The following is a 53886-nucleotide window of genomic DNA, read 5'->3' on the forward strand; positions in this document are numbered from 1 at the left end:
CCGAGCGCCGAGCGTCGTCGCCGAAAACGAGCGTCGTCGCCGAAAACTACGTCCGCGTGGACGCCGAGCGTTCGCTATGGACGACGCCCTCTCGGAGTTCGGCCGACGCGACTGGCAGACCGAATCGGACCTCGAACCCCTGCGGTTCGCCATGATTGGGTTGGGATGGTGGACCCGCGAGGAGGCCATCCCGGCGACCGAGCAGAGCGACTGGTGCGAGACCACGGTGGTCGTCAGCGGCCACCACGACAAGGCCGAGGACGTGGCCGAAATCGCCGACGATACCGCGACCGCCATCACCTACGACGAGTTCCACGACGGCGAAGCCACCGACGAGTACGACGCGGTCTACATCGCCACGCCGAACGCCAAGCACCTCGAATTTGCGGAGTCCGCCGCCGAGTTCGGGAAGGCCGTCCTCTGCGAGAAGCCGATGGAGGCGACTCCCGAACGCGCCCGTCGGATGGTCGAAGCCTGCGAAGACAGCGTGCCCCTGATGGTCGCCTACCGGATGCAGACCGAACCTGCGGTCCGCCGCGCGAGAGAACTCGTTCAGGACGGCGCTATCGGCGACCCCGTGCTGGTTCACGGAAGCATGTCCCAGCGCCTGTTGGAGATGATTCCGAACCCCGACCAGTGGCGACTCGACCCGGACCTCTCCGGTCCCGGCACGTCGGTGATGGACCTCGGTATCTATCCCCTCAACACCGCGCGATTCGTCCTCGACACCGACCCGACCGCGGTCTCGGCGTTCGCCCGCTCCGAGGAGGACGCCTTCGGCGACGTGCCAGACGAGGTCGCCACCTTCGAGATTCGCTTCGACGACGGAACCCTCGCGGCCTGCTCTGCCAGTCAGAACGCCGCCCAGTCGAGCCACCTCAAAGTCGTCGGCACCGAGGGCGAGGTCAGCATCGAACCGGCCTTCTTCGACCGCCAGAACCGGAAGTTCGCGCTCGAAGTCGAGGGCAATCGAGCCGACATCGATTACGAGCAGGTCGACCAGATGCTAGAGGAGTTCGACTACTTCGCCCACCAGATTCGGACCGACCGCGAGATTCACCCCGACGGCCGCCACGGCCTCGCAGACATCGAAGCCATGCACGCCGTCTACGAGAGCGCCGAACAGGAGTCGGCGGTCTCGATTTCCGACATTTGATATAGCGATAATTGATTTACTAGTTCATCTTCGCCGAACATTTATAACCGAAGCCGAGGCCAACTCGGCGCACCCTTTGCAAGGGGCTTTTTCGCCCTACACGGTATCAGGTCGGCTCGTCGCAAGCGCCGCGAGGAGAAACAGGACGAATAGTCGCTCGTTCTACCGGTTTCGCCAAAAGAATCCGCTCAACCGAGGAGGTAGCCCAGTTTCGGGTACCGCTCGGTCAGGGTCTCGCCGCCGAGGTCGTAGTTCTCGATGATGGCGTCCAGTCCGAGGATGCGGCCCGCGCCGAACGCCCCGACCGCGAGGAACACCAGCATGTACGCGAAGTCGCCGTTGATGAGGCCGTGTTCGACGCTCCAGTTGCTGAAGTAGAACAGCAGCATCATGAACGCGCCGAAGAACGCCGCGAGGCGGGTCAGCACGCCGACGAGCAGGGCCATCCCGATGAGAAGTTCGCCCCACGGGACCGCGATGGTGAGCAAGTCGGCGAACCACGCCGTCGAACCCATCCAGTGGAACACGCCGACCAACGGACTCTCGGCCGGAACCGCGTTCATCAGGTAGCCGGTCGCGCTGAACGGTTCCGCGGCCGCGATTTTCTCCCACCCGGCGTGGAGGAAGGCGTAGCCCATCATGAGACGCAACGCGAGGACGAACCACGCGCTCAGGCTGTGGGCCTTCCCGTGGACGGTAACGCCGCCAATCGTACTCTCGAACTCGTTGACTCGGGTTTTGATGTCAGAAGTTGCCATCGTAGTCCACCTTACGATTCGACAGACGCCCAACGAGAGCATATAAACAGGGAGTGATTCTCGTCACATGAGAAACGCTTGTGCCGGAATTGAGGTATTAAGAGGTTGCATGACATATAATAGTCTCTAAGTAGAATAAATTTATAATTTTTAAGTATAAAAATTTATATTTCCTTTCTGACTCTGCCGTCACATGGATGGAAACCCGTCCAAAAACGACATCTTCGACCTGAAAGGACAGTCTGGCGGCCAGTCGCGCCGTCGCTTCTTGAAGGCGCTCGGTATGGCAGGGGCCGGGACTGCTGGCCTCGTGAACGCCATCGAACGAGCGTACGGAGAGCGACCGGACGGCGTCCCGGTCGTCTACACCGACGACGTGTACGGGAATCCCGAGCGCGTTCGATTCGTTCCGAAAGAACGCCATCGTCGCCTGATGGTCTACCGAAATCTCCCGATTCAAAAGTTCGTAGACGAGTATCCGAAGCTCAACGGTGTCACCCTCACTCAGCGGTCGAGCGACGAGACCGACCTCGCGCTCAAGTTCCTACTGGACTCGAACACCGCTACCGTCCGGCGGAAGCTCCCCAATCGGTTCAAACAGATGCCCATCGAGTACGAGGAGCAACCACGGGAGAAACGGCCCCAAAGTCTCGAGGGCGGGGTCAATATCGGCGTCGAAGGTTCCGACGCGGAGGGGACCGTGACCGTGGTCGCCTACGACGCGGATACCTCCGAAAACGTCGTGATTACCGCCGACCACGTCACGGAAGGCGCGTCCCAAATCACGTACGTCGGTGACTCGGCGGCCGACCTCGCGCACCGAGATACCGCGACCGACACGACCTCCTACACGGTCCACAGCGACACCGAAAGTGACCCGCTCGCAACGGTCAACGGGATTCCGGACGTAACGGGAGCATGGCACTTCGCGGGGCTTTCGGACGCGGTTTCCAGCGATACGGTCCCCGTCCAACTATTCGGCCTCGGAAGCGGTGAGGTTCACGACGAGTGTACCAGCACGACACGGAGTTCGCAGGTCGAGTATCAGGCCGACATGTCGAGTCACTCCACCGTAGACGGCGACTCGGGCGGGCCGTGGGTTGACGACGATGGTAAGCTACTGGCCTGTCACTTCGGGTACGACATCTCGTTAACCCTAAACAAGTGGAGTGTCGGGTCGGTCGGGCGAGAGTCGCTCGACGCCGTGAACGCGATGCTTGCGCCGATGTGCGTGGCTAATTCGACGTCGTCCTGCTGAGACAGGGTCGAGTCGGTCGCGTCAGCCCGCATTCACGGGACAGGACTCCTCGGCGTACTCGACCTCGGCCACGGAGTCGATGGGGTTCTCCCCGCAGACCGGACAGTCGGGGTTCCGCCTGAACTCGACCTCCTCGAAGGTCATGTCCATCGCGTCGTAGAATATCATCCGGCCGTCCAGCAGTTCGCCTGCATCGAGGGCTCCGCCCTCGCCGAGGAGGTACTTGACCGTCTCGGTGGCTTGGATGCATCCGACAGTCCCCGGAAGCACGCCCAGCACGCCGGTACTCGCGCAGTCGGGGACCATCCCCTGCGGCGGGGCCTCGGGGAACAGACACCGGTAGCAGGGTCCCTCGGTCGTGAACGTCGTGACCTGCCCCTCGAACTTGTAAATCGCGCCGTGGGAGAATGGGGTTCCCGAGAGCGTGCAGACGTCGTTGACCAGATAGCGCGTCCGGAAGTTGTCGCTGGCGTCCACCACGAAGTCGTAGTCGGCGATTAGCTCCTCGGCGTTGTCGGGTTCGACGCGCGTCTGGTGTGTCCGAACGTCCACGTCGGGGTTGAGCGTGGCCACGAAGTCGGCCGCCGATTCGACTTTGGGTCGGCCAACGTCGTCGTCGCCGTGGATAACTTGGCGCTGGAGGTTGCTGAGTTCGACTTCGTCGTCGTCTGCAATCCCCAACTCGCCGACGCCCGCGGCCGCGAGGTACTGGATGACCGGCGCTCCGAGACCGCCCGCGCCGACGACCAGCACCGAGGCGTCGAGAAGCGACTGCTGGCCCTCTGGTCCGACCTCGTCCATGATGATGTGCCGGGAGTAACGGTCGAGTTGGGTCGGGTCGAGCGAGAGGCTCATGCCCGAGGGTTGGGCGCTAACGGGTTTAAACCCGCGGCTCTCCTGCCTCGTTTCGGACACGAGTTTTCTTCGGCGGTCTGGGGGCCGCGATGGTCGCCCACGGGACCTTCCACGTCGTGCTGGTCGGCCTGTCGGCTCTCACAATCGTCCTCGGCTAAAAAATCGAACTCAGTTCGGGCGCAGAGGGTACGGCTATCTACTTCGCGCGACCCTGACCGCCGTTGTTGCTCGGGCGGTTGTGTTCGGTGCCCTTGCCCTTCTGCTGGAGGCCGCGGTTGTCCTGTCCCGCGCTGGTCAGGCCGCGGAAGGCCCGACCCTTGTGGGACTCGTCGCAGATCCAGTTGAGGTCGTCGTCGTTCTCGATGGCACCGTGTTCGGGGTCCAGCAGAATCACTTCGAACCACTTCTGGCTACCGTCCTCGCCGACCCAGTAGGAGTTCAGCACGCGCAGGTTGCGGTACTTCCGGCTGGAACGCTCCTCGGCGATGCGCTGGAGGTTCTTGCGCCGGTAGATGCGGTTGACACCCTGCCGCTTCGTTCGTCGACCGGCCGTGAACCGCTCTTTGCGGGCCGAGCCTTTGCGAACGCTGACGCGCGCCACGACGACGCCCTGCTTGGCCTTGTAGCCGAGTTCGCGGGCCTTGTCGAGGCGGGTCGGTCGCTCGACGCGCTCGATAGCGCCTTGGTCACGCCATTCCTGCTTTCGCTGCCACTGGAGTTCGGCGAGATCGCCGTCGCCCGGGTCCTTCCACGCGTCCTTGATGTGGGAGTAGAAGCTTTTTGCCATATGTATCACCACGGGCGTTGAGTGGTTCAGTCCGCGAATCGAGATGCGCCGCACCTCGGTTCGCGGACCACATTCCGTCCTGCGTCCGGAAGCGGTGAAACCGCGCCCGGTCCACAGGTGCCCGCTGGTGCCCGTCTACCAGCGAGTTGCCGGAAATTCTCGTCGTCGGGGTTTAAGGGCTTCGTCTTCGCGCGGCGAGTCGGCCGTTCCACGCGGCCGTAATTCAGTTTCGGACCGTTTCGTACACCGGATATTCGCTGTATCTGACCGCTAACGGAGTAGCCACCGGATAACAAAGGACCTCGAACGCTATCCTCCGGTATGGCACACGACATACCCAGCGACCGACCGAGTGGGGACCGAGCGACGAGCGAGCGACGGACGCGGCACGCGGGGGGTCGATAGCATGGCTATTCTCGAACTCGCCATCGCGTTCTTCGTCCTCGCCATCATCGCGGGGGCGCTCGGCGCAGGCGGCGTCGCGGGGCTGTCGATGGACGTCGCCAAGTGGCTGGTCATCGTCTTCCTCGTACTGGCGGTCGTCTCGATGGTGCTTTGAGACCCGAGGAGACGCGTCGGCCGCCGTTCGCGCGCTGCTGAAAGAACTCGGCGAATCGGAGAGAATCAGGCGGCGTGGTCTCGAACGCTCTCGAACTCGCCGTCAGCGAGCGAGTCGGCGAGCGCCGCGGTGTCCACGTCGTCGGGCACGAGCCGCGGGTACTTCCGCCGGAAGTAGCCGACGATGTTGTCCACGTCGCGTTCGAGGAACTCGTCGGCGTTCTCGTGGTCGGTCTCGACCGCTTGAGGCCAGTCGAAAATCGTGATTCCCTCGGTGTTGACGAAGACGTTGTACTCGCTCATGTCGGCGTGGACGTAGCCCTCGGCGTAGGCGTCGCCCATCTCCGAGAGGACGAGGTCCAAAATCGGGACGACCTGCTCGTCTTCGAGTTTGGTCCGCGAGAGTTCCACGCCGTCGATTTTCTCCATCACGATGGCGTGGCGGTTGTGGTCTACCGGCCGGGGCACCTTCACGTCGGGGTAGAGACCTTCGAGGGCGTCGTACTCGCGCTCGGCGGCCTTCCGAGCGGTGTAGAACCACGAGACGTGTTCGCGGTCGGAGGTGTAATCGCGCTCTTTCATCACCTCGCGGAAGTTGGTGTACCCCTCGCGGTGGTACTTCAGCGCGAGCGGTTTGTACGACTGGACCTCGTAGACGTCGCTCTCCTTGCCGACGCCCAGCGGCGACCCGAACCCTTCCAGCGTCTCGCGCTCGGCGAAGGTGTGGAGCGCCAGCGCGTCGTAGCCCTCGAACTTGAGGCGGTAGCCCTCGTACTGAATCGTCTGGCGCTCGATGAGTTCCCGGTCGAGACACCTGTCGAGTCGGTAATCGACCTCCTCGGCGGTCAACCGCGAGAACTCCGGAAGCTTCTCGCGGGCGACCCACTCCGAGAAGCGCATCCCCTGCTCGATGCCAGACAGTAGATGGAAGTCCTCGGGTTCCAACTCGGCCAGCATGCCCGCGACGTTCTGTACCATCACCGCCCAGTAGACGCCCGGCGGATAAAAGCCCCGCGAACGACTCACTTTCGGCGCGAACCGCAGGCGGCGAGGTCGCCGTCCCGACAGAGGTCCTGTTCGGCCTCACAGTTGGCCGACAGCTTCTACTCTAATAAATCATCTACCGCGATAGGAAATCGTATGTTTCCCGGCCAATTTGCGTTTCGTCGATACGATATGAAAACTGTGGCGCGGGTCGTCTCACCAGTCGAAGCGTTACCGACACGGCCGTAAATACGGTGAGAGACTGTCCGTAGGGTTGCTATGGCGGAAAACGACACTACCGGTCGTTCCTGAGAGCAGGCTGACTGGAACGACGTGGTGTTGCTCAACGTCTACCACCAACTCGAACAGCGCTTCTGGTACGACGACGTCCAGATTTCGAAGTTCGGCGCGGCCGGCACCAGTCGACAGATGTTCAACGACGTGTCTATCGACCGGTCGGGCGGTAACGGCGGCGGTGGTAACTGACGCTCGCCGGTCGGACTCCTCACGCGCTCTTTTCTGAACCGTCGAAATTGTTTTGTATCGCTTCTCACGACCTGCGAGAAACTGCACGTTGTGACGAGGCGGTCGTGGGACGAGTGGGCCTAATTGCTCTTAGAGTGGTTCGTCGGAGCGGGTCAGCGGGTATTCCGAGAGCGGGTTCGGTTGTCGCGGTGGCCGAGACCGGAATTGAACGTATATGGCTGAGAACTGTAATAGTATATTTTAGCAATATTTTTAGTCGGGAAACAATTGATTAGGCGTCTCTGCGTCTGTCGGGGTGTCGGCGGTCGATTCGCGCGGTGAAAAAAGGACTGGCGGTCGTGAGCGGCTACTCGTCGTCCTCGCTAGTCGACCCCGTCGCATTCATACTCGGTGGTTCGACCGAGAACGGGACGCTGGCGCAGTCCATCGCACAGTTGCTCTCGGATTCCTGCAGCGACAGCCCCGAGTAGTCCACCACGGTCAGCACTGCCCAGTAGTGGTTCGGCTGGTCGAACATTTCGGGACCGAGGCCTCTGACGTTGATTCGCTCGCGCTTCATCGCGTAGCCCGCCGAATCGCTCTTGACGGTTCCACTGAACGCGTGCGAGCTACCCTCCTCGAACGTGCCCGGAACGACGGTGTGGTCACTTCGGTCCACGATGGTAATCTGGTAGCCGAGCGGGACGCTCCGCTCGATTCCGAGTCTGAGGCCGAACACCAAATCGCCGGTATAGGCCCCCTCGAAGCTATCGGTGAACGTGTCGATGCTGTCGTCCTCCACGTCCTCGTCCGGCGGCGTGAGGGCCGCGAAGCTGATCATGCCGTCCTGTGCCGCGGCTCTGTTCGCCATCGCACTCGTGCCCGTGACGCCGAGTGCGCCGAGGCCGAGACCTTTGATGAGACTGCGGCGCTCGATGCCGCCTCGGTCGTCTGGACGTTCGTCGGACATCTATGAGGGGACTTCGAACTCTTGTGCGATCAGGGATACGATGTTGTCAACTATCGGTTCGGGAACGTTTGCTGAGATTTCGTACGCTCCCGTCTGTGCGTCGGATGGTCCCAACCTTTCAGCGTGCCCCTCTTCGACTAATTGATCTAGGGAGTTCAGGCTGGCAGCTTGATAGTCCATCAACGCTAAAACTGCCACGTACTGTCCGGAACTCAGATTTTCGACGCTGAAGTTGTGCCGCATCTCGACGTTCCCACTTGGGTCCGAACCGGTCATTCCACCCGAACAGGCTGAGGTCCCCTCCTCAAACGCTTGCGTAACGACTTGAGGGGTGTCCGACTTCGTGAAGATGGTGAGTTGTGAACCCATCGGCCTGTCGGGACCAATGTTACTGTAAACGACGAAATCAACGGTGTTCGCGTCACTCGGGATTTGCGGTGGATCGCCGGTAAACCGGTCATCTTCTAAGTCTTCGTCGGGAGGTGTCAGACCCGCGTTATTCGGGATCGGTTGCGCAACTGCTCCCCCACCCATCGCGCCAACGCCTGCAAGGGCCATCGCACCGAAGCCGAGGCCTTTCAGCATGTCTCGCCGCTCTATTCTGCTATCGTCGGTATCTGGTGTCTTTTCTCCCATGGCACCATCTGTCTCCGTCGCCGGACTGGATATTATAAAGCCCCAATCGTTCACGGCTAAAATAAACGATTTTCCGGGGGTAAGCCGTCATACTGACGCCGCCGGGAAATCGATACCAACCGTTTCGACGCCTCACACCCTCGTTTTACGTACTTTTGTCGCAGATGGACAGAACTGTCGTCTCATGAAGTAGTTTCTCCGAGACGTATGAATGCAACGGCCAGTTGATAGCGAACTCACAGAATGGCGCGAACCATTTGCATCTGCCTAACGGAAGCAATCGCCTCACTTCGGAGATGAACGAAGCCGGAAGAGGACCGCACTCTCACGTCCGCCGAGCGTCCTCACCCGATTTCCCGGCCTACGACCGGGCGAACGTCCCGGTGAACTGGTCGGAATCCCGCGTCTTGGCGTCGAGTTCGTCCTGCACGTCCGGCCGAGGAGCGCCCGCCTCGACGGCTAACTCCTCGTCCAGCACGTAGAGCGTAAATCGGTACTCGTGGGGTGCGTCGCCTTCCGGCGGGCAGGGGCCGCGGTAGCCGACTTCGCCGAAGTCGTTTTCGCCCTGCGACGCGCCGTCGAGTTCCGTGACCTCCTCGAGGCGGTCGATGCCCTCCGGAATCTCGACCGTGTCGGCGGGGACGTTCCAGAGCAACCAGTGGGTGAAGGTGCCAGCGGGCGCGTCGGGGTCGTCCACGACCACCGCCAGCGCCGCCGCGTCGTCGGGCACGTCGGCGATGGTCAACTCGGGCGAGACGTCCTCGCCCTCGCAGGTGTACTTCTCGGGAATCGGTTCGCCGTGGGTGAACGCCGGAGTTCGGATGGTACCGTCTGGCATGGCTCTCCCCACAGTTGACTCGCCGCCCGCGCCAAAAGTTGTGACGGCTACGGTGGCGAACTGCCCTCGCGCTCCTCGGGGTCGAGGCTACTGCGATTCGTCGCGCTCTTCGGCCGACACGCCGAAGAGTCCGGCACAGACTGTCGCCCACGTCCGCGTTCGCTTAGTGCGCTTGCCGCCGAATCGGTTCAGGTCCATACTAGTTTAGGGCGGCCTAAACAACTTAACTGTTCGCCTTTTCTGTCTGTCGCTGGTTCGCCCGTCAGTCGGTCAGTAGCCTTCGCAATCCACTTTGCCTCCACGCCCCAAGCCCCCGACATGGCGCTGTCCGACCGCGAGTGGCGGCTGATTCGGGAGGAGTCCCGTCGTGGCCCGCTCAACATGGCTCTGGACGAAATCGCCGCGGAGACGGCCGCCGAGGGCGGTCCGCGGACGGTTCGAGTGTACCAATGGCGTCCCAGCACCCTCTCGCTGGGTTATCGACAGGCCCCCGAGAGCGTGGCGTGGGACTACTGCGACCGCGAGGAGATTACGGTCACGCGCCGACCCACGGGCGGCGGTGGCATCTACCACGACCGGTACGGCGACATCTCCTACTCCATCATCGCGCCCGCCGACGAGCTACCGGGCGACCTGATGGAGACCTACGAACTCCTCTGTGAACCCGTCTTCGACGCCTTGGAGCGACTCGGCATCGACGCCCAGTTCACCGACGAGAAGATGCCTGCCATCCACCAACCGGCCTGCTACCTCCGGGAACTCCACCCGGCCCACGACATCGTGGCCGAGGGTCGAAAAATCTCGGGCAACGCCCAGTACCGCCGGAAGGACGCGGTCATCCAGCACGGCTCGCTCAAGTTCGACCTCGACGCCGAGCGCCACCTCTCGGTGTTCTCGAACCCCGACACCGAGCCAGAGGAGTTCCGCGAGCGCGTGACGACGATGGCAGAGCAGGCGGGAGCAGACCGGGCAGAAGCAGTCGGCGCAGTCGAGGCGGCCCTCCGCGAGTGGGCCGACGCCGAGGAGGGCAGTTGGACCGACGACGAACTGGCCCGGGCCGACGAGCGCGCCGAGGCCAAGTTCGAGCGCGAGGCGTGGGTTCGGGACCGCGAGGACCCGACGGAGTGACGGTCTCGACCCTCTGAGGACCGACCCGCGAAACTGACCTACCCCCGAGCGTGGTAGTAGCTCTGCTCTCCAGACCCCGTGTCCACGATGCGGCGGTCGAGCGCGCCGTTATCTACGAGACGGTCCAAGATTGCGCTCACGGTCGCCACGTCCAGCACCCACCCGACGTGCTCCTCGTCCTCGAAGGGGTGCTCGACGTTGGACTCCGACCATCCGGTGTCCATCACGCTCTCGGTTACCTCCCGGACGTTGTAGGCGTGGTCGTCGTTTTCCTGCAGAAAGTCGAGGACGCGGTCCTCGATGGAGTAGCGTTCACCGCCCCGCTCGAAGGTTTCGAGGGTGATTGGCACACGCCCGGTAGGTTCTGAATGGCAAAAAGCGTGTGGCTCGGTAGAACTGCACACGCTCTCGGTATTCCGGCACTTCGGTCGGGGTTCCGAAGCGCCTTTCACCCCTGCATCCCTCCCCGAACACATGAGAGTTGGCGCGCACGAATCCATCGCTGGCGGCGTCTACAACGCCGTAGACGACCAAATCGAGGACGGGGGCAACTGCGGACAAATCTTCACCCACTCCCCGCAGGTCTGGCAGGACCCGAACATCGACGACGACGAGGCCGAGCAGTTCCGAACTCTCTCGGCCGAGAACGACGTGGGGCCGTGGGTCATCCACTCGTCGTATCTGGTGAACCTCTGCACGCCGAAAGACGGCCTCCGCGAGAAGTCCATCGACAGCATGCAGAAGGAGGTCGATGCGGCGGACAAACTCGACATCCCCTACGTCAACGTCCATCTCGGCGCACACACCGGGGCCGGAGTCGATGGCGGTCTCGACAACGCGGCGAGCGCGCTGGACGAACTCGACATCCCCGAGGGCGTGACGGTCCTCATCGAGAGCGACGCCGGGTCCGGCACGAAACTCGGCGGCGACTTCGAGCATCTCGCGGAAGTCCTCGACCGCTCCCAGCAGGACTTAGACGTCTGTCTCGACACCGCCCACATGTTCGCGGCGGGCTACGACCTCTCGTCCGAGGAGGCGGTCCACGACACCATCTCCGAGTTCGACGACGTGGTCGGGCTGGAGCATCTGGAGTGCGTCCACCTCAACGACTCGAAGCACGAGTGCGGCACGAACAAGGACGAACACGCCCACATCGGCGAGGGCTTGATCGGCGAGGAGGGGATGCGCTCCTTTATCAACCACCCCGACCTCGCGGACGTGCCCCTCGTCCTCGAAACGCCTCACGAGGACGGCAAGGGCTTCGCGTGGAACATCCAGCGAGTTCGGGACCTGCGCGAGGACTGAGTCTCAGTTTCGAATTTCGAGACCGAACTGTTCTCTCCGCTCCGCGAACGACGCCGGATAGACGAGTCGGTACGACCAGACCAAGGCGGCCGCGCCCAGAAGCAGTATCGACGCTCCCGCGAGTGGGGAACTGACCGACGACACGAACTCGAAGGCCCCGACAGTTTCGAGAAACAGCACGACGCCGTAGAACAGCGCCCAGACCGAGACGGCGTAGCCCGCGAGGCGTTTCAGCGAGTACTCCTCGGTCAGGACCCACGCGCCGAGCAGGACCGCCGCGAGGAGAGCGAACTCGAATATCGGGTCGAGTGGTTGGTCGGGAATCGGGTACTGTCCCGCCGACACCCGAACCGTCAGGTAGAGGACAGACAGCGCGAAACCGACGACGAAGTACAGCACGACCACCACGCCGAGGAACCGGAGAATCGTCCGGGGGGCGTTCCGGAGACCCATATCAGGCGACCAACGTGTCGGGTATTGAATCCTGCGGCGAGTAGCCCGTGCTACCCGAGGAGAAACGTCAGCACCCACAGTCCCGCCATCCCGGCGACGAGCGTCGCCAGAATGTCCTCGGTTCGCCACGCGACCAGCGCCGCGAGCGCGCCAGCCAGCAGTTCCGGGTTCGTCGGCGAGAGCGCGAGCGTGCCGTCCGTGTAGACGAACTGCGGGACGACCAGCGCCGAGAGGACCGCCGCCGGGACGAACCGGAGCGCGCGCTCGGCGCTTTCGGGCACGTCGTCGAGTCGGCCGAACAGCGCGACGAACGAGAGTCTGAGCGCGTAGGTGCCGACGCCGCCAGCGAGGATGATGAGCCAGAGCGTCTCGGACCCGAGCGAGGTCGCCATTCAGGCCACCTCCTCTCGGTCGCCCATCTCGTCTGCATCATCGGCATCGTCTGTCTCGTCGGAATCCGCCGAGGCGAGCGACTCGACTACCAGTCCGGCCCCGATACCGACGACCGCGGCGGCGATTAGTCCGAGGTTGTAGGGAAGTCCGTTCGCCGCGACTGCGGTCGTCCCGCCGACGACTGCGGCCGCCCCGGTCGCTCGGTCGGTGACCGCCGGGACGAGGACCGCGAGGAAGACCAGCGGGACTGCGAATTCGAGCTGCAATCCCGGCGGGAGGCGCGCGCCCAGCAGGACCCCGGCGATGGTGGACGCCTGCCACGTGACCCAGAGCGGGACCGCCACGCCGAGGTAGTACCAGCGCCGACTCGTCTCCTCGTCGTTCTCGAACTTCAGCAGCGAGATAGCGTAGGCTTGGTCGGTCAGCAGGTACGACAGCGCCGCCTTCCACTTGGCCGACTGGCGCTGGAAGTGGGGCGCGATAGACGCGCTGTACATCACGAGGCGGAGGTTCACCACGACGACGGTCAGCACGACGACCGCCGCGGGTGCGTTCTGCCCGACCAGTTCGATTGCGGCGAGTTGCGAGGCCCCGGCGAAGACGATAATCGACATTGCGACCGCTTGCACCGCGGACATGCCGACGCCGACCGCCGCGACGCCCGCGACCATGCCGAACGGCGCGACGCCGAGGGTAATCGGCGCGGCGACTCGGACGCCCGAGAGAAAGTCTGCGCGTGGAGATGACACTACCAGTTGGTAGGCGCGGAGGGTGATTTGACCCTTGGTTTTCCGGCGAACGATTCGAGGAGGGTGTCTGGGACTCGCGCCCCCGACCGTCCCAGACCGCCCCGCTTTTCACCGCGCGCCGCCAACTCCGGGCCAGAATCAGCCGTGCGACAGTTCTCCGCCGACTACCTCCGAGACACGCGCCGCGGGATGTGGGACGACCGGACCGCGCTGGCCGACCTCGAACTCGATTCGCGGGAGCGCGTCCTCGACGTGGGGTGCGGCACGGGCGAACTCTCGAAGGTCCTCGCCGAGGAGACTCCCGGCGAAGTCGTCGGGTGCGACGCCGACCCCGGCCTCCTCCGAGTCGCCCGCGAACAGGCCGGAATCGAGGTTGCGGCGGGCGACGCGCTCCGCCTGCCCTTCCCCGAGGACTGCTTCGACCTCGTGGTCTGTCAGGCCCTGCTCATCAACCTCCCCAGTCCCGCCGCCGCGGTGCGGGAGTTCCGGCGGGTCTCCTCGGACCTCGTGGCCGCGGTCGAACCCGACAACGCCGCGGTGTCGGTCGAGTCCACGGTCGAATCAGAGGGGAAACTCGCAGAGCGCGCCCGCCGGGCCTACCTCGACGGCGTCGAGACCGACGTGACGCTGGGCGGGGAGGGCACCCGCGAGGCGTTCGCCGAGGCGGGCCTGTCGGGAGTCTCGACCCGGCGACACTACCACACTCGGACGGTCGAACCGCCCTACGCCGAGCGCGATTTGCGGGCCGCCCGCCGGAAGGCCAGCGGCGAGGGACTGGCCGACGACCGACCGACCCTGCTCTCGGGCGACCTCTCGGTGGGCGAGTACGACGCCCTCCGGACCGACTGGCGCGAGATGGGCCGGAGCGTCATCGAGCAGATGAGCGCGGGGGAGTACCGCCGCGCCGAAGTCGTGCCCTTCTACGTGACGGTCGGCGAGGCATAGGGGGCGTCCGAGAGCCAATTCGTCGGTACTCTCTTTGCTCTCGCTTCCGCACGTTTCACCATGTTCGCCGACATTCTCGTTCCGGTCGACGACAGCGAGCGGGCCGACGACGCGATCGACCACGCCGCGAACCTCGCCGACCACTTCGACGCCACGGTCCACGTCCTGTTCGTCGCCAGCACGAACCGCGACAGCGTGACCGTCGTGGGGTCAGACGTGGTGGACGCGCTCGAACAGGAGGGAGAGGACATCGTCGACCCGGTCGCCGACGACCTCCGAAACCACGGCGTCGAGTGCGAGTCCGAAGTCGTGCAGGGCGACCCGGCGATGACCATCGTCGACTACGCCGACTCGCGCGGGATGGACCTCGTGGTGATGCCGACCCGCGGCCGGTCGGGCCTCTCGCGGTACCTGCTGGGGAGCGTCACCGAGAAGGTGGTGCGCCACTCCGACGTGCCGGTCCTCACGATTCGGACCCACGACGAGGCCCGGACGCCCTTCCCCTACGAGAACGTGCTGATGCCGACCGACGGGAGCAAGGCCGCCAGCGGCGCTGTAGACCGCGCGGTCGGTCTGGCGGCCGCCTTCGACGCGACGCTCCACGCCGTCTCGGTGGTCGACGACCGGTCGCTCGGCTTCGACGTTCGGTCGGGGTCGGTCAGCGAGGAGCTACAGGCCGCCGCCGAGGACGCCGTCGCCGACGTGGCCGGGCGAGCCGACGAGGCCGGAGTCGAGCGCGTCGAGGAACACGTCCTTCGCGGGCGGCCTTCCAACGAACTCCTCGACTACGTCGCGGACGAGGACATCGACGTGGTGACGATGGGCACGACTGGTCGGGGCGCGACCGAGCGCGTCCTGCTGGGAAGCGTGACCGAGCGAGTCGTCCGCTCGTCGCCGGTTCCGGTGCTGACCGTGCGCCGGTAAGGTCCGAAATCACCACGCTTATACGCTGAGAGGAGTCGAAAAGAACTATCGGACGGGGCCGCTTTCGAACCGATATGGACCCACGCATCCGCCAGCATGCAGAGATTCTCGTCGACCACTCCACCGGCGTCGAACCAGACGACAACGTCCTCGTCAAGGCGAAACCGGCCGCGGAGGACCTCGTGGTCGCGCTCGCCGAGGAGATCGGCGACATCGGTGCGAACATCGCGGTCTCGATGGGAAGCCAGCGCGCCACCCGGGCCTACCTTCGGGCGAGCGACCCCGAAGACCTCGATACGCCCGAACACACGCTGGCCGAGATGGCGGAGACCGACGTGAAAATCGTCATCAAAGGTCTGGAGAACACCCTCGAGATGAGTGACGTGCCCTCCGAGACGATGACCGCCCACCAGGAGGCCAACCGGCCCATCATGGCCGAGCAGATGGGCAAGCGCTGGGTCGGCACGCAGTTCCCCGCCTCCGGCGAGGCCCAGAAGGCCGAGATGAGTACCGAGGAGTACGAGGAGTTCGTCTACGACGCCGTCAACAAAGACTGGGACGCCCAGCGCGAGTTTCAGGCCCAGATGGTCGAGATTCTCGACCCCGCCGACGAGGTCCGCATCGTCTCGGGCGACACGACGGACATCACGATGAGCGTCGAGGGGATGAAGACCATCAACGACTACGGCGAGAAGAACCTCCCCGGCGGCGAAGTGTTCACCGCGCCGGTCGCCGACTCCGTGGCGGGCGAGGTGCTGTTCGACAAGCCGCTGGTCCGCTACGGTCAGGAAATCGAAGGCGCGTACCTCCGATTCGAGGGCGGCGAAGTGGTCGAACACAGCGCCGAGAAGAACGAGGAGACGCTGACGGAGATGCTGAACACCGACGAGGGCGCGCGCCGCCTCGGCGAACTCGGCATCGGCATGAACCGCGACATCGACCAGTTCACCGACAACATGCTCTTCGACGAGAAGATGGGCGACACGGTCCACCTCGCCATCGGGAAGGCCTACGACGAGTGCCTGCCCGAGGGCGAATCCGGCAACGAGAGCGCAATCCACACCGACATGATCGTGGACATGGCCGAGGACTCGTTCATCGAAGTGGACGGCGAAGTCGTCCAGCGCGACGGCACGTTCCGGTTCGAGGACGGATTCGAGGCGTAAGCGCGGTCTTTTTCATCGCCAATTCACGTCAGGCCGCGAACGGCGAGCCGTTCGCGGCCGAAAGACACAATTTTATTTCTTTAACAATTAGATATATGTCCTAAAACCTGTATGAGTTGCTAGGAGGTTCGGAATCATCCTGCGAGCCTTTAAATACCAGCACGGAACCAACCCCGTCCGTGACCTGACCACCGCCGCGCGGGGCGTCGAGGAGGGTGCGCCGTGTGCCCCCGCGCGGAGCGAAAACACGGCCTGTTCGCTATCGCCGACTCCGACCAGCTTCGGCTACACCACGTCGCCGCGGACCGTCGTCCCCTCTTGGCGCTTGCGGTAGGATTCGACCGCCTCGGCGGCCTCTTCTGTCTCCTCTTCGTCCATGCCGAGCATCTCCAGCGCCGAGGGGAGCGTCGGGAAGGCGAGTTCGCTCTCGCGGAGCTTGCGGAGGGCTTCGTCGCTTCGCTGGCCCTCCGCCCAGAGGCAGACGCCGCGAGGGTCGAGAATCTGCTCGTAGGCCTCCCGCTGGATGGCACCCCTGAGCCGCTGGGTCACGTTGTCCTCGAAACTGGAGTTGCAGACCTCGAGGTGGACCGGTTCGTCCTCGGGCAGGAGGTGGGCGGCCAGACACTTCTCCGGCGCGGCGTGCCCGCTGTCGTTCGCGCGGATGTACTCGGGGAACTCCTCGGCCCACTCGGCCCGGACGGTCTTGCCCACGCCCTCGACGCCGTGGGACTTGCGGAACTTCTCTGCGGCGTCGCCGTCGTCGCCGCGCAGGAGGATGTCCTTGGTGACGTACACGTCCAGTCGCTCGATGGGGTCGAGACCGAGCGCCACGTCGCCGTAGACCCACAGCTCGCGGACCGGCACGGGCATGGTCTCGTCCTCGACGGTGGCGAGGATCTCCTCGACGCACTCGATGGCCTCGTCTCGGTTCATCGGTCGCGCCTTAGAGTTCGCGGGGGATAACGATGGCGCGTCGGTCCTGCGAGGTACGAAGCACGAGGCTCGGAGAAGCAATCAGAATCGAAAATCCGGCACTCGAAACGTAGCCGTCGGCTCTCGTTAGCACGCGGACGCCCGACAGACAGGCCGTCGGCGCTCGTCTCGGTGTTGTCGCGTGTCGCTCGTCTCAGTTCTCGGCCGCGACGGTCTGCTGTTCGTCGTACTTGTCGCGGAACTCCTGCAACAACTGGCCCATCTTGGCGTACCAGTCGTTGAGCATCCGCTGCATGTCGTCGGCGACCTCGTCGGGGTCGGTCGGCCGGTAGACGTGGTAGTAGCCGCCCTGTTCGTAGTTGACCTGTTCCTTCTGGACGAACCCGGTCTGGAGGAGTCGCTGGATGGCTCGGTAGGCCGTCGAGCGTTCGCGGTCCACTCGCTCGGCCACCTCGTCGATGGTCAGCGGCTCCTCGGTCTCGACGAGCGCCTGAAAGCACTCGCGGTCGAGTTCTTTCAGGCCGTGGATGCACTCGAGCAGTCCCTCACATTCCATGTCCTTCTGCAGGTATTCGGCCATCGAGTCTGTCATTTTCTTAGTGATTGGTATGAACTACGCCCCTAAAAGGGTTTGCATGATTCGTACACAACTATGATTCACGATTCGAGATTCGCCGATAGCGGGCGTCAGTCGCCCGCCGCGGCGACGGCCTTCTCGTGGCGGAGTTCCGAAATCGTCGTGTAGATGACGGCTCCGGCCACCAGCAGTGCCGATCCGAAGATGAGTACGATGCTCACCGTACTCAACACCTCGATACCGTAGGTGGTGCCGATTTCCTTCGCGGCGACGGCGACGCTCCCGCCGATGAGCATCGCGGCGAAGTAGCCCTTGATGTCGCCCTCGTCCACGATGTTGGTCGCGGCGGACCCGACGCGAGCGCCGAGCGTACTCCCTGCGAGGAGCGAGGCCACGACCGGGAGCGCGACGTTACCGGCTTGGGCGTACCGGAAGGCACCGAACCCGCCCGAGATGGTGATTTGGAACACGTCGGTTCCGACCGCCACCGCGGCGGGCACGCCGAGGCCGTACATCATCGCGGGCATCAGCAGGAAGCCCCCGCCGACCCCGAGGAAGCCCGACAGCACGCCGACGAACAGCGCGATGGCCATCGTCAGCCACAGCGACACTTCGCCGCCGCCCGTCAGCGAGATGTGGGGCGGCACGTCGAAGTCCTGAATCATCCGAGCGACCGGGTGGAGTTCGTCGGTGTCCTCGGAGCGCGCGTCCCGGAGGACGAAGATGCCGACCGCGCCGAGCATGAGGACGTAGGCGATGCTGACGACCGTGTCGGCGAACCCGAGTTCGCTCAGCGCGTCCACGAAGGTCTTGCCGACCTCGATACCGGCGGTCATCCCCAGTATCATGATGCCGCCGAGTTTGTAGTCGACCTGTCCGTGGTCGCGGTGCTTGAGCGCCGCGATGAACGAGGTCCCGAAGACGAACGCGAGGCCGGTACCCACCGCGGTCTGGGAGCCGTAGCCCATCACCAGCAGCGCGGGCGTCACCAGGAAGGACCCGCCCATCCCGAAGAATCCGAACAGGATTCCGATGAGCAGGCCGAACCCGATGAAGATGGTGATTACAGTCGGGTCCATGATTAGCTTCCAGTCACTGCCTCGGTCAATGCCGGGCCAGCGACTCGCTCGAGCGCCGTGTACACCAGGTTCAGCACGAGTGCCTCACCGATGACAGCGGCCACGATGGCCGCCGCCTGTGCGTTTCCGGAGAGGGATTCGATTCCGAACATGGTTACACCGTCTCTCGTCCGCGAGTTCGTTCAGTTGGTTCAGTCGGCTGTGCGTGTGTCATAGTTGTTATCCTAATTGGGTTTATCATGCAATACCGTTTTCGCCTGTTTCGGTTCGTGACGTGTGGGATACATGGAGGAAATTAGTCGGCGTTTGCCGCCGCCGTGGCGTTGTCTTCGCTTCGGTACGTCCGCCAGAGGCCCTGGGCGTACGCGCCGAGGAACATCCCTCCGATGGCGAGCAGAATTGGGTAGTTCCCGATTCCGAGGCTGGCGTAGGCCGCGCCCGGGCAGATGCCCGAGACGCCCCAGCCGACGCCGAAGATGACCCCGCCCGTCAGGACGTTCCGGTCGAAGGACTTCAGGCGTCGCGCGTAGGGGCGCCCGGTCAGGGGGGCTTTGTCGAGGAAGTTGACCCCGATTGCGAACGCGGTGCCCGCGACGACCGAGCCGGTGCCCAGCACGAACAGCAGGCCGAAGTCCTCGAACTGGAGGAAGTTCAGCACGACTTCGGGCCGGGCCATGTGGCTCAGGCCGAGGCCGAAGCCGAACACCAGCCCGCCTGCCACGACGAGGGGCAGGAACAGGGGATGTCGGTCCTGTCCTTCGGTCCCGCTCATGGCGTCACCCCCAGCGCCTGCATCACTTGAGCGGTCACGATGGCGACGGCCAGGAAGGTGGCCACGTTGACCAGCGAAGTCGGTGCCACCGACCCGACGCCGCAGATGCCGTGGCCGGAGGTACAGCCCTTCCCGATTCGGGTGCCGACGCCGACGAGGAGTCCCCCGCCGAGGAGCCGCCACCACGAGACGCTGGTGGTCCAGCCGAAGTCACCGAACGCCAGCGCGTAGATTGCGGCCCCGGCGACGATGCTCAGCGTGAACGCGACCCGCCAGTCGCGGGACATGACGTACTTCGCGCGGTTGAACCGCGGCACGTCCGAGACGTACGACAGCGTGGACTCGAAGAACGTGCTCGCCCCTGCGGGAATGGCGGTGCCGAGGTAGATGGCGGCGGTGCCCAGTCCGATGAGCGCCCCGCCGATGGCGTACCGCCAGATGCCGTGGGGGAACAGTTCCCCGAACGTTACGAGTGGTTCCATGTGGGTATCTTAGATTTGGTCACTTTAGTCGCTGGTCATCGCGTCCGAACTGGCCGCGCAGTTGTTCGGACCGAGTTCCAGCTCGAATGCTTCTTCGTCGGTCTGTTCTTCCTGTCCGAGGTTGGTCGCAATGACCTCCTCGTAGTTAGCGGGGCGCGGGGGCATGTCCGAGAGGACGAGTTCGACGAACTCGTCTTCGTCCATCGTCAGCGCGTCCATCTTCTCGGTGAGGTTGCCGATGGTCTCGGTGTAGGTGCCGTCCTCGCGGGTGTCGGCCGCGTCGCTGAAGTGCGCGCCGCCGACGACCACGTCGTCGTCGAGCGTGAGGATGCGCTCCTGCAGGGACTCGTAGAGCTGGCGGGCCGCGTCGGGCGCGCCCTCGTCGCCGCCTTCGAGGTCCGGTCGGGCGACGCTCTCGGCGAACAGGCCGTCTCCGGTCAGGAGGACGGCGTCGTCCACGAGGTAGGAGGTCATGCCCGAGGTGTGACCGGGCGTGAACACCGTCTCGATTTCCACGTCGCCGACCGCAAAGGTGTCGCCGTCCTCAGCCGAGGTGACTGCGTCGTCGTAGGTGACGCCGCGGTCGATTGCGGCCGCCGGGAGGACGCCCTCGACGCCCTCGTCGGCGAGGGCACGGACGCCGGAAACGTGGTCGGCGTGGACGTGCGTGTCGATTGCGTACTTCAGGTCGGCACCGAGCGCGCGAGCGTCCTGCTGGTAGGTATCGGTGAACGCTCGCAGGGGGTCGATGACTGCGGCCTCGTCGCCGGAGACGACGAGGTAGCTCATACACCCGCTGGAGGGGCGCTGGTACTGCGCGACCGTGGCGTCGGTGTCCGCGTCGATCTCCTTGTACTCGAACACGCGCGCCCAGCCCTGCATCCCGTCTTCGAGGTAGGCGGCGTCGTAGCCGCGCTCGACGAGTTCGCCAGCGACGTACTCGCTGGACTTGCCCTTCGCGCACAGCGTCACGATTTGCTGGTCGTCGGGCAACTGCTCGAAGACCTCCTCGTCGGGCTCGCCCGCGAGGAAGTCGAAGTAGGGGACGTTGAGGCTCTCGACGTTCTCGCCGTCGATGGCCCACTCCTCTACGTCTTCCGCGGTGCGGTTGTCGAGGAGGAAGACCTCTTCGCCCGCGTCGATGTTCTCTTTCAGCGTTTCTGCCGCGATGCCCTCGACCTCCACGTCGGGGGTCGGGAACTCTGAGTCAGTCATTACGAGTTAACCTAATCGGACGCATCCTCATAAGGGTTTGCATAGTATTGCGCAATACGAACAACACCGATTCGTCGGTCGTTCGACGGTTCTCGCGTCGAAATCGCCCCTCCAAGGCGGTCGAGAACCGGTCTGAAGCGAGAAAATCCGACTTGGAGCGAGTAAGTCTACTTCCACGTGCGCGCCTCGCGCTCGGTACTACGCGCCCACCGATTGTTCGATTTGCACAAGAACCAACAACCTTTTATCCCGGCAACCGGTATTGCTCGGTACACACAAGATAGAACATTGGTGTTCCCACAAAATGAGTGAAGCATACGACGTTACCGAGACTCTCGACGTGAAAGGACAGTCCTGCCCAATGCCCGTCGTCAAGTCCAAGCAGGCGGCTGACGACCTCGCGGAAGGCGAAGTGCTGGAGGTCGTTTCGACCGACTCCGGCAGCATGAGCGACATCAAAGGTTGGGCGAACACGACCGACGGCGTCGAACTCCTCGACCAGGAGGAGGGCGACGACATCTACAAACACTACGTTCGCAAGACCGAATAAAATGAGTACGGACACTCCACAGAGTCCCGACCCCGCCGCGAACGCGGAGGACGTTGCGGACCTTCAGGCCCGCATCGACGAGCTAGAGGAAGAGCTGTCGGCCGTAAAGTCCGACTCGGACGACGGCCAGAAGAAGATGACCATCATCGCCACGAAGGGTACCTTCGACATGGCGTACCCGCCGCTCATCCTCGCCAGCACCGCCGCGGCGTTCGGCTGGGACGTGGTGGTCTTCCACACGTTCTGGGGACTCGACATCCTCCACGAGGAGAAGTCGAAGAACCTCAAGATGAGCGCGGTCGGCAACCCGAGCATGCCGATGCCCAACGCCATCGCCTCGCTTCCGTTCATGGACTCGATGGCGACCAAGATGATGGAGAAGAAGATCGACGAGCAGGGCACCGCGACCATCGAGGAACTCATCGAGATGTCGCTGGACACGGGCGTGGACCTCCAGGCCTGCCAGATGACGATGGAACTGATGGACTACGAAGAAGACGAGATGTACGACGACGTGACGACCGGCGTCGGCGCGGCCACCGCGCTCGAACACATGGCCGACGCCGACATCCAGTTGCTGATCTAATTTTCGGCCCCGTTCGCCCACTTCGGGCGCTGGCATTCCTACCCGAGACCGCCTCACCGCGGTCTTGTACCCTTTTTCGCAGTGGCAATTACGGTTAAGGCCGCGCGTGTCGAGAGTCACACGACATGCCAGCGAAAGTGACTCCTCGGCGATTGGCCGACATGCTCGACAGCGGCGAGGACGTCCTCCTGCTCGACACGCGCCCCGACGAGAGCTACGAGGCGTGGCACGTCCGGGGTGCGAAACACTTCCCGTTCAGTAGCGACGACTCGCTGACCGACGACCAGAAGTCCGAACTCGACTCGCTCGCGGACGGCCACGACCGAATCGTGACCATCTGCGCGAAAGGCATCTCCTCGGACCACTTCGCCGAGGAGATGAGCGACGCGGGATTCGAGGACGTGGCGGTCGTCACGGGCGGGATGGAGGCGTGGAGTCAGGTCTACGACACAGTCACCATCGACACGCCCGGAAGCGCCGAAATCGTCCAAGTCCAGCGCCGGTCGAAGGGGTGTCTGGGCTACGTCGTCGCCGACCCCGACGCCGGAGAGGCCGCCGTCGTGGACCCGACTCGCCACACCTCGGAGTTCGACGCCGTCGCCGACGAGCGCGACTGGGAGATTACCCACGTCTTCGACACGCACGTCCACGCCGACCACGTCTCGGGCGGGCGAGACCTCGCCGAGGAGGTCGGTGCACCCTACCACTTGAGCGAAGCCGCCGAAGACCGAGACGTGAACTACGAGTTCACGCCGCTCGAACGCAACGCGGTGGTCGAAGTCGGCGACGTGGCCCTCAAGGCGGTGCGCGCGCCCGGCCACACCACCGAGATGGTCAACTACCTCGTCAACGACGAGGCCGTCCTGACCGCCGACACCCTCCACGTCGGGTCGGTCGGCCGCACGGAACTGGAGTTCGGCGACGAGGAGGCTGGAAAGGGGGCCGAGATGCAGTACGAGTCGCTCCACCGCACGATTCTGGCCGAACCCGACAGTCTGGTCGTCCTGCCGGGCCACGTCAACGTCACCAGCGAGGGCGAGTTCGAACACGGCGACCCGGGCGACCCCATCTGCGCGACCGTCGGCGAGGCCCGGACCGAGTACGACCTCCTCCAACTGAGCGAAGACGAGTTCGTAGAGCGCCTCACCTCCGGCGACCACGAGAAACCGCCGAACTACGAGCGCGTCATCGCCATCAACCGCGGCGAGGAGTCCGTCGAGACGCAGGAGGCGACCGAACTGGAGATGGGGCCGAACCGCTGTTCGGCCTGAGAACCCCGAAAGCCGCAGAAAGCCGCCGAGAGAAGCCCGCCCGCCGTTTTCACTCGACTGACTCGCGGGGCCGGTTTTCGTCCTCTCACCTGCTTAAACTGGATATCGGTATAGAAAATATTTCTTTCACGCAATCTGCGGACTTTCCAGAAGCCGGAGGAGAGCCGGCGAACCCTCTGTTTTCGGCCCCATCCGTCGATTTCACTGCTCCTCACCGAACCAGCAAATCCAACTGGTGTGCGCAGTAGACCAGCCTCCCGGCCTCGATTTGGTCGCGCCGCCGGGCGGCCCAATCGGCGACGCGGTCGGAATCCAGTCCTTCGTCTTCGACCGCCCCGCGGACCATCTCCACGATGCAGTCGAGGAAGTAGGCCTCGTCGGCTGGGTAGCCATCGCCGCGCGGCCGAACCACCCAGTCGGACCCGCCCGCCGCGAGGACCTCGCCCTCCTCTGGCGCGAGCGAGAGGAGGTGGCGGCCCGCCCTGCTGTCGCCTCCGGCGTCGATGTGGTCGTGGAAGGCGTCGAGGAGACGCTCCTCGAAGTCGGAGTCTGGGTCGGAGTCGGCTCCCGGCTCGAAAATCGTCCCGCCGTCGAAGGTGATGGGGCAGTAGGCCAGTCCGCCGGGCGCGAGGACGCCGCGAAAAGCCGCGAGCGCGTCGGCCGGGTCCACCAAATCCACGAAGGCGTGGGCGACCACGAGGTCGAACTCCCGGTCGGTCGCCGCGAGGAAGTCGAAGGCGTCGGCGGTCCGGAACTCGACTTCGGCGCGGCGTCGCCCGCGTGAGCAGATAATGGAGTCCTTCGCGCGCGCCCGCCTGACCGCGAACCCGCGCGGAACTGCCCACGCGGGCAGTCGGGCGCGCGCGGACGCGACGTTATCCTCTCGGAGGTCGAGCGCGGTGTAGCGCACGCGGTCCGGAAGCCACGATTGGTCGAGGAACCTCGTGAGCGTCGCGCCGATGCCCGCGCCGACTTCGAGGACGCGCAGAGGGGCGCGGGATTCGTCGCGCTTGCGGAGTTCGTCGGCGAGTCGGGCCTCGACGCGGCGGTTCAGCGCCCGGTCGTCCACGGTCCGCTTGGCCGAGAGGTACCGCTGGAAGTTCACGCGAGGGCCTCCTCGGGGTCGGGTTCTCGGGCGACCGATTCGAGGAACCGGCGCGCTCGGGCCATCGACTCGTCCCACCCGGGGTGGCGCTCGAACCGGCGTCTGGCCGCGAGGCTCATCTCGCGGAGTCGGTCGCGGTCCGAGCGGAGTGCTTCGACGGCCTCGGCGACGGAGTGGGGACTCTCGGGCGGGACCAGAAAGCCGTCCTCGCCGTGGGTGACGATTTCGGAGGCTCCTCCGGCGGTGGTGGCGACGGCGGGCAGGCCGAACCCCATCCCCTCCAGATAGACGATGCCGTAGCCCTCGTAGGCGGAGGGGACCGCGAGCAGGTGGCTCTCAGCGAGGCGGGCGGCGAGCGCGTCGTCGTCGAGGCGGCCCTCGAACCGGACCGAACTCTCGATTCCGAGGTCTCGGGCCTGCTGGCGGGCTTTCTCGGCGTAGTCGGCGTCGGACTCGCTCCCGACGACGGTGAGGGTCCAGTCTGCCCGAGTGTCCCGGCCGGTGGAGACGCGGGCGAGGCCGTCGAGGAGGACGTGGAAGCCCTTCCGCGGGACGAGCGACCCGACGAAGACGATTCGGAAGGGGGCGCAGTCGGCGCGCGCGGCGATGTCGTCGCGGGTGAGTTCGGGACTGAACCGGTCGCCAGCGGGCCGGGCGACGACCGAGGGCCGGGGTCCGGCGAGTTCCTCGGCGTCCCGGCGGGTGGCCTCGCTGGCGTAGACCGCGGCGTCGGTTGTCCGGAGGTAACGGCGCTCTACCGCGCGGTAAACGAGCCGTTGCTGCGCGGGCCACGGTTCGCTGGCTCGGAGGTGGTGGACGATTGCGACGACCGGCGCGTCTACGGTGCGATTGCGCCCGAGTAACGAGGGATGGCAGAGTTCGTCCTCGACCAGCAGGTCGAACTGGTCGAGTTTCCGGCGCGTTCGTCGGCGGACTTGCGGGGCGAGCGAGTCGGGGAAGGAATCGGCGAGCGAGTCGGCGAGGCTGGCGGCGAGCGCGCGGTGGTAGTCCCGCCACGGGAGCGAGACCACGGTGACGCGGTGGCCCGCCTCGCGGAGTTCGGCGGCGAGCTTTCGGTCGTAGAGGAACCCGCCGGTCGTGGTCCCGATGTCGCCGTAGACGACCAGTCCGACGTGCATCAGTGTTCCTGCCGGTGGGACGCCCACGCTACGTCGTCCTCGCGGAGTTTGACGGTCACGGACTCGACTTTCGGGGCGTCGAGGCCCTCGCGGAACCGCTGGCCGAAGGCGCGCGCGAAGTGTTCGAGGCTCGGGTTCAGCCCCTCGAACTCGGGCAAATCGTTCAGCGTCGAGTCCCGATAGCGGTCCACCGCGGCGTCGATTCGCTCGTTCAAGTCGTCGATGTCGGCGAGATAGCCGTACTCGTTTAGCTCCTCGCCCGCGAGTTGGACCTTCGCGGTGTAGTGGTGCGAGTGGAGGTCGCCCTCTGGACCGGGGTCGGGGACCGTCAGGAAGTGCTGTGCCACGAACGCGCGTTCGACCGTGACGGTGTACATTCCACGAGAGACACGACGGCTACGGACATGAAAGTCGGGGTTGAGAACGAACAATAAGGCCGATTCGGGAAGTTGAGCCTCCTCGCTACGCAGTCGAAAAGTGTCGAGAGTGACCGGCAAGAAGAACAGAAGGAAGTCCTCTGAAGCCCCCGCCCGGTCGCTCTGCGGGATATTTCGCGCCTCTCCGCACAGCCCGGCGCGAAATAGTGGCCCGCAGAGACGACCACGTCCTTCGGACGCGACCGAGCGGCCCCTTCATCCACCCCACGGTGGACTGGTTGGCGAGCAGTTTCCGATGGATTGGTCGGCCTGCCACCGACTGTCCGAACGTCGATTACCGTGGCCGTTGTTCATTGCTCTAAGCCCATTCTATATGCTCTTGAACACTCTATGTATATATTTAGAAATTGTTTTTATTTCTCCACATACTATTCGGCGCGCGCTGGCGCGGCTTTATGCCGCGCCATCGGCGTGCGAGGGACGAGGACCGCAGGGTGTGAGCGAAGCGAACCCCGAGGACCGCAGGAGGTTGGGGAGGTGTGAGGCCCGCGGTCGCGGTGCTGTGCGGTGACGCCGAGGCTTCGGCAATCGTAGCGTTGCTGTCGGCGGTGCGGTCCGTTGCCGTCGGCGGTGCGGTCCGTCGCTGTCGCGGAACGGTGCTGTCGCAGAACATCACCGCCGCAGTACGGTACTCTCGCTATCACGATTCTAACACCGTCGAGTTCAAGCAGTCGTTATCTCGAATCCCACCAAAACATGCCCACGAATCAGTACTCGAAAATCACGCCCAGCGCCTCGGCGGGATTCTCGTCCAACAACTCGTAGGCCTCACTCGCCTCCGAAATCCCGAACTCGTGGGTGACGAACCGCTCGGGGTCGATGTCGAGCAGTTTCTCCCACGCCAGCGCGAGCCGCCGGTCCTTCGACCACCGGCCCCGCAGTTCCGGGTCGATGGTGCTGACCTGACTGCTCTCCAGACTCACGCGACTCCGGTGGAACCGCCCGCCGAGGTCCAACTCGGTCGGTTTGGTGCCGTACCACGACCCGACGACGACCCGGCCGTCGTAGCCCGTCGCCGAGATGGCCGCGTCCAGCGCGTCGGGACACCCCGAGAGTTCGTAGGTCAGGTCCGCGCCCGCGATTTCGTCGTCGCCGGTCGTCGCGTCCGAATCGTCGCCGATTTCGTCGGTATCGCTCCCACCGGTCGCCATACCGTCGCCGCCGCTCACCGACTCCTCGCCCCAGCCCGCGCCGTCGCCGAGCTGCTCGCGGATTCGCTCGCCCACCGCCTCGCGTTCGGAGTCGAGGACGACGTCCGCGCCCAGTTCCAACGAGCGCTCCCGGCGGGACTCGTAGCGGTCCACCGTGACCAGTCGCTCGACGGGGGCCTCCGAGAGGAGCGCGGTGGTGAGCAGGCCCACCACGCCCTGTCCGAAGACGGCCACGCGCTCGCCGAGGCGGGGCGCGCCGTCCTGCAGGAAGTTGACCGCCGTCTCGACGTTCGGCAGGAAAGTCGCGGCCTCCGCCGAACACTCCTCGGGCACGACCAGCAGGTCCGAGACCGGCGCGCAGAAGTGGCTCTCGTGGGGGTTGAACCCGAACACCTCCCGGCCCTCCCACGACGAATCGACGCCCGGCCCGACCGCCTCGACCCGACCGACCGCTGCGTAGCCGTACCGGAGCGGAAACTCGAAGGTGCCCGCCAGCGCGTCGATGGTCGCGTCGGCGGCCATCTCGGTCGGGACCTCGCCCCGGTAGACCAGTAGCTCCGTGCCGGGGCTAATCGCCGACCGCTCGGTCCGAACCCGGACTTCCTCCTCGCCGGGTGTCGGTAGCTCTCGTTCGCGCACTTCGACTGCTCCGTCGCCCGTGAAGTAGAGTGACCGTGGCATGCTCCCCATTCCGACGGCGAACCGTCGCAACTCGATACGGTTGGATGACTTATCGTTCTTTGGCCGGATGTAGAATTGAGAGGTGTCGAGAACGCCCGCGGAGGAGATTGAATTCGGAGAACAACAGCCGAGAAGACGAGAAAGCAGTCTTCTGAAGCCCCACCCGGTCGCGGTCGCTGAGCAGGATATTCGGGGCCTCTCCGCATCGCCCGCCCCCGAATAGTTGCCTGCTCAGACGACCACGGGCCTGTCGGCCCGCCGGGAGACAAACCGCGTCTCCCGAGGTCACGCTCGGTTCCCTCGCGTGACCGCGACCGGGCGGCCCCTTCATCCACCCCACGGCGGTTGTTTTGCCGAGCGTCTGCCGGTGGCTGGTCGCCCCGTGAGATACTTATTTCCGGCCCGGACCCTCCCCGAGGAGACCCCTCACGACTCCACAGACGCGCTCCAGCAGGGGCTCGGCCACCGGGTTCCGGCCGATGCCGAGGTACGCCCGCTGTGGGGCGAACTCCCCCGAGCGCATCCGGAGGGCGTGGGCCACCGCGCGGTGGTTGCCGTCGGCGACGAACCGGGGGACACACCCCTCGCGGGTCGAGACGACCAGCGGTCCGTCGGGCATCTCCTCGACGAAATCGAGGACTGTTTGAACGTCCACGTCGGTCTCGGCGGCCAACTCGCCGGGGTTCCCGCGGGCGATTCGGTCGGCCGCGGCGAGAATCGTCCCGTCGGGAGAGAGCGCGCGCCACCGCAGCCCCGGCGGTCCCTCGACCAGTCTGAGGTCCGCGAACTCCTCGCGGGTGAGGGTCGTCTCGTACCACTCGACCGGGGCGTCGCGCCAGACGAACGCGGCCGCGCCGGGCTTGCGGTCGAGCAGTTCGTCCAGCGCCTCTCGCTCGTCCAGCGAGTCGATGGGGAACCAGTCTACCTCCGGGTGGCTTCGCTCGACTCTGAGCCACTCGCGGAGGACTTCGACCTGAGGCACGCGGCGCATTCGAGGGTTCTACGAGCCGAAGTCACTCAATTCCATCCCCGATTCTCGCGGCCGTTAGATTCAATCTCTGCTTGTCCGTGCCGACCGCGGTCCGGGTCGGTCCGCCGACCGGCGACCTCCCGATTCGGTGTCGAGGGCGTGAAAGTAACTGGAGATTTACCAGACAACGGCCGACCACCTGCATCGATGTAACTGAAGTTTCTGTCCGAAATCACCGGTAGACGGTATTTTTACGGTGTCAGGGTATTAAGTCCGGAAAATCCTAAGCCTCGCTTCGGCATGGTATCACCCGACCAATTCGACCCGTTGACGTACTGGACGCTCTGGATAACAGCGGCCGCGATGGGGGTGGGGACGATTATCCTCTACATCAAGGGCCGCGACATGGACACCGAGGAGGGCCGCGAACACGCGGTCGTCTCCATCTTCATCCCGGCAATCGCCGCCACGATGTACCTCGCAATGGCGCTCGGGTTCGGCGTCTCCCGAATCTCGCTCGTCGGCGGCCAAGACCAACTCGTCTTCTGGGGTCGGTACGCCGACTGGGTAATCACGACCCCGCTTCTGTTGCTCGACCTCGCGCTGTTCGCCGGCGCAGACCGCGAGACCATCGGGACCTTGCTGGGTCTCGACGTGCTGATGATCATGACCGGGTTCTTCGCCGCGAGTTCGGCCCAACCCGTCAATCGCTACCTCTGGTGGGCCGTGAGTTCGGGCGCGTTCGTGGTCATCCTCTACGCCATCTTCGCCAAGCTCCCGAAGTTCGCCAGCGCCTACGGCGACGAGCGCGCCAGAAGTTTCGGCAACCTCCGGAACCTGCTGGCGGTGCTGTGGTTCGTCTATCCCCTGCTGTGGTTGGTCGGTACCGAAGGGGCCAGCGTCGTCCCGCTGGGCGTCGAGACGGTGGGCTACGCGGTGCTGGACGTGACTGCCAAGGTCGTGTTCGGCTACGCCCTGCTGAGTAGCGTCGGCAGTCTCGCACCGCGCCGCCGGGAGGCCGAGACCGGCGCGGGCGTCACCGCCGACGACTGACTCGGCTTTCCGCCGGGGACTGACGCCGTCCTCTCCCGCCGACTCGCCGACTCGCTGACTCGCTGACTCGCTGACTCGCCGACCCGCCGACCCGCCGACCCGCCGACCCGCCGGATTCGTCCGACTGCCAGCGACCACCGAACCGGTTTCGACTCCGGGTTCCGAACGCCGCGAACACGTCAACTCACGATGACGACACCGTTCACCTACGTCGAGTTCCTGTCGGTCTTCCTCGCGGTGCCAGCGGTCGCGCTGGCCGTCGCGGTCGCCCGGCGGACCGACGACTCCCGCCGCGTTCTCGCGGGAGTGACCGCCCTGGTCTGCATCGCGGTCGGCTACACCGCGCCGTGGGATAGCTATCTCGTCGGTCGGGGCGTCTGGACCTACGGCGAGGGCGTCGTCGCGGTGCGGTTCGCTCGGGTGCCGCTGGGCGAGTGGCTCTTCTTCGCGCTCCAGACGATTGCGACCGGCCTGTGGTATCACCTCCTCGCGCCCCGCGGCGACTCCGGCGTGGACCCCGCGCTTCCCGTCGGGAGCGGTGGCCGATTTTCCATCGAGGGCAACGCCAGAGGAGTCGGCGCGGGCGCGTGGCTGGCGGTCGGCGCGATTGGGGCCGGACTGGTCGTCGCGTCGCCCCGGACCTACTACCTCGGGATGATACTCGCGTGGGCCGCGCCGGTCCTCGCCTTCCTCTGGGCTGTCGGCGGCCCGGTCATCTGGCGGGACCGGCGACGGGTCGGACTCGCGGTCGCGGTCCCCTCGGCGTATCTCTGGGTCGTCGACTGGTACGCCATCCGGTCGGGCCTCTGGACGATTTCGGCCGACTCCTCGACCGGCGTCCACGTTCTTGGGCTTCCGGTCGAGGAGGCGGTCTTCTTCGCGCTGACGAACCTGCTGGTCGTGCAGGGCCTCCTGTTGTTCGACTGGGTCACGGCCCGCGCGGCAGAGCGCGGTCCGGCCGACGCGATTTCGGGGCTGGTTCCCGGTCCCGTGGCGGGACAGGCCGATTCCGTGGCGGAGCGCGTCGGGCCGCTGGCGAGTCGCGTCGGGCCACTTGCGAGTCGAATCGGTGCCGCCGCGAATCGAGTCCCCGGCGTCGCGGAGGTGCGTCGCCGGTGGCAGTAACCCGCGAGCAGGGGCCGGAGGACCGAGAGAGCGGGGCTGACGAGAGCGAACGCGGCATCTCCGACGAGTTCACTTCGGCACTACTCCGGACCGCGGTCGCTCCGGCGTGGGTCGCGCTCGGGGCGGTCGGGGTGCTTTCGGCGCTCGGCGGGGCGCTGTCGGCGCTCGGCGTCGGTGCCGACCTGCCAGCGGTCGCGGGCTACCTCCCGTTTCTCGCCAGCCTCGTCGTCTTCGGGCTTCCCCACGGCGCGACCGACCACCTCGCGGTCGCGCGCCTCGGCGGTTCTCGGTCACGGGACGGGTCCGGGTCGCGGGGCGAGTCCGTGTCGCGCGGCGAGTTCCGGTCGCAGGTCCTGTCCCGGTTGCGGGTCCCGTCTCACCCGTGGCTCGCGGTCGGCGCGGCGTATCTGGTCGGCGGCGGGGCGTATCTCGCGGTCTGGCTGGTCTCGCCGGTCCTCGGCTTCGCGTCGTTCATCGCGCTGACGTGGTACCACTGGGGACAGGGCGACCTCTACGTCCTGCTGGCGGTCGGCGACCACCTCCGGACGCGGGGCCAGCGGGTCGCCGCGCTCGCGGTCCGGGGCGGGATTCCGATGGTGGTCCCGCTGGTCGGGTTTCCGGACGTCTATCGATCTGTCGCAGCAGCCACAATCGGGCTGTTCGACCTCGGTTTCGGGCCGGACCTCGGTGTCGTCTTCCGACCGGAAACTCGACTCGCGCTCGGTGGCGGACTCGCCGCGCTCTCGCTGGTCGCGCTTGCACTTGGGGCAGTTCGGGCCGGGGTCGGGAGTCGAGGCTGGCGACTCGACGCGCTCGAAACCGCCCTGCTGTGGGCGTACTTCCTCGTCGTGCCGCCGATACTCGCGGTCGGCCTCTACTTCTGTCTGTGGCACTCGGTCCGCCACGTCGCGCGACTGCTCGTGGTCGAGGACCGAGAGTCGCTCGCGCCCGACCGACTCGCCCCGTCGCTCGCCGGATTCGGCCGAGACGCGCTCCCGAACACGGTGGGCGCGCTCGTCGTCCTCGGCGGCCTCGCGCTGGTCGCGCCGCCGGGCGCGGACTTGCTGTCGCTCCTCGGACTGTATCTGGTGTTACTGGCGGTGCTGACGCTCCCCCACGCCGCCATCGTCACGTGGATGGACCTGCGCGAGGAGATTTGGGCGTCTGGCCGGTCGTGAGAGAACGCGGCGGCGCTAACTCGCGGCCTCCTCGTCGGGATGTTCGCCCTCTTTCCGGAGCAACTCGTGGATGTCCTCCTCGTCCAGCAAGTCCACGAGGCTCTCACCGTCCTCCCACGCGGCGATTTCGTCGTCGGTCAGCCAGTTCGAAGGATCGCGTCCCTTCGCTTCCATCAGTTCCGAGAGCGTGTTGTCGAGGTCTTCCGGGTCGTACCCACCCACAGGCATACTCTCGCATACGCGCTCGCTCCTCTTAGCCCTCGGGGGCGATTAGCCGTCGGGAGCGACGGGGCCGTCCGACGGTCGCGTCGTCCGAAGTCGGGAAAGACATAGAATTATTCCTCAAACACAGCTTCTAAATTTCTAAACAAAGGTTTTGTTGTGTTTCGGCGCGCGGAGTGGAGCAAACCGGCTTTTCCGCGGGCGACGGCTCAGCCTCTCTCGTCCCTGACAGGTGTCTGATTTGCTATATCGAAATCCAGTTTATCAGTCCGAGGCGAAACCGACAAACGCCCGGAAAAGAGAGTCCCACTCGATGGACTGCGACAAATGCGACCGCGAGTCGGTGATGCACGCCGCCTACTCGGGGTTGCACCTCTGCGAGGAGCATTTCGTCGCCTCCGTGGACAAGCGAGTCCGGCGTCGGATTCGGGAGGACGATTTGGTGCCAAGCGACGCCACGCCCGAGAACCCGCAAACGTGGGTCATCGGCCTGTCGGGGGGCAAAGACAGCGTCGTGCTGACCGACATCCTCCACCGGACCTTCGAGAAGGACCCGCGCATCGAACTCGTCGCGCTCACGATTCACGAGGGCATCGAGGGCTACCGCGACCAGAGCGTGGACGCCTGCGAGGAGCTAACCGACGAGTTGGGCATCCCCCACGAACTCGTGACCTACGAGGACGAGTTCGGCGTCCGGATGGACGACGTGGTGGAGAAAGACCCCGAGAACATGGCCGCCTGCGCCTACTGCGGGGTGTTCCGCCGGGACCTGCTGTCGCGCTACGCCGAGGAGTTGGGCGCGGACAAACTCCTGACGGGCCACAACCTCGACGACGAGGCCGAGACCGCCCTGATGAACTTCTTGGAGGGCGACGTGGCCCAAATCGCCAAGCACTTCGACGCCAGTCTCGGGGGGTTCGAGGAGCGAAGCGACGGCTCGGGCGCGCGCGAAGAACAAGACGACTTCGTCCCGCGGGCCAAACCCCTCCGCGACGTGCCCGAGAAGGAGGTCGCGCTCTACGCCCACGTCCAAGACCTGCCCGCCCACATCACCGAGTGCCCCCACGCCGAGGAGGCCTATCGCGGCGAGATTCAGGAACTGCTCTACCAACTCGAAGAGAACCACCCCGGCACGCGCCACTCCATCATGGCGGGCTACGAGGAACTCGCGGAACTGGCCGCCGAGGAGTTCGGCGCGCGCGAGGAGGGTCGGGCCGAACTCGGCGACTGCGAACGCTGCGGCGCTTCGACCACGCGGGACCTCTGCCGGAAGTGTTCGCTCCTCGACGCGATTCACGCGGTCTGATCTTCTGGTCGGATTTCGCGGCGGGCGCTCGGTGGAACAGACCACGAGGATGCGCTCTGTGGAACTTTCCACCGAAATGCGCTCGGCGAATCGAACCACCGGCAGACGACCGATTGACCAACTGCCGGGCGGGAGCTTTAGAAGACGAAATCGCTGCCGACTCTGCTGTCCGCACTCGCAGTCGGAATACGGCAGTCTCGACAATCCTACCGAACCACGCCGAAAAAACCCGAAAGTACGGACTGCCCGCAAACGCAAACCGCTGGCCGTTCAGCGAATGACGTCGAGACCGTTGTTCTTCTCGACTTCGTTCTGTCCGCCGTCACTCTGGGCACCCCACGAGGTGTCCTGCGACCCGGACCCGCCGGTCGCGTCGTGGGTGGTGCCCGCGCTCCCCGAGTCGCCGATGCCGCCGAGGTCTTCGACGTTCTGGCTGGCGTCGAACGACTGGGCGTCGACGTCGCGCATCTGCTCGCGGGACTTGTCGGCCTGCTTCTGGGTACTCGGGCCGAGGACCTGCGCGCTCTGGACGCCGGTCATGATGGCCATGACGCGGACTTTGCCCTTGTAGTTGTCCTGAATGCGCGCGCCCCAGATGACGTTCGCGCTGGCTTCGAGGCGCTCGGTGATGTTGCTGGCGATGGACTCGGCCTCTTTGAGCGTGAGGTCCGGGCCGCCCGTGATGTGGACCAGTCCGCCCGACGCGCCGCGGTAGTCCACGTCCAGCAGCGGGTGGTTCATCGCGTCGCGGACGACCTCCTCGGTCTTGTTCTTGTCTTGGGTCTCGCCGACCAGCATCACCGCGACTCCGCCCTGATTCATGATAGAGGTCATGTCGGCGTAGTCGAGGTTGATGAGCGAGGGCTGGGTAATCGTCTCCGAGATACCCTTGACGGTCTCGGCGATAATCTGGTCCATCACCGAGAACGCCTTGCCGATGGGCAGGTTCGGGACGTAGTCGAGCAGTCGGTTGTTGTCCAGCACGATGATGGAGTCGGCCTCGTTGCGGAGCTTTTCGAGTCCCTCCTCGGCTTTGACAGTCCGCGCGCGCTCGACGTTGAACGGCGTCGAGACCATCCCGACGACGATTGCACCCTGTTCTTTGGCGATTTTAGAGACGACCGGTGCCGCGCCGGTCCCCGTGCCGCCGCCCATGCCTGCGGTGACGAAGACGAGGTCCGCATCGCCGAGTACCTCCTTGATGGTCCCCTGAGCCATCTCGGTGGCGCGCTCGCCCATCGACGGGTCGCCGCCAGCGCCGAGACCGTTGGTCAGGCTCTTGCCGACCAGAATCTTGGTGTCGGCCTCGATCATCTTGAGGTGCTGCTTGTCGGTGTTGATGGCGACGGTGTCCGCCCCTTCGACGCCGATGTTGTAGAGCCGGTTGACGGTGTTGTTACCGGCACCGCCACAGCCGACGATGACGATGCGGGGGTCTCCGAACTCGTCTCCGTCGGCCGACGCGTCCATCTCACGGCTCTCCTCTTCGGCGTTCTCCAAGGCGTCCTGAACGATATCCTGCATGTTTACACCTTCGCCCACGACCGCTTGCTAGACGTCTGCTCGGTCGTGTCTTCCTCGTGTTCGTTTAACATGTCTCGAACGGCGGCCCGAATCGCTTCGCTCCGATTCGGGAACTCCCCGGTCTCGACCATCTGTTCGACCTCCTCGATCTGCTGTTTCGGAATGCGGAGTGTCACACGCTCCATAGTTTGTAATGTTCCCCTGTTGTAGTAAGACGGCACGCGACTTCCCGCGCGTCCTGTCTTACACCGTGTGACCCCGGAACACGGACGTTTCAGCCGTTCGGGGCCAGTCTGTAAGACGACCGTCTTACGCGAACGTACCCACAAAGTCAGAACTTAAATAATTAACGGCGGCCGTAAAACGATGTCTTACGAACGGTCGAGAACGTCCGCCGCGGGGGTCCGGCGTCCGCAACTCGGGCAGAAACCCCAGTCAGACCGCACTTCGTCGCCGCACTCGCAGAAGACTCGCCGGGCGGCCTTCTCCCCGCAGTTGGGGCAGTAGACGTGGTCGTCGGACAGCGACTCGCCGCACTGGCCACAGGTTTGGTCCTCGGTGGCTCGCTCGGGTGCGCCAGCCGCCGATTCCCGCGCGTCCGGTGGCTCGTCGGCTCCGCGGCGAGTCGTCCGCTCGGTGTCGGACGACCGCGAACCCTCGGCTCGTCCCTTGCGCTCGGCTTGTCCCTCCGCGTTCGCCTGCACGGGGGCGTCGGTTTCGAGGTTGACGTTGACCGTCACGTCCTGCGGGCGCTCGCCGGTCCGCCTTCTGTCGCGTGTCTGGGACTCGCGTTCGGCGAGTCGCTCGGCCACGAGTTCGTCCACGCGCTCGGCGAGGAGGGCGTCGAGGCTCTCGGAACCCACTTCACCCGCCTCGTCCGCGCTCGGGGCTTCGCCCTCGTCGGCGGTCGAATCCGCGCGGTCGAGGTACTCCCGAAGCGCCTCGCGCATGACCTCGCTCTTGGAGGCGTCGAGGTCTTCGATCTCCTCGACGAGGTCGTCGTCCGCGCGGAAGGTGATCTTGCTCATGGCCCGTTCGTCTCTGACCACGCACCCACACCATTTCAATCTTCCTGACGTGTCTGACGCGCACAAAGCCCGCTACTCGGAGTCCTCTTCCCTGCGCCGGTGTGCTTCGACTTTCTCCATAGTCTCGGGGCCGAGATTGCGCTCGGCGAGCGGAATATCCGCTTCCCAGAGCCAGAACGTCACCAGCGAGTGGTGAACGCCGAGTTCGACCGCCAGCCACCACAGCGTCTGCTCTTGCTCCCAGAACCGCTCGCGGAGTTCGTCCGCACCGGGGTGGCGCTTGACGAGTGATCCTTGCCCCAACCCACGGAGGTCGATAATTCTCTCGCGTTCGAGGAGGTACGTAATCACGAACGCCGCGCCTTGGTCGGACAGCGTACGGTCGTCCCCGAGGTCGGTCTTCCACTCGTCGTAGACGGCCTTGACGGCCTCGAACGCGGACTCCTCGGTGATTTCGTCGCGGAGGTCTTCTATGTACGACTCGACTTCGGTCGCGGTCGGCGGGCCGGTAGCCGCTTCGATCTCCTCCCACGGGACGGGGTCTAGCTCGGACATGGGTCGGGTGTCGTGCGCGCGAGTGAAATCACTTAGGAGGGTCAGTCTGGTTCGGAAAGCAATGTATACAAATATTAAGGAAATGAAAATGTATTTTAGAAGCGTGTTTACATATGTGTGATCGGCTTACCGGAGTGGGTGAAGGCAACTCCGGTGATGCTGTCGGACGCGCTCGGTCGAGGTCCCACGGGTGGGATGTGATTCGCTGGACGGTGGCACGCTTCCGCCGAATAATAACCCTTAAGTCCGACAGGGCACCTACGTAAGACTGCGTGCCCGCCCTTAGCTCAGACTGGTAGAGCAGTCGACTGTAGATCGACTTGTCCCCCGTTCAAATCGGGGAGGGCGGATTTTCCCCGAAAATTCGACCGAGCCGATTTGAGCTCGGAAGTCACAGCCCGCGAAGCGTAGCGAGCAGGAATGTCTTCCGGTGTTCAAATCGGGGAGGGCGGACTAATTTTCTCGGGACAACGTGAGCGAGCGACGAGCGTAGCGAGGTGCGAGTGAACCGTCCCGAGAAATTAGCAATCCCGAGCCGATTTGAGCAGACGAGTCGCATGCCCGCGCAGGCCGCAGGCCGAGCAGGACCGTCTCGGCGAGTTCAAATCGGGAAGGGCGGACTTTTCCCGGGAATCTACGTTGACAAGCAGAGCAACCATTCTGAATCTGGAGTCACTTCGACGCGCAGGCCTACCGCCACGAAGTTGCGACCCAATGGACCCCACTCGCCAAGCGGTTCGCCAAGATCGGCGTGGACGTGTGCGGCCTGATCTGCCACTCCGGGAAGGACCTCCACCCCGAGGCGAAGCGACTCTCGACGCTACCGTACTTCAAGCGTGAGAAGAAGGTCGTGGACTTCTTCGAGCGATGGCCTGCCGATGCCGATATGCCTGCTGACCAGTTATTCGGTGGCTCTGTCGAGAATTTAGAGCCAACCGGTACTGAGTACGACCCCGACGACGCCGCGCCGTGGTCGTGGGATTTGGAGTCTGATTTGTTCTCGATTGATGTTGGTTGGTCTGAGCTTCTTACCGAACTCCGAGAACGTGGGTCTACCAAATAGCTATGATAATTATAGAGTTTGATGGCCCAAATAATAGTATGTGTTGAAAGTCACGATTTAATCTCAGTTCTAATATTCACAGTACCTATTGTAGAGGGAAAGATTTGAATAGGTTTGTTTAGTCGTATACGATATGGCTCTGGAAGTTAGCAACGACACCTTCTATCTTGTCCAGTTACCGCAAGGAAAGACCCTTCATAATAACGAGGACGAGGCAATTGATTACCTGAAAAACAAGGCCAATGATGTAAATCCTGAATCTGACGACGTTAGCGTTGTTAGAGTGGCTGTCGAGGGTGAAGATTGGACCATTGCCGAGATGTCTTGGCAAAACATCGCTCTTCAATTGATGGGGGATAGCTAACATGGAAGTTCGACAGATGAACCCGTCGGAACTGGAGATCGACCCTCTCAATGAGCGGAATAGTAATGTCGGCCCTCACAAGGGAAACGATTCACTCGAGGAAAGTATCCAAGAACAGGGTATTATTCAGCCACCGGTAGCACGGCCAGATAACGGCTCATATAAAGTGATTGTGGGCCAACGTCGAACATTAGCAGCTCAATCTGTCGGGATTGATCAAATACCGGTGATAATTGTAGACTGGGACGATGCAGAGGCATTAGAGGCTACGGTAACTGAAAACGTCGATGCCTTTAGAAAATCTGTGTCAAAGTCTGACCGAGCAGCAGCGATAAGTCAGTTGATGGAACTCAATGACTGGTCTGTGACAGAAGCTGCTGATGAGTTAGGAATCAACAGGGGGACATTCCGTGATTGGTTGGAGCGGACTAATGATGAGTGGGAAGATACAGTAGTGCATGTTGATCCAAACGATAATTCCTCTGAAGAACAAAGCACCGGTGTTGAAACCCACTCATCTAACTCAAAACAAGTGAGTAAAGAAGATGTTGAAGAAATCTCTGATACTGACTTAAGACTAATTCGTAACCTTACAGATTCGCCTGAGGAGCGACAAAAGGCTGTTGAAAAGGTTGTACAGTCGGGAGCTACTCAAAGCGAAATCCGGGAAGCTAAGAAGCGGACAGAACGTGGAGATGGTTCCTTTGATGAGGCAATTGAAGAAGTAAGTCAAAAATCAGAGGAAAAGAGTGGTCAAATACAAGTTCGGACTGAGGTCACCTTTACCGGAGATTACGCTGAAGGACTTCAACGGGCTGCGAGAGATTATGGTACTTCTGAAGAAGAACTAATTCGGCAAGCAATTAGCGATTATCTGTCCGAAGAAGGTTACCTCTAATCCAAAACATCTCCTAATAACAACTTTTAATTCCTATTGCTCATTACCTTTAACTGAGGGAAAGTAATGAGCTCCGATCTTCCTAAGAAGGCGTTGAAGAGCATTGTATCCGCGAAATTCTATCAGGAACAAAAAGATGTTGGTACCCGTCGGTACGTCCCTTATAGCTTCACGCAAGGCCTCCGAAAAGCAATGGGCCATTTAAACCCTGATAATATACAGGAACTCGAAGCAAGCAGGTCATTTAATACCGGGCGAGATAATCTAACAACCCTGTCCGGATCTAGTGTTTCGGACATTCTCCAGGGAGAAGAAGTAAAGCGCGAACAGTATGATTTGTCCTTTGACAGGGGTGAATACGGGAATTTCCCATGGTCAGATATACGATCTGTTCTAGGCCAGTCAACCATTTACGATTTGCCGGTAAGGCGCATAGTGGTTCGTTTTAGCAACGAAGACTTTGAAAGTGAATGGAAAGATACCCTAGAAACAGCAATTGATATAGATGATTTTCCTACTTCCTGGATAGAATCGCCCTTCTTTGCCGTACTTGAATCGGCGGAACCGGGTGATAGTGATGCTCGAAAGAACGTAAAGAACCTCCACGAAGAATTCTACTTTAAGCCAAAGTTTAGAACAAATGAAGATTTCGATGGAATGGACTGGTCAATCCAAACACTTGATTTACAAAGCGTATGGTCTTATCAAGGGTTTGTAAACCGCCCAGATCCGATTCTTACAACTCGAACAGGAGATCGCCAATACGATTGGACACCTAGAAGGATAGAGCGGTTTTTAATGAACTTCTTCCATCCTGAAGAGGATTACACCGGAGTAATCCGAAATAGCGAATTTGCGGGACTCTGGCGGCGCGTCTATTCAAGAGATATAACCTCGACTAAAGAATTCGCGTGGGAAGAAGACGAGGAATGGGTCCAGACTGAATAGTTCAACCATGTCACACAAACCAGAATCGAACGCTGATTCCAACTACCAACATCATGATTTTGATGTTAAATATATTGACCCAAACGAGTTAGTGATCGATGAAGTGAATGAGAGAACATCTAATACTGGTCCGCGGACAGACCGAGGAAATTTAGAGACTTCTATTGAGGAAAAAGGCGTGGAAAATCCTCCTCAAGCCCGCCCTCAAGACGATGGCAATGGTTACAAGGTATTCGCTGGTCAGCGTCGTGTTCTCGCTGCACAAGCTGTTGGTTTACCAGAAATACCTGTCATTGTTAAAGATTTAGACGATATGGAAGCTCTCGCAGCATCAGTAAATGAGAATAATGAGCATTTAAAGAAAGATGTTTCTCGAAAAGACCGGGCACAGGCAGTTAAGAAACTCGAAAGAAAGTGGGAACGAGAAAAGGTCGCTGAGCATTTTGGTGTGCAAGCCCAGACTATTAGAAACTGGTTAGAGCCAACTCGAGAATTTTGGGAAGATACTATTTTTGACCCAAACATTGAAACGGAGTTCGAGACGGAATATATCGCGGATGACATCCTCTCTGATTTAAGGAGAGTAATGAAGAAAAGCGATCTAGCGGAGAGAGCGGCTAAAATAATAATCAAAAAACAAATACCGAAAAAAGTCGTTAGAAGTGCAATTAAATCTACTGATGATCCAGCAGACTTCATAAAAGAATTGAAAGAGCAATGGGAAGCCGTCTCATCTGGTAAGGAACAAATTCGACCCAGAATCACTTTGACCGGCAACCACGCTGAAAGGCTGAAGGCGTGGGCAAAAGAAAGAGGGATTAGTAAAGAACAAGCAACCAAACAATTAGTAAAAGACCGGTTAAAAGAGATTTATGAAGAGACGAAATCAGCGTAGTTTGTGATCTATTTCTCCACCCACCGACCCACCGACCCGGTGGGTTACTCTACAAACTCCAAATTCGTATGCTTGTACGTGTAGAGCTTGATATCCTGATCGTCACAATACGAGGACCAAAGCGCGGCCTCGATATCACGCCAATCGCCCGGCCCTTCGTCTAACGCGCTTGGAAAAGCGACCCGAACCGCTTCACCATCCAACTCCTGACCGTACAGCTCAACGTTCGTCTCTGGTGGAAGAACCTCAACCACAACCGCGGTCGAATCACTATCGCCGTGAGGTGCGACACGATCTCCCGGTCGGAAGGGATTCTCTGGCTTCTGATTCATGTGCGCCGTGTTCGGCCCGAGGTCCGCCAGGTCGTTCATCGGTTGCATCGCCAAGTGCTTCAGCTTCTCCGGCTCCTCTCCGGAGAACTGCTCCTGTGATTCGACTTTCGAGATGAGCGTTTCGACTCGCTCCCAACCGAGCAGGACGAGACTATCTTCGTTGTCTCGATGCCACGCCATGACGACGATATCATTGTCCGAGTCCTTCTCGACCAGCGTCTCTGGGAGAAATGCAGATACGTCCCGCGAGGTTTTCACGTCGACCTCGTAGCCGAACACCTCGAAGTCGTGGCCGGCGAAACTCTCGGGATTACAGCGCCGAATCGCCGCTTCGTTCTGCCATTCCCACATCTCGGCAGGTAGGTACTCACGGCAGAACTGCTCGAATGCGAGTTCTCCTAAGTTTCCGATTCGTTTACTCTCAATATCGTCGGCGTCCTGCTTGACTGCTTGATGATGCGCTCGCCGTTGGTCGATTTCGTCCGGGGTAAATTGATACACGATTTCACCAGTTAGCTGTCTCTAAATTAATCTTTCTGCTAAACGGAGTCGAATATTCTTGACTGAGTGGTCGGATCAAATTTTAGTTAGAATTAGTTAAATCTACCAACCCACCCACTCACCCACACAGGGGTGTGGAAAGAAGTTTCTTCGGTGATGATATAAATGCCATATACCGCGCATGACAGGAGAAAAAGAAGGGTCTTTTCGAGAAAGTCAGTATGAAGAAGAATCGTTAGAACGTGCAAAAAAGCTCGATGAGTGAACACTCGACCATCAAGTAACTACTATACGTGAAAAAGGGAAAATGGCAATTGAGCTAATTAAGATAAACTTACTAATGGCTAGTGTCATATTTGAGGTAATAAAGCTCAATGGGAGCGTGCCACTTTCTTCAGGCGATATTCAAGGCTTCCTTGTTGCATATTTTCCACTTCTATTCTCCATCATTATTCTGATTTTTGCAAGAACCATCTCAAATAGCACTCATGGACTGAATAGCGACGGAATAGAAATATTCCGAAAATTAGAAGAACAAAAAGGGCTTGAGGGTCTTGTGGAAGCTTATCTCCATTTCATATCGGAAAATGAGACGAAAATAAAGAGACTAAATTATCTACTTCTGGCTAGCGTGCTACTAAGTATCGCCGTAATAAGCTATCTAGCAATCGGATTCGTGTCAGTTGCAAAATGGATTGTCCGTTAGCCTCGGAGAACCCTCTTATTCGGCCTCGGCTGGTGTTGCGCGTCGATCTTCCCCTCCAGAGACCGCATCCCCCACGTTGTGATTTCGTACATCTCCCCATGAACCGGCGCAATGAGCCCTGCTGACGCCAGTGCCCTACATCGCTCTCGAATCTGCCGTTTCGACGCGCGCAACCTCGGAAGTGACTCCACCACCTTCGGCGAAGACCACGACTCTTCGTCAAGGTGTTCGAGGATTCGATCATCTAGTTGTCACATCTATCTTACTGCTTCCGAGACGGCACGATTTATCCCCTCTCGCCCGTCTTACACGCCCCAAAAGAAGGCGATCCCGAGCGTCGTCACGACCGTCAGGAGCAACTGAAGCGGCGCACCCACTCGCACGAAGTCCGTGAACCGATACCCGCCGGGGCTGTAGACCATCAGGTTCGTCTGGTAGCCCATCGGGGTCATGAACGCCGTCGAGGCCGCGAAGGTGACTGCGAGGGTGAAGGCGAAGGCGCTCGCGCCGACCTCGTTCGCGGTGCCGACCGCGATGGGGAGGACCAGCGCCACGCTGGCGACCGGCGTGATGAGATTCGCCAGCAGGCCCGTCAGCAGGTAGAACAGCGCCAGCGTGGCGATTGCGGGCAGGGCGGCCGACGCGGCGGTCACGTACGACGCCAGCAGGGCGGCGGCCCCGGTCTGCTCCATGGCCAGTCCGAGCGGGATGACCCCCGCCAGCAGGAAGATGACCTCCCAGTTCACCGCGTCGTAGGCGTCTGCGGGCCGGACCACGTTTCCGACGACCATCGCTACCACGCCCCCGAGCGCCGCGATGGCGATGGGGAGCAAGTCGGCCGCCGCAATCGTGATGACGCCGACGACGATACCGATGGCGAGCGCGGCCTGTCGCACGTCGATGGGTTCGGGTTCGATGTCGAGGCCCCCGCCGACGCGCTCGGTGACCAGCAGGTCGCCCGACTCCTCGAGGTAGTCGAGACCGTTCTGTGTCGCGTGAACCAGCAGGCCGTCGCCCTCGCTCAGCACCGCGTCGGACACGTCCTCGACGACCAGCGTCTCGCCGCGCCGGACCGCCAACACGGTCGCGTCGAAGCGCTCACCCATCTTCGTCTCGCTGACTACCTTCCCGAGGAGACTCGACCTCTCGGGGACGATGACCTCCGCGAGGGTGCCCCGACCCTCGCCGAGCGCGAGTTCCTCCTCGGTGACCTCGGCCCGCGGGAGTCGCCGGAGACCGGCCTCGTCCACGAATCCCCGGACGGTCTCGTCGTCGGCCCGGACGGTCAGCACGTCACCGGCCTCGATTTCCCGGTCGGTGCGGGACGCGACGAGCGTCTGGTCGCCCCGGACGATTTGGAGAATTTTCACGTCGTCGGTCCGGGCCTCGGCGACGGTCTGGTCCACGAGTGCCGACGACGAGGGGACGTACACTCTGGCCAGTCGCCCCTCCAGTCCGAACTCCTCGGTCAGGTCGTGGGGCGCGATGCGGGCGGGCAGCAGCCATTGGCCCACCGTCAGCAGGTACGCCGACCCGACCACCAGCACCAGCAGTCCGAGGGGCGTGAACTGGAACATCGAGAAGGGCGTGCCAGCGACCCCGAGGTCGGCCGCAATCGAACTCGCCACCAGATTCGTCGCGGTCCCGACAAGCGTGAGCGTCCCGCCGAGCATCGCGGCGTACGACAGCGGAATCAACAACTTCGACGGCGAGGTGTGGGTCTTGTCGGCGAGGTCGGTAATCATCGGGATGAACAGCGCGACGACCGGCGTGTTGTTGACGACCCCGGCCAGCGGCCCCGTGATGCCGACTGTCGCGGTCAGGAGTCGGTCCCGGTCGCCGCGAGTCAGGCGAGCGACGAACACCTCCAGTTGCTTGACCGCGCCGGTCTCCTCGACCCCGGCGCTCAGGATGTACATCGCCACGATGGTCACGGTCGCCGGACTCGCAAATCCCGAGATGGCCTCGTCGGCAGAGACGTGCGTGAAATCCTGAAAGACGACCAGCGAGACGAGGACCGCCAACGCGGTCGTGTCGGTCGGAATCTTCTCGGTGACGAACAGCGCGACCGCACCGGCCACCACCCCGAACACCACGAGCACGTCGGTAGTCAGCGCTGGCCCTCCCTGTAGCATCGTCCGGAGTATCGGAGAACGGTCACGTTAGCGTTGTGGTGGGCACCCCTGCGATTCTGGCTCCACCTGTCACGCGAATCCGAACGTCTCGGGTTCGGGCTTGCCGAGGACGTCGGTCACGACCTCGTAGAGGTCCCGAATCTGCGGTCGGGCGCGCCCGGTCTCCGTGCGGTCTCTCACCCACCTGTATCGAACTGTGCCCTCCTCGTCCACGAAGAAGCAGGCGCGGCGCGCTCGCCGGGCCACTCCGAGCGCCCGGTAGGTCACGCCGTAGGACTCGGCGATGGAGAGGTCCCGGTCCGAGCAGAAGGGATAGGTCACGTCGAGGTAGTCCGCGAACTCCTGATTCGTCCGAGGCTTGGCGCGATTGACGCCGACGACTTCGAGGCGGTCGTCGGTCGTGAACCAGTCGTACTCGCCGAGCGCCACGCGCTCGGCGAACGCCTCCAACTCGAAGTCCGTGGGCTGAAACACCAGCAGAACCGCGCCGTCGGACAGCAGCGACGAGAGCGTGACCTCCGACACCGACCCGTCGGGCATCGCCAGGGGCGCGGTGAACTCCGGGGCTTGCGAACCGACGGTCGGACCGCCCGAATCTTCCATTATCGTCTCCTTGCGCGCCGGTTGGTTTAAAATTACCTTCGCGTTTCCGACTCGTTTCTTTGGGCGTTCGGCTTCCGACCCGTTTATGACGGTCGCTCCGAAACGTCGCGTCCATGGTTTCGCCGCTACTCGCCGACGCGCTGGTCTTGGTGGGGCTGGTCGGCTTCTACGGCGGTCTGGCGCGGGACCTCGCGCCGACCACGGACCTCCTCGACCGGCGTCTCGGTCTGGGACTCTCGCTCGGGGTGTACGTCGCTGGCGGGGTCGCGGCGCTGTTGTCGCTGGCGACCGTCGCGGTCGAGATTTCGCGGGGCGACTTCGGCACGCTGGAGGCCTGCACGTCTGCGCTCGGGTTCTGCCTGCTGTTCGCGGTCGTGTTCGGCCTGTTCTTCCGATTCGGCCTCGCGGTCTACGCGGTCCTCCTCCGGGTGGGACTGAACCTGCCGCGAGGCTGAGGGCCGTCCCGGCGCACGATTTCACCCGTCCTTGCGGGTTGCCCACACGTCAACGTTTATCCGGTCGGATTGCGTGGTTCGGTTTATATGCCGACACGAGTACCCGATTCCGAGTTCCGCGACCGACTCGGTGCCGTCCGCGGCCGAATCGACGACGCCGGTGCCGACGCCGGAGTCTGGTTCGGCGCGACGAGCATCGAGTATCTGACCGGCTTCGACCACATCCAGACCGAGCGCCCGGTCGTCCTCGCGGTCACGGACGACGAGGTGGCGATTACGGTGCCCCGACTCGAAGTCGAGCGCGTCGAGACGAACCCGCGCATCGACGCGGTGCATCACTACTTCGACTACCCCGGCGGGAACCCAATCGAGACTGCTGCGGAGATGCTCTCGGAAGTCGGTGCGGAGTCCGTCGCCACCGACGCCGACGGCGCGCCGGGCGTGATGGGCTACGAGGGGCCGAAGCTCTCGGAGTTCGTCGATGTCGAGACCCAGAGCTGGGTCGAGAGGATGCGCTGGGCCAAATCCGACGTGGAGGTCGAACTCGTCCGCGAGTCCGCCCGGTGGGGCAACCTCGCCCACCGCTATCTGGCGGACTTCACCGAGGTCGGCGAGCATCCCGCGACCGTGAGCCAGCGCGCCTCGATGGAGGCCTCGCGGGCGATGCTCGACACCTTGGGCGAGGAGTACGTCCCTCGGACCCGAGGAGACGGTCCGGCGATGGCGGGATTCATCACGGGCGAGCAGACCGCCCTGCCCCACGGCCACACCGCCAACCGGCGCTTGCAGGAGGGCGACGTGCTGGTCACCGGCGCGAGCGCCAACGTCGATGGCTACCACTCGGAACTGGAGCGCACGATGTTCCTCGGCGAACCCACCGACGAGCAGGCCCACTACTTCGAACTCATGCTGGAGGCCCAGACCATCGCCATCGACGCGCTCGGGCCGGGCGTCGAGTTGTCCTACGTGGACGAGCAGGTCTGGGACTTCTTCTCTGAACAGGGCGTCGCGGACCTCGCCCAACACCACGTCGGGCACAACATCGGTCTCGGCGCGCACGAACCGCCGTACATCGACCGCGGGTGGACGACCCACTGCGAGGAGCAGGACGGTCGGGAGACCGAGGACGCCGAGATGGAACCGGGCCACATCTACACCATCGAACCCGGCATCTACACCGACGAGTACGGCTATCGCCACTCGGACACGATTGCCATCACGGAGGACGGCGTGGACTGGCTGACCTACTTCCCGCGGGATTTGGAGTCGAACGTCATCAGCGTCGAGTAGTCGAGAGGCGATTCTGGGCGGTGGGATTTTCGGATTCTGCGTGCGCTCTTTCGATTTTGATTCTGGGCGCGCGCTGGCGTGACCTCGTGTCACGCCATCGGCGTGCGAGGGCCGAGGACCGCAACGGAGTGAGGACCGCAGGCGGTTGGGGAGGACGAGGCGCGGTGCGGTCGGCGGTGCGGTTGCGGTGTCTCCTTGGCTTGAGCCTGAAGCTAGCTCTCTCCGTTCTCCGTTTCTGTCTTTTCTCCCTATTGCCGTCTTCTCTCTCCGTTCCCATCTTCTCGACTCGTCGTTGTCCGCCAGATAAACAACTCTACAATCATAAAGAACACAATTATAATTCTTTAAAAATGGATGGTTGTCTCTAGTTCTTCTCTCATCGACTCTCCAGCCACCCTCTCCCGAACGAAAAGCTACGTAAGAGACCTCTCCGAACCAACGCCAATGACCGACTCGACGCGCCGACAGTTGCTCCGGAGTGCGACGACCGTCGCCGCGACCACCTCCCTTACCGCCCTGGCCGGTTGCGCGGGCGTCCTCTCCGAGAACGACCGAACGACCCCCGTCGATTACACGCTTCCCGAAGCGACCGCCAGCGCCGAGGTCGAGATGGGGCCGGACGGCACCAACCTGTTCGCGCCCGAAATCGTCCACGTCGAGGTCGGCGGCACCGTCACGTGGACCAACGTCTCGGCCAATCACTCAGCGACCGCCTACGCGCCCGCTCACGACTACCCGCGGCGCATCCCCGAGGAGGCCGACCCGTGGGACACCGGCGTCATCGTGGCGAACGGCGAGTCCTCCTCTCACACCTTCGAGACGCCGGGCGTCTACGACTACTACTGCACGCCTCACGAACCGTTCGGGATGGTCGGTACCGTGGTCGTCGGGAATCCCGACCCAGCGGGACAACCCGGTCTGCAACCGCCGAGCGACGGCCGCACCGAGAAGGCGGCGTCGAAAATCGAGGCGCTGAACGCGAAGGTTCGGTCCGGGCTTGAGGGGTGACGTAAGTGGGTTGGATTGGTTTCCGGCCGGTGGGTCGTCGTAGAGTGATTACCGCAAGAAGCTAGCTTCAGGCTTGAACACAGGAGTCTACCGCCCCGTCCCGCGACCGCGAGCCTCTCACCTCCCCAACCTCCTCGTTCGCTCCTTTCAGTCACTCACTCGTCCCTCGCGCGACGATGGCGGACCACGAGGCACCGCCAGACAAACCGCATCTGCCGAGCAGTCGTTCACTCCGTTCACGACAATCCCGCCAGCGCGCGCCGAAGCAATTGGCTAACTGCAATTTGTCACCCAAAACTCGCCTCGGTCCGACCGATTCAAGTCCGCTTGCACTAATCCCGAGATAGTGGCAGTCTCGTTCGACCTGTTCGGAACCCTCGTGGACGCAGACCGGCCCGAGGACCCCGCCAGCGCGGTCGCCGCGGAACTCCGAGCGCGCGACGTGGCGGTGCCCGACGACTGGGCCGACGCCTACCGCGAGGTCCACATCGACGCGCCGGAGGGCGCAGAGGTCCCGCTCATGGCCCACGTCAGCGCCGCCTTGGCGAGTCGCGGCGTCGAGGCTCCCGGCAACGCCGCCCGGAGAGCAGTCGTCTCGGCGTTCGACCCCGACGTGGAGACCCGAGACGGCGCGCTCGAAGCGGTCGAGGCCGCGAGCCAGCGGGGGTCGGTCGCGCTCCTCTCGAACTGCGCGGTGCCCCAACTCGCCCGCAAGGCCCTGATTCGCTCGGACCTCGACTGCGGGGCCTTCGACGCGGTCGTCACCAGCGTCGCCTCCGGGTGGCGAAAGCCCGACCCGCGGGCGTTCGAGACCTGCGCCGACCGCCTCGGCGTCCCGGTCGCCGACCTCACGCACGTCGGCGACGACCCCCGGACCGACGCCGGAATCGAGGAGTGCGGCGGCACGGCGGTCCTCCTCGACGACGTTTTCCTGACCGAGTTCCCCGACTGGTTGGAGGGTCGGGCGTGAATCCCGCCATCGCCGTCGCACTCGCGCTCGTCCTCGACGCCGCGGTCGCCGAACTCCCGCGGCGACTCCACCCCGTCGCGTGGTTCGGGTCGGTCGTCGCCCGCGCCGACCGCGAGTGGTCCCGACCGATGCTCGCGGGCGTCGCCGTCGCTCTCGTCCTCCCCCTTCTCGCGGCCGGAGTCGTCGCGCTCGCGGTCGGACTCGCCGAGAGCTTCCGTCCTCTCGCGGGCCTCCTCGCGGCCGGACTCGTCCTCTTCGCCACCACCAGCCTCCGGATGCTGGTCGAGAAGGCCGGGGAAGTCGTCGCCGCGACCGAGGCCGACCTCCCGACCGCCCGTAAGCGACTCGAGTGGCTGGCGGGCCGGGACGCCGACGACCTCGCTCCCGGCCAAATCCGGAGCGCCGCGGTCGAGAGCGCCGCCGAGAACCTCGCGGACGGCGTGGTCGCCGCGCTTTCGGCGTTCGCCCTCCTCGCGCCCATTTCGCTCCCTCTCGGGGCGGGGGCCGCCGCGTGGGTCAAGGCGGTCAACACCCTCGACTCGATGCTGGGTTATCCCGACAAATCCCACGGAACCGCGAGCGCCCGTCTCGACGACATAATTATGTGGATTCCTGCGCGCGCGAGCGCCGGACTGGTCGCGCTCGCGGCGGTCCTCGTCTCGTCTGGGAACTCTCTCTCGGGGCGCTCGCGTTCGGACCACTCTCGGGGGTCACTCTCGGCGGGGCGTCGGTGGGCCGACGCCCCGCCCTCGCCGAACTCGGGGTGGCCGATGGCGACCCTCGCGGGAGCCATCGACGCCCGCCTCGAAAAGCCGGGCGTCTACGTGCTGAACCCCGACGCGGGGCTTCCCTCGGTCGAGACTGCTCGCTCCGGGGTTCGGATTGCGGGCCTCGCCGGGGTGCTGGCGTTCCTCTTCGCGGGCCTACTGGTCGCAGCCGTCTCGGGGGTGGTCGCGTGGTTCTGACCGCCTTCCGCGGCGCGGTCGGCTTCCTCACGCGCATCCCGACCGGCCGGTCCGAGGAGGCGTGGGCCGCCTTCAGCGAGACCCCGGCGGCCTTCCCGCTGGCCGGGTGGGTCGTGGGCCTCCTCGTCGCGGTTCCCCTCCTCGGGTCCGCACTTTCCTCGCTTCCGGCCCCGACGATTGCGTTCGGCTACCTGCTCGCGGTCTACGCCGTCACGGGCGTCAACCACGCCGACGGGGTGGCCGACCTCGGGGACGCCGCGGTGGTCCACGGCAGTCCCGAGGACCGCCGGGCCGTGCTGAAAGACACTGAGGTCGGCGTCGGCGCGGTGCTGGCGCTCGGGACGGTGCTGGTCGGCCTCGCGCTGGCCGCGCTGGGAGTGGCCGGACTGCCACCGATTCGAGCGGTCACGATTGCACTCGCCGCCGAGGTGGGCGCGAAGTTCGGGATGGCCGCGGTGGCCTGCCTCGGGTCGCCCGCCTTCGAGGGCTTGGGGTCGGCGTTCACCGACAACGACCCGGCCGCGCTGGTCGCTCCGGCGCTGGTCGCGGCCCCGGTCGTCCTCCTCGGCGCGCCAGCGATTGGGGCGCTCGCCGGGGCGGTCGCCGTCGCGCTCGCACTCCTGCGGTGGTCCCGGGTCAACCTCGGGGGCGTCAACGGCGACGTGTTCGGCGCGACGAACGAACTGGCCCGGGTCGCGGGCCTCCATCTGGGGGTGGTCGCGTGGACGCTCTCGTGATGTGCGGCGGCCGGGGGACCCGCCTCGACAGCGAGGCCGAGAAACCGCTGTTCGAGATTGGCGGGAGGCCGATGGTCGCGCGGGTGGCCGACGCCCTCGAAGCGAGTCGCGTCGAATCGGTCCACGCGGTGGTCTCGCCCAACGCCCCCGAGACCCGCGAGTTCGCCCAAGCGCGCGACTCGCTCGCCACCATCGAGACGCCCGGCGAGGGCTACGTCGCGGACTTGCAGGTCGCGCTCGACGCGGTCGAGTCCCCGGTCCTCACGACTGCGGCCGATCTGCCCCTGCTGGAGGCCGACGCCGTGAATCTGCTCCTCGACGCCCACGACGCCGTCAGTGCTGACGCCGCTGGCGGCGTCGCGCCTTCGACCACGGTCTGCGTTCCCGCCGCGCTCAAGCGGGCGCTCGGCGCGAGCGTGGATACCGCCTTCGAGCGCGAGGAGGACGGCCGGGAACTCGCGCCGACGGGCGTCAACGTCGTCGCGGAATCAGAGGAAGATACCATGTACGAGACATACGACGCACGCTTGGCTGTCAACGTGAATCGACGTTCGGACGCAAAACTAGCGGAGGAGTTGCTGTGAGGTTCGTCCTATTCGCCGGGACGACCCGGACCGCCGAAATCGAGGGACTGAGCGCCGCGGGGGCCGACCCCGACGTGATGGTCCACACGCCGAGCGCGGACGCCGAGATTCTGGAGTACGGCGAACTGGTTCGCGCGCCGGTCGTGCCAGTCAGTCCCACGGGTTGTCCGACCCCGGCGGTCGTGACCCGCGCGGTCCGCGAGCTGGCCGACTTCGAGACGACCGTCGTGGACGCCGGATTGGCCGAACCGACCGCCGCGCCGACCGTGACGGTCGGGGCGCGACCCGGCGAGGACATTCGGGAGGACGACCCCGTGGCGACCGCGCCCGGCGCGTTCGCCGCGGCCCGCGAGTTCGGCCGCCGGGTTCCCGACGACGAGGTCTTCGTCGCCGAGACGATTCCGGGCGGGACCACCACCGCGCTCGGGGTGCTGACCGCGCTCGGCGAGGAGCGCGGGGTCTCGTCGTCGCTCCCGGACAACCCCCTCGACCAGAAGCGCGAGGTGGTCGCCGAGGCCCTCGACGCCAGCGGACTGGCCCCCGGCGACGCGGCGGGCGACCCCCGACTCGCGGTCCGGCAGGTCGGCGACCCGGTGCTGGCGAGCGCGGCGGGGTTCGCGGTCGGGGCCGCTCGGTCCGGGACCGCGGTGACGCTGGCCGGAGGCACCCAGATGACCGCGGTCGCGGCGCTCGCGCGCCACGCCGGACTCGACGCGCCACTCTCGCAGGCGACGACGAAGTTCCTCGCCGACGACGAGAGCGCCGACCTCCGCGGAGGGATGGCCGACTTCGATTTGGAGTTGACCGTCACCGACCCCGAGTTTGACGGCGAGAGTCATCCGGCGATGGCGCGCTTCGTCGCTGGCGAGGCCAAGGAGGGCGTCGGGATGGGCGGCGCGCTGGCGCTGGCCGAGCGCGCCGGAATCGAGATGTCGCGGGTCCGCGAGGAGATTCAGGTCGTGTACGACGAACTGGTCTCGGAGGGCGGCGATTCGGAAGGTGGCGATGGACCCCGATAGCGTCCGCGAGGTCGGTCGAGTCCCCCACGGCGGGAGCGACGACCCCGACCTGCTGGACTTCAGCGCGAACACCAACCCCCGGACGCCGGAGGGAACCGAGGAGATTTACGCCGCGGCGCTCGACGCGGCGCGGTCGTACCCCGACGACGACTACCCCGAGTTCCGGGCCGCGGCGGCGGAGTTCGCCGACTGCGACCCCGAGGCCGTCGTCCCCACGCCGGGCGGTCTGGCCGCGCTCCGTCTCGCGTTCGCCACCAGCGTCTCGCCGGGCGACTCCGTGCTGGTCCCCTACCCGAGCTTCGGCGAGTACGCCCGCGAGATTCGCTTGCAGGGCGGCGAACCCGAGTTCGTCCCCTACGACGAGATGCTGGACGCGGACCCGGAGGACCACGCCGCGGCGGTCGTCTGCAACCCCAACAACCCGACCGGCGAGGCCTACGACGACGCCGCGCTCCGCGAGTTCGCGGCCGAGTGTCGGGCGAGCGACGCCCTGCTGGTAGTTGACGAGGCGTTTCTGGGGTTCACGAATCGCTCCTCGCTGGCGGGCACCGAGGGCGTCGCCGTCGCGCGCTCGCTGACCAAACTCTTCGGCCTGCCGGGCCTGCGCGCCGGATTCGCGGTCGGGACTGGAGACATAGGCGACGATTTGGCCACCGCCCGGCGGGCGTGGGGCCTCGGCACCCCGGCGGCGAAGGTGGGGGCGTACTGCCTCAGACAAGCCGATTTCGTCGCCGAGACCCGCGAGCGGGTCCGCCGGGAGCGCGCCCGGATGGCCGACGCGCTCGCCGAGGAGTTCGAGGTATATCCCTCCGACGCGCCCTTCCTCCTGCTCGATACCGGCGAGCGCGACCCGGCCGAACTCGTCTCCTCGGCCCGCGAGGAGGGCGTCGCAATCCGGGACGCGACCACCTTTCGGGGACTGGACTCGCACGTCCGGGTCGCGGTCCGGAGTCCCGACGAGAACGACCGCCTGCTGGAGGTGCTGAGGCGTGTCTGAGGAAGCGAGCGCGTTCGAGACGACCATCCGCGAGGGCGTCCTCCGGGTCCGCCGGGAGGGCGCGCGCTGGCTCTCCTCGGGGTGGGACGGCGGGGAGTGGCGCGCCGACGCGGCGTACAACGTCTCGGTCCCCGAGGGGTTCGACCGGA

General features: G+C 63.9%; 62 protein-coding genes, 1 tRNA gene and 1 pseudogene (1 of these 64 only partly in view). 33 read left to right on the forward strand and 31 right to left on the reverse strand.

Going from position 1 to position 53886, the window contains the following annotated elements:
• Nucleotides 1-76 precede the first annotated feature (76 nt).
• Nucleotides 77-1156 (forward strand): D-xylose 1-dehydrogenase Gfo6, encoded by a 1080-nt coding sequence (gene gfo6 / locus EPL01_RS16495; RefSeq protein ID WP_135826385.1) that lies wholly within the window; start codon nt 77-79, stop codon nt 1154-1156.
• 188 nt (nt 1157-1344) lie between these two features.
• Here gfo6 and EPL01_RS16500 read toward each other — a convergent pair whose 3' ends face one another.
• Nucleotides 1345-1914, reverse strand: coding sequence for a DoxX family protein (locus EPL01_RS16500; protein WP_135826386.1), 570 nt, complete (start codon nt 1912-1914; stop codon nt 1345-1347).
• Nucleotides 1915-2107: 193 nt separating this feature from the next.
• On the opposite strand from EPL01_RS16500, the gene EPL01_RS16505 reads away from it, so the two are divergent.
• On the forward strand, nt 2108-3172 hold the full coding sequence (locus EPL01_RS16505) for a twin-arginine translocation signal domain-containing protein (RefSeq protein ID WP_135826387.1): 1065 nt from the start codon (nt 2108-2110) through the stop codon (nt 3170-3172).
• Between the two features lie 21 nt (nt 3173-3193).
• Here EPL01_RS16505 and ubaA read toward each other — a convergent pair whose 3' ends face one another.
• Both ubaA and EPL01_RS16515 read right to left on the reverse strand, forming a co-directional pair.
• Nucleotides 3194-4027: an SAMP-activating enzyme E1 gene (ubaA, locus tag EPL01_RS16510; RefSeq protein WP_135826388.1), complete on the reverse strand. Its 834-nt coding sequence runs from the start codon at nt 4025-4027 to the stop codon at nt 3194-3196.
• A 196-nt stretch (nt 4028-4223) separates the two neighbouring features.
• A complete protein-coding gene (locus EPL01_RS16515; protein WP_135826389.1) occupies nt 4224-4814 on the reverse strand; it encodes a 50S ribosomal protein L15e in 591 nt (196 codons plus the stop codon).
• A gap of 412 nt (nt 4815-5226) precedes the next feature.
• On the opposite strand from EPL01_RS16515, the gene EPL01_RS16520 reads away from it, so the two are divergent.
• The gene (locus EPL01_RS16520; protein ID WP_135826577.1) at nt 5227-5373 is read left to right on the forward strand and encodes a DUF1328 family protein; all 147 of its coding nucleotides are present in this window, start codon (nt 5227-5229) and stop codon (nt 5371-5373) included.
• Between the two features lie 65 nt (nt 5374-5438).
• Here EPL01_RS16520 and EPL01_RS16525 read toward each other — a convergent pair whose 3' ends face one another.
• On the reverse strand, nt 5439-6350 hold the full coding sequence (locus EPL01_RS16525) for a serine/threonine-protein kinase RIO2 (protein WP_135826390.1): 912 nt from the start codon (nt 6348-6350) through the stop codon (nt 5439-5441).
• 339 nt (nt 6351-6689) lie between these two features.
• Here EPL01_RS16525 and EPL01_RS21805 point away from each other — a divergent pair, with 339 nt between their 5' ends.
• Nucleotides 6690-6842, forward strand: coding sequence for a hypothetical protein (locus EPL01_RS21805; RefSeq protein ID WP_168215938.1), 153 nt, complete (start codon nt 6690-6692; stop codon nt 6840-6842).
• A gap of 346 nt (nt 6843-7188) precedes the next feature.
• Here the strand turns inward: EPL01_RS21805 and EPL01_RS16530 are convergent, their stop codons facing one another.
• The 3 genes from EPL01_RS16530 to EPL01_RS16540 form a co-directional block, all read right to left on the reverse strand.
• Nucleotides 7189-7791: a hypothetical protein gene (locus EPL01_RS16530; RefSeq protein ID WP_135826391.1), complete on the reverse strand. Its 603-nt coding sequence runs from the start codon at nt 7789-7791 to the stop codon at nt 7189-7191.
• A complete protein-coding gene (locus EPL01_RS16535; RefSeq protein ID WP_135826392.1) occupies nt 7792-8481 on the reverse strand; it encodes a hypothetical protein in 690 nt (229 codons plus the stop codon).
• A 307-nt stretch (nt 8482-8788) separates the two neighbouring features.
• Nucleotides 8789-9265 carry a YbhB/YbcL family Raf kinase inhibitor-like protein gene (locus EPL01_RS16540; protein ID WP_135826393.1) on the reverse strand — a complete coding sequence of 159 codons (477 nt, stop codon included), beginning with the start codon at nt 9263-9265 and terminating at the stop codon, nt 8789-8791.
• Nucleotides 9266-9583: 318 nt separating this feature from the next.
• On the opposite strand from EPL01_RS16540, the gene EPL01_RS16545 reads away from it, so the two are divergent.
• Nucleotides 9584-10393 carry a lipoate--protein ligase family protein gene (locus tag EPL01_RS16545; protein ID WP_135826394.1) on the forward strand — a complete coding sequence of 270 codons (810 nt, stop codon included), beginning with the start codon at nt 9584-9586 and terminating at the stop codon, nt 10391-10393.
• Between the two features lie 38 nt (nt 10394-10431).
• Here the strand turns inward: EPL01_RS16545 and EPL01_RS16550 are convergent, their stop codons facing one another.
• Nucleotides 10432-10743 carry a hypothetical protein gene (locus tag EPL01_RS16550; protein WP_135826395.1) on the reverse strand — a complete coding sequence of 104 codons (312 nt, stop codon included), beginning with the start codon at nt 10741-10743 and terminating at the stop codon, nt 10432-10434.
• Nucleotides 10744-10867: 124 nt separating this feature from the next.
• Here EPL01_RS16550 and EPL01_RS16555 point away from each other — a divergent pair, with 124 nt between their 5' ends.
• Entirely contained in the window at nt 10868-11698 is an 831-nt protein-coding gene (locus tag EPL01_RS16555; RefSeq protein ID WP_135826396.1) for a deoxyribonuclease IV, read from the forward strand.
• Between the two features lie 3 nt (nt 11699-11701).
• Here EPL01_RS16555 and EPL01_RS16560 read toward each other — a convergent pair whose 3' ends face one another.
• The 3 genes from EPL01_RS16560 to EPL01_RS16570 are packed head-to-tail and all read right to left on the reverse strand — an operon-like array spanning nt 11702 to nt 13293.
• A complete protein-coding gene (locus tag EPL01_RS16560) occupies nt 11702-12151 on the reverse strand; it encodes a hypothetical protein (protein WP_135826397.1) in 450 nt (149 codons plus the stop codon).
• A 50-nt stretch (nt 12152-12201) separates the two neighbouring features.
• Complete coding sequence (locus tag EPL01_RS16565; RefSeq protein ID WP_135826398.1) at nt 12202-12543, reverse strand: AzlD domain-containing protein; 342 nt, start codon at nt 12541-12543, stop codon at nt 12202-12204.
• Nucleotides 12544-13293, reverse strand: a complete 750-nt coding sequence (locus tag EPL01_RS16570) for an AzlC family ABC transporter permease (protein ID WP_135826399.1) — start codon at nt 13291-13293, stop codon at nt 12544-12546.
• Between the two features lie 144 nt (nt 13294-13437).
• Between EPL01_RS16570 and EPL01_RS16575 the strand changes: the two genes are divergently transcribed.
• From EPL01_RS16575 to EPL01_RS16585, 3 genes are all read left to right on the forward strand, one after another.
• On the forward strand, nt 13438-14238 hold the full coding sequence (locus tag EPL01_RS16575; protein ID WP_135826400.1) for a class I SAM-dependent methyltransferase: 801 nt from the start codon (nt 13438-13440) through the stop codon (nt 14236-14238).
• Between the two features lie 60 nt (nt 14239-14298).
• The gene (locus EPL01_RS16580; protein WP_135826401.1) at nt 14299-15162 is read left to right on the forward strand and encodes a universal stress protein; all 864 of its coding nucleotides are present in this window, start codon (nt 14299-14301) and stop codon (nt 15160-15162) included.
• A 74-nt stretch (nt 15163-15236) separates the two neighbouring features.
• Nucleotides 15237-16328 (forward strand): aminopeptidase, encoded by a 1092-nt coding sequence (locus tag EPL01_RS16585; protein WP_135826402.1) that lies wholly within the window; start codon nt 15237-15239, stop codon nt 16326-16328.
• Between the two features lie 285 nt (nt 16329-16613).
• On the opposite strand, the gene EPL01_RS16590 is transcribed toward EPL01_RS16585, so the two are convergent.
• The 7 genes from EPL01_RS16590 to EPL01_RS16615 form a co-directional block, all read right to left on the reverse strand.
• Nucleotides 16614-17261, reverse strand: coding sequence for a DUF7095 family protein (locus EPL01_RS16590; RefSeq protein ID WP_135826403.1), 648 nt, complete (start codon nt 17259-17261; stop codon nt 16614-16616).
• Between the two features lie 193 nt (nt 17262-17454).
• Nucleotides 17455-17853, reverse strand: coding sequence for a helix-turn-helix domain-containing protein (locus tag EPL01_RS16595; RefSeq protein ID WP_135826404.1), 399 nt, complete (start codon nt 17851-17853; stop codon nt 17455-17457).
• Between the two features lie 95 nt (nt 17854-17948).
• A complete protein-coding gene (locus EPL01_RS16600) occupies nt 17949-18917 on the reverse strand; it encodes a sulfite exporter TauE/SafE family protein (protein WP_135826405.1) in 969 nt (322 codons plus the stop codon).
• Between the two features lie 2 nt (nt 18918-18919).
• Nucleotides 18920-19069, reverse strand: a complete 150-nt coding sequence (locus tag EPL01_RS21810) for a DUF7512 family protein (RefSeq protein ID WP_168215939.1) — start codon at nt 19067-19069, stop codon at nt 18920-18922.
• A gap of 143 nt (nt 19070-19212) precedes the next feature.
• Entirely contained in the window at nt 19213-19689 is a 477-nt protein-coding gene (locus tag EPL01_RS16605; RefSeq protein ID WP_135826406.1) for a YeeE/YedE family protein, read from the reverse strand.
• Nucleotides 19686-20171, reverse strand: a complete 486-nt coding sequence (locus tag EPL01_RS16610; protein ID WP_135826407.1) for a YeeE/YedE family protein — start codon at nt 20169-20171, stop codon at nt 19686-19688. Before EPL01_RS16610 ends, EPL01_RS16605 begins: the two co-directional genes overlap by 4 nt.
• A 24-nt stretch (nt 20172-20195) precedes the next feature.
• Nucleotides 20196-21386 carry an MBL fold metallo-hydrolase gene (locus EPL01_RS16615; RefSeq protein WP_135826408.1) on the reverse strand — a complete coding sequence of 397 codons (1191 nt, stop codon included), beginning with the start codon at nt 21384-21386 and terminating at the stop codon, nt 20196-20198.
• A gap of 304 nt (nt 21387-21690) precedes the next feature.
• Between EPL01_RS16615 and EPL01_RS16620 the strand changes: the two genes are divergently transcribed.
• From EPL01_RS16620 to EPL01_RS16630, 3 genes are all read left to right on the forward strand, one after another.
• On the forward strand, nt 21691-21936 hold the full coding sequence (locus tag EPL01_RS16620) for a sulfurtransferase TusA family protein (RefSeq protein ID WP_135826409.1): 246 nt from the start codon (nt 21691-21693) through the stop codon (nt 21934-21936).
• A 1-nt stretch (nt 21937) separates the two neighbouring features.
• Nucleotides 21938-22522, forward strand: a complete 585-nt coding sequence (locus EPL01_RS16625; protein WP_135826410.1) for a DsrE/DsrF/DrsH-like family protein — start codon at nt 21938-21940, stop codon at nt 22520-22522.
• A gap of 125 nt (nt 22523-22647) precedes the next feature.
• Nucleotides 22648-23793 carry an MBL fold metallo-hydrolase gene (locus EPL01_RS16630; protein ID WP_135826411.1) on the forward strand — a complete coding sequence of 382 codons (1146 nt, stop codon included), beginning with the start codon at nt 22648-22650 and terminating at the stop codon, nt 23791-23793.
• Nucleotides 23794-24004: 211 nt separating this feature from the next.
• Here EPL01_RS16630 and EPL01_RS16635 read toward each other — a convergent pair whose 3' ends face one another.
• The 5 genes from EPL01_RS16635 to EPL01_RS16655 form a co-directional block, all read right to left on the reverse strand.
• The gene (locus EPL01_RS16635; protein ID WP_135826412.1) at nt 24005-24898 is read right to left on the reverse strand and encodes a class I SAM-dependent methyltransferase; all 894 of its coding nucleotides are present in this window, start codon (nt 24896-24898) and stop codon (nt 24005-24007) included.
• The gene (locus EPL01_RS16640) at nt 24895-26037 is read right to left on the reverse strand and encodes a glycosyltransferase family 4 protein (protein ID WP_135826413.1); all 1143 of its coding nucleotides are present in this window, start codon (nt 26035-26037) and stop codon (nt 24895-24897) included. Before EPL01_RS16640 ends, EPL01_RS16635 begins: the two co-directional genes overlap by 4 nt.
• Nucleotides 26037-26414 carry a 6-pyruvoyl trahydropterin synthase family protein gene (locus EPL01_RS16645; RefSeq protein ID WP_135826414.1) on the reverse strand — a complete coding sequence of 126 codons (378 nt, stop codon included), beginning with the start codon at nt 26412-26414 and terminating at the stop codon, nt 26037-26039. Before EPL01_RS16645 ends, EPL01_RS16640 begins: the two co-directional genes overlap by 1 nt.
• A gap of 767 nt (nt 26415-27181) precedes the next feature.
• Nucleotides 27182-28306, reverse strand: a complete 1125-nt coding sequence (locus tag EPL01_RS16650; RefSeq protein WP_135826415.1) for a zinc-dependent alcohol dehydrogenase — start codon at nt 28304-28306, stop codon at nt 27182-27184.
• A gap of 391 nt (nt 28307-28697) precedes the next feature.
• A complete protein-coding gene (locus EPL01_RS16655) occupies nt 28698-29297 on the reverse strand; it encodes a hypothetical protein (RefSeq protein ID WP_135826416.1) in 600 nt (199 codons plus the stop codon).
• Nucleotides 29298-29576: 279 nt separating this feature from the next.
• Between EPL01_RS16655 and EPL01_RS16660 the strand changes: the two genes are divergently transcribed.
• From EPL01_RS16660 to EPL01_RS16675, 3 genes are all read left to right on the forward strand, one after another.
• Nucleotides 29577-30329: a bacteriorhodopsin gene (locus EPL01_RS16660; RefSeq protein ID WP_135826417.1), complete on the forward strand. Its 753-nt coding sequence runs from the start codon at nt 29577-29579 to the stop codon at nt 30327-30329.
• A gap of 189 nt (nt 30330-30518) precedes the next feature.
• Nucleotides 30519-31454: a lycopene cyclase domain-containing protein gene (locus EPL01_RS16670; RefSeq protein ID WP_135826419.1), complete on the forward strand. Its 936-nt coding sequence runs from the start codon at nt 30519-30521 to the stop codon at nt 31452-31454.
• Nucleotides 31445-32632, forward strand: coding sequence for a Brp/Blh family beta-carotene 15,15'-dioxygenase (locus tag EPL01_RS16675; RefSeq protein WP_246045727.1), 1188 nt, complete (start codon nt 31445-31447; stop codon nt 32630-32632). The genes EPL01_RS16670 and EPL01_RS16675 overlap by 10 nt, the downstream gene beginning before the upstream one ends.
• A 15-nt stretch (nt 32633-32647) precedes the next feature.
• On the opposite strand, the gene EPL01_RS16680 is transcribed toward EPL01_RS16675, so the two are convergent.
• Complete coding sequence (locus tag EPL01_RS16680) at nt 32648-32860, reverse strand: DUF8027 family protein (RefSeq protein ID WP_135826420.1); 213 nt, start codon at nt 32858-32860, stop codon at nt 32648-32650.
• Nucleotides 32861-33167: 307 nt separating this feature from the next.
• Between EPL01_RS16680 and ncsA the strand changes: the two genes are divergently transcribed.
• Nucleotides 33168-34160 (forward strand): tRNA 2-thiolation protein NcsA, encoded by a 993-nt coding sequence (ncsA, locus tag EPL01_RS16685; protein ID WP_135826421.1) that lies wholly within the window; start codon nt 33168-33170, stop codon nt 34158-34160.
• A gap of 270 nt (nt 34161-34430) precedes the next feature.
• Here the strand turns inward: ncsA and ftsZ are convergent, their stop codons facing one another.
• From ftsZ to EPL01_RS16705, 4 genes are all read right to left on the reverse strand, one after another.
• Complete coding sequence (gene ftsZ, locus EPL01_RS16690) at nt 34431-35684, reverse strand: cell division protein FtsZ (RefSeq protein WP_135826422.1); 1254 nt, start codon at nt 35682-35684, stop codon at nt 34431-34433.
• Nucleotides 35685-35686: 2 nt separating this feature from the next.
• A complete protein-coding gene (locus EPL01_RS16695; RefSeq protein ID WP_135826423.1) occupies nt 35687-35869 on the reverse strand; it encodes a ribbon-helix-helix domain-containing protein in 183 nt (60 codons plus the stop codon).
• Between the two features lie 186 nt (nt 35870-36055).
• A complete protein-coding gene (locus tag EPL01_RS16700) occupies nt 36056-36712 on the reverse strand; it encodes a double zinc ribbon domain-containing protein (protein WP_135826424.1) in 657 nt (218 codons plus the stop codon).
• Between the two features lie 72 nt (nt 36713-36784).
• Entirely contained in the window at nt 36785-37267 is a 483-nt protein-coding gene (locus EPL01_RS16705) for a hypothetical protein (protein WP_135826425.1), read from the reverse strand.
• Between the two features lie 276 nt (nt 37268-37543).
• Here EPL01_RS16705 and EPL01_RS16710 point away from each other — a divergent pair.
• The 6 genes from EPL01_RS16710 (at nt 37544) to EPL01_RS16735 (ending at nt 41435) form a co-directional block, all read left to right on the forward strand.
• Nucleotides 37544-37617 (forward strand) — tRNA-Tyr (locus EPL01_RS16710).
• A 407-nt stretch (nt 37618-38024) separates the two neighbouring features.
• Nucleotides 38025-38330 (forward strand): hypothetical protein, encoded by a 306-nt coding sequence (locus EPL01_RS16715; protein WP_210424178.1) that lies wholly within the window; start codon nt 38025-38027, stop codon nt 38328-38330.
• A 133-nt stretch (nt 38331-38463) separates the two neighbouring features.
• Nucleotides 38464-38694, forward strand: a complete 231-nt coding sequence (locus EPL01_RS16720) for a hypothetical protein (RefSeq protein ID WP_135826426.1) — start codon at nt 38464-38466, stop codon at nt 38692-38694.
• Nucleotide 38695: 1 nt separating this feature from the next.
• Nucleotides 38696-39592 carry a ParB/RepB/Spo0J family partition protein gene (locus EPL01_RS16725; protein WP_135826427.1) on the forward strand — a complete coding sequence of 299 codons (897 nt, stop codon included), beginning with the start codon at nt 38696-38698 and terminating at the stop codon, nt 39590-39592.
• A 66-nt stretch (nt 39593-39658) separates the two neighbouring features.
• On the forward strand, nt 39659-40540 hold the full coding sequence (locus EPL01_RS16730; RefSeq protein ID WP_135826428.1) for a hypothetical protein: 882 nt from the start codon (nt 39659-39661) through the stop codon (nt 40538-40540).
• Nucleotides 40541-40547: 7 nt separating this feature from the next.
• Nucleotides 40548-41435: a ParB/RepB/Spo0J family partition protein gene (locus EPL01_RS16735; RefSeq protein ID WP_135826429.1), complete on the forward strand. Its 888-nt coding sequence runs from the start codon at nt 40548-40550 to the stop codon at nt 41433-41435.
• A gap of 47 nt (nt 41436-41482) precedes the next feature.
• Here the strand turns inward: EPL01_RS16735 and EPL01_RS16740 are convergent.
• A pseudogene (locus EPL01_RS16740) lies at nt 41483-42268 on the reverse strand (hypothetical protein); the annotation flags it as partial.
• A 307-nt stretch (nt 42269-42575) separates the two neighbouring features.
• Here EPL01_RS16740 and EPL01_RS16745 point away from each other — a divergent pair.
• Nucleotides 42576-42974 (forward strand): hypothetical protein, encoded by a 399-nt coding sequence (locus tag EPL01_RS16745; RefSeq protein ID WP_135826430.1) that lies wholly within the window; start codon nt 42576-42578, stop codon nt 42972-42974.
• A gap of 305 nt (nt 42975-43279) precedes the next feature.
• Here the strand turns inward: EPL01_RS16745 and EPL01_RS16755 are convergent, their stop codons facing one another.
• On the reverse strand, nt 43280-45109 hold the full coding sequence (locus EPL01_RS16755; protein ID WP_135826431.1) for an SLC13 family permease: 1830 nt from the start codon (nt 45107-45109) through the stop codon (nt 43280-43282).
• A gap of 69 nt (nt 45110-45178) precedes the next feature.
• Nucleotides 45179-45712, reverse strand: a complete 534-nt coding sequence (locus tag EPL01_RS16760) for a redoxin domain-containing protein (protein WP_135826432.1) — start codon at nt 45710-45712, stop codon at nt 45179-45181.
• A 113-nt stretch (nt 45713-45825) separates the two neighbouring features.
• Here EPL01_RS16760 and EPL01_RS16765 point away from each other — a divergent pair, with 113 nt between their 5' ends.
• From EPL01_RS16765 to EPL01_RS16810, 10 genes are all read left to right on the forward strand, one after another.
• Nucleotides 45826-46167: a hypothetical protein gene (locus EPL01_RS16765; protein WP_135826433.1), complete on the forward strand. Its 342-nt coding sequence runs from the start codon at nt 45826-45828 to the stop codon at nt 46165-46167.
• An 87-nt stretch (nt 46168-46254) separates the two neighbouring features.
• Nucleotides 46255-47457, forward strand: coding sequence for a M24 family metallopeptidase (locus tag EPL01_RS16770; protein WP_135826434.1), 1203 nt, complete (start codon nt 46255-46257; stop codon nt 47455-47457).
• A gap of 444 nt (nt 47458-47901) precedes the next feature.
• Complete coding sequence (locus tag EPL01_RS16775; RefSeq protein WP_210424179.1) at nt 47902-48465, forward strand: plastocyanin/azurin family copper-binding protein; 564 nt, start codon at nt 47902-47904, stop codon at nt 48463-48465.
• Nucleotides 48466-48811: 346 nt separating this feature from the next.
• Nucleotides 48812-49435 carry an HAD family hydrolase gene (locus tag EPL01_RS16780; protein ID WP_135826436.1) on the forward strand — a complete coding sequence of 208 codons (624 nt, stop codon included), beginning with the start codon at nt 48812-48814 and terminating at the stop codon, nt 49433-49435.
• On the forward strand, nt 49432-50400 hold the full coding sequence (gene cbiB / locus EPL01_RS16785) for an adenosylcobinamide-phosphate synthase CbiB (protein ID WP_135826437.1): 969 nt from the start codon (nt 49432-49434) through the stop codon (nt 50398-50400). Before EPL01_RS16780 ends, cbiB begins: the two co-directional genes overlap by 4 nt.
• On the forward strand, nt 50391-51137 hold the full coding sequence (gene cobS / locus EPL01_RS16790) for an adenosylcobinamide-GDP ribazoletransferase (RefSeq protein ID WP_135826438.1): 747 nt from the start codon (nt 50391-50393) through the stop codon (nt 51135-51137). The genes cbiB and cobS overlap by 10 nt, the downstream gene beginning before the upstream one ends.
• Nucleotides 51137-51721 carry an NTP transferase domain-containing protein gene (locus EPL01_RS16795; RefSeq protein WP_135826580.1) on the forward strand — a complete coding sequence of 195 codons (585 nt, stop codon included), beginning with the start codon at nt 51137-51139 and terminating at the stop codon, nt 51719-51721. Before cobS ends, EPL01_RS16795 begins: the two co-directional genes overlap by 1 nt.
• A complete protein-coding gene (locus EPL01_RS16800; RefSeq protein ID WP_135826439.1) occupies nt 51718-52740 on the forward strand; it encodes a nicotinate-nucleotide--dimethylbenzimidazole phosphoribosyltransferase in 1023 nt (340 codons plus the stop codon). The genes EPL01_RS16795 and EPL01_RS16800 overlap by 4 nt, the downstream gene beginning before the upstream one ends.
• Nucleotides 52727-53737 carry a threonine-phosphate decarboxylase CobD gene (cobD, locus tag EPL01_RS16805; RefSeq protein ID WP_135826440.1) on the forward strand — a complete coding sequence of 337 codons (1011 nt, stop codon included), beginning with the start codon at nt 52727-52729 and terminating at the stop codon, nt 53735-53737. The genes EPL01_RS16800 and cobD overlap by 14 nt, the downstream gene beginning before the upstream one ends.
• On the forward strand, nt 53730-53886 hold the start of the coding sequence (locus EPL01_RS16810) for an adenosylcobinamide amidohydrolase (protein ID WP_135826441.1). Its footprint extends 617 nt past the window's final position; the window shows 157 of its 774 coding nt (coding positions 1-157); the start codon lies at nt 53730-53732; its stop codon lies off the right edge, out of view. Before cobD ends, EPL01_RS16810 begins: the two co-directional genes overlap by 8 nt.

The sequence above is a fragment of the Halorussus ruber genome (assembly GCF_004765785.1).
GTDB classification, from domain to species: Archaea; Halobacteriota; Halobacteria; order Halobacteriales; family Haladaptataceae; genus Halorussus; species Halorussus ruber.

Bases quoted from the DNA above. Each gene is read 5' to 3' on its own strand.
- gfo6 (WP_135826385.1), top strand. From the start codon at position 77: ATGGACGACGCCCTCTCGGAGTTCGGCCGACGCGACTGGCAGACCGAA.
- EPL01_RS16500 (WP_135826386.1), bottom strand. From the start codon at position 1,914: ATGGCAACTTCTGACATCAAAACCCGAGTCAACGAGTTCGAGAGTACG.
- EPL01_RS16505 (WP_135826387.1), top strand. From the start codon at position 2,108: ATGGATGGAAACCCGTCCAAAAACGACATCTTCGACCTGAAAGGACAG.
- ubaA (WP_135826388.1), bottom strand. From the start codon at position 4,027: ATGAGCCTCTCGCTCGACCCGACCCAACTCGACCGTTACTCCCGGCAC.
- EPL01_RS16515 (WP_135826389.1), bottom strand. From the start codon at position 4,814: ATGGCAAAAAGCTTCTACTCCCACATCAAGGACGCGTGGAAGGACCCG.
- EPL01_RS16525 (WP_135826390.1), bottom strand. From the start codon at position 6,350: ATGGTACAGAACGTCGCGGGCATGCTGGCCGAGTTGGAACCCGAGGAC.
- EPL01_RS16530 (WP_135826391.1), bottom strand. From the start codon at position 7,791: ATGTCCGACGAACGTCCAGACGACCGAGGCGGCATCGAGCGCCGCAGT.
- EPL01_RS16540 (WP_135826393.1), bottom strand. From the start codon at position 9,265: ATGCCAGACGGTACCATCCGAACTCCGGCGTTCACCCACGGCGAACCG.
- EPL01_RS16545 (WP_135826394.1), top strand. From the start codon at position 9,584: ATGGCGCTGTCCGACCGCGAGTGGCGGCTGATTCGGGAGGAGTCCCGT.
- EPL01_RS16555 (WP_135826396.1), top strand. From the start codon at position 10,868: ATGAGAGTTGGCGCGCACGAATCCATCGCTGGCGGCGTCTACAACGCC.
- EPL01_RS16560 (WP_135826397.1), bottom strand. From the start codon at position 12,151: ATGGGTCTCCGGAACGCCCCCCGGACGATTCTCCGGTTCCTCGGCGTG.
- EPL01_RS16565 (WP_135826398.1), bottom strand. From the start codon at position 12,543: ATGGCGACCTCGCTCGGGTCCGAGACGCTCTGGCTCATCATCCTCGCT.
- EPL01_RS16580 (WP_135826401.1), top strand. From the start codon at position 14,299: ATGTTCGCCGACATTCTCGTTCCGGTCGACGACAGCGAGCGGGCCGAC.
- EPL01_RS16585 (WP_135826402.1), top strand. From the start codon at position 15,237: ATGGACCCACGCATCCGCCAGCATGCAGAGATTCTCGTCGACCACTCC.
- EPL01_RS16590 (WP_135826403.1), bottom strand. From the start codon at position 17,261: ATGAACCGAGACGAGGCCATCGAGTGCGTCGAGGAGATCCTCGCCACC.
- EPL01_RS16595 (WP_135826404.1), bottom strand. From the start codon at position 17,853: ATGACAGACTCGATGGCCGAATACCTGCAGAAGGACATGGAATGTGAG.
- EPL01_RS16600 (WP_135826405.1), bottom strand. From the start codon at position 18,917: ATGGACCCGACTGTAATCACCATCTTCATCGGGTTCGGCCTGCTCATC.
- EPL01_RS21810 (WP_168215939.1), bottom strand. From the start codon at position 19,069: ATGTTCGGAATCGAATCCCTCTCCGGAAACGCACAGGCGGCGGCCATC.
- EPL01_RS16605 (WP_135826406.1), bottom strand. From the start codon at position 19,689: ATGAGCGGGACCGAAGGACAGGACCGACATCCCCTGTTCCTGCCCCTC.
- EPL01_RS16610 (WP_135826407.1), bottom strand. From the start codon at position 20,171: ATGGAACCACTCGTAACGTTCGGGGAACTGTTCCCCCACGGCATCTGG.
- EPL01_RS16615 (WP_135826408.1), bottom strand. From the start codon at position 21,386: ATGACTGACTCAGAGTTCCCGACCCCCGACGTGGAGGTCGAGGGCATC.
- EPL01_RS16620 (WP_135826409.1), top strand. From the start codon at position 21,691: ATGAGTGAAGCATACGACGTTACCGAGACTCTCGACGTGAAAGGACAG.
- EPL01_RS16625 (WP_135826410.1), top strand. From the start codon at position 21,938: ATGAGTACGGACACTCCACAGAGTCCCGACCCCGCCGCGAACGCGGAG.
- EPL01_RS16630 (WP_135826411.1), top strand. From the start codon at position 22,648: ATGCCAGCGAAAGTGACTCCTCGGCGATTGGCCGACATGCTCGACAGC.
- EPL01_RS16640 (WP_135826413.1), bottom strand. From the start codon at position 26,037: ATGCACGTCGGACTGGTCGTCTACGGCGACATCGGGACCACGACCGGC.
- EPL01_RS16645 (WP_135826414.1), bottom strand. From the start codon at position 26,414: ATGTACACCGTCACGGTCGAACGCGCGTTCGTGGCACAGCACTTCCTG.
- EPL01_RS16650 (WP_135826415.1), bottom strand. From the start codon at position 28,306: ATGCCACGGTCACTCTACTTCACGGGCGACGGAGCAGTCGAAGTGCGC.
- EPL01_RS16655 (WP_135826416.1), bottom strand. From the start codon at position 29,297: ATGCGCCGCGTGCCTCAGGTCGAAGTCCTCCGCGAGTGGCTCAGAGTC.
- EPL01_RS16660 (WP_135826417.1), top strand. From the start codon at position 29,577: ATGGTATCACCCGACCAATTCGACCCGTTGACGTACTGGACGCTCTGG.
- EPL01_RS16670 (WP_135826419.1), top strand. From the start codon at position 30,519: ATGACGACACCGTTCACCTACGTCGAGTTCCTGTCGGTCTTCCTCGCG.
- EPL01_RS16680 (WP_135826420.1), bottom strand. From the start codon at position 32,860: ATGCCTGTGGGTGGGTACGACCCGGAAGACCTCGACAACACGCTCTCG.
- ncsA (WP_135826421.1), top strand. From the start codon at position 33,168: ATGGACTGCGACAAATGCGACCGCGAGTCGGTGATGCACGCCGCCTAC.
- ftsZ (WP_135826422.1), bottom strand. From the start codon at position 35,684: ATGCAGGATATCGTTCAGGACGCCTTGGAGAACGCCGAAGAGGAGAGC.
- EPL01_RS16695 (WP_135826423.1), bottom strand. From the start codon at position 35,869: ATGGAGCGTGTGACACTCCGCATTCCGAAACAGCAGATCGAGGAGGTC.
- EPL01_RS16700 (WP_135826424.1), bottom strand. From the start codon at position 36,712: ATGAGCAAGATCACCTTCCGCGCGGACGACGACCTCGTCGAGGAGATC.
- EPL01_RS16705 (WP_135826425.1), bottom strand. From the start codon at position 37,267: ATGTCCGAGCTAGACCCCGTCCCGTGGGAGGAGATCGAAGCGGCTACC.
- EPL01_RS16720 (WP_135826426.1), top strand. From the start codon at position 38,464: ATGGCTCTGGAAGTTAGCAACGACACCTTCTATCTTGTCCAGTTACCG.
- EPL01_RS16725 (WP_135826427.1), top strand. From the start codon at position 38,696: ATGGAAGTTCGACAGATGAACCCGTCGGAACTGGAGATCGACCCTCTC.
- EPL01_RS16730 (WP_135826428.1), top strand. From the start codon at position 39,659: ATGAGCTCCGATCTTCCTAAGAAGGCGTTGAAGAGCATTGTATCCGCG.
- EPL01_RS16735 (WP_135826429.1), top strand. From the start codon at position 40,548: ATGTCACACAAACCAGAATCGAACGCTGATTCCAACTACCAACATCAT.
- EPL01_RS16745 (WP_135826430.1), top strand. From the start codon at position 42,576: ATGGCAATTGAGCTAATTAAGATAAACTTACTAATGGCTAGTGTCATA.
- EPL01_RS16755 (WP_135826431.1), bottom strand. From the start codon at position 45,109: ATGCTACAGGGAGGGCCAGCGCTGACTACCGACGTGCTCGTGGTGTTC.
- EPL01_RS16760 (WP_135826432.1), bottom strand. From the start codon at position 45,712: ATGGAAGATTCGGGCGGTCCGACCGTCGGTTCGCAAGCCCCGGAGTTC.
- EPL01_RS16765 (WP_135826433.1), top strand. From the start codon at position 45,826: ATGGTTTCGCCGCTACTCGCCGACGCGCTGGTCTTGGTGGGGCTGGTC.
- EPL01_RS16770 (WP_135826434.1), top strand. From the start codon at position 46,255: ATGCCGACACGAGTACCCGATTCCGAGTTCCGCGACCGACTCGGTGCC.
- EPL01_RS16775 (WP_210424179.1), top strand. From the start codon at position 47,902: ATGACCGACTCGACGCGCCGACAGTTGCTCCGGAGTGCGACGACCGTC.
- EPL01_RS16795 (WP_135826580.1), top strand. From the start codon at position 51,137: ATGTGCGGCGGCCGGGGGACCCGCCTCGACAGCGAGGCCGAGAAACCG.
- cobD (WP_135826440.1), top strand. From the start codon at position 52,727: ATGGACCCCGATAGCGTCCGCGAGGTCGGTCGAGTCCCCCACGGCGGG.